The sequence below is a fragment of the Ensifer sp. ENS11 genome (assembly GCF_014851895.1).
Taxonomy (GTDB): Bacteria; Pseudomonadota; Alphaproteobacteria; order Rhizobiales; family Rhizobiaceae; genus Ensifer; species Ensifer canadensis.
In genome coordinates this window covers 1-57,671 of the sequence record NZ_JACVAN010000025.1, presented here as the reverse complement: position 1 = coordinate 57,671, position 57,671 = coordinate 1, and the positions used below count along the sequence as shown (strand labels likewise).

The window sequence follows — 57,671 nt, the reverse complement described above, 5'->3', positions numbered from 1 at the left end:
ATGCGGCCGAGCAGATCGCGACCGCCGAACGTTTCGGCTTCGATACCGCCTGGGTCGCCCAGCATCACTTCCATGCCGACGAGGGCGGCCTGCCGGCGCCACTCGTCTTCCTGGCACATGTTGCCGCGCAGACGTCGCGGATCCGGCTCGGCACCGGCGTCATCACCCTGCCGCTTGAAAATCCGATCCGGGTTGCCGAAGATGCGGCTGTGCTTGACCTCCTGTCATGCGGCCGTGTCGAAATCGGCTTCGGCACCGGCGGCACACCGTCATCGTTTACGGCTTTCGGCCTCGAGAGTGCCGAGCGCGGAGACATCTTCGCCCGGCATCTGCGCGTCGTTCTCGACGCATGGGCGGGGCGGAGCCTTTCCGGCGGCGACCAGCTCTACCCGACCGCGCCGCAATTGCTGAATCGCATCTGGCAGGCGACATTCTCCGTCGCTGGTGGAGAGCGGGCAGGGCGCGCCGGCGACGGCCTCATGCTGTCGCGCACTCAGCCCCGGACCGCCGAACGCCCGGATGCGTCGCTCGCCGAACTGCAGAACCCAATTATCGACGCCTATCTCGCGGGATTGCCGGCAGGCCGCGCGCCCCGAATTTTGGGTTCACGTAGCCTGTTCGTGGCAGACAGCCGCGCTGAGGCATTGCGCCTGGCCGAAATCGGCTTGCGTCGCGGCGCCGAACGGCTGGTTGCGGCCGGCCACAAGCCGACGGGCAACTCGCTCGCCGAACTGATCGCCGCTTTCGACGTCCATGTCGGGACGCCCGACCACGTGATCGAAAGCCTCCGTGCGGATACGACGCTCGATCGGGTTACCGACCTCGTCTTCCAGGTTCACTCCATCGATCCGCCCCACCCTCTGATCCTGCGCTCGATCGAGCTAATCGCAACTAAGGTCGCACCGGCGCTCGGATGGGCGCCGGAGGAAAAATTCGCCCCCCGCCGCCTCGGAGCCGTCGGCTGACAACGCCGATCACCACAGTGGCACCCGGGGCGCCGCTAAACTGAAGGAAGGAGACTTACCGTGACCACATCGACACCCGATATCATCGACCTGCTGGCCGGCATCAAGCCGGGCTCATCGCTTGATCGCATCCGCACCCAGCGGCCGGAAACACGCGAGCAGGCGCAGAAGAGCTATCTCGCGCTCTTCGAACTCGAAAATTTCGGCGACGTCTCCCAAGCGGAACGGCAGACAATTGCGAGCTTCGTCGCGGGATTGCATCGGCATCCGGATATATTTGAGTTCTACGTCAGCCCACTGGAGGAAGGCGAAGCGAACCGCTGGCTGGTCGAAGTGTTGAAGGCCGAGATCGGCGCGGCGCAGGCCGTCGGCCCCTATGGGCGATATCCGGCCGGCGCTTTGAGCGTCGAGGACGCACCCGGGCCGATCTACCAGGTCTCTGATGCCGGGCGTGAAGCGCTCGGAGCAAAGCTTGCGGCAGCCTTGGAACATGCGCATCTGGTTGTCTTCCATCTCCGTGACGCAAGCCCTGGGGCGCTTCAGGCGCTCATCGCTGCCGGCTGGACGACGAACGGTATCGTGACGCTGTCGCAGCTTGTCGCATTCGTTGCGTTCCAGATCCGGGTGATCGCCGGCCTTGGCCTGCTTGCGGCTTCCGCCAGGCGCGCTGCCGCCTGAGCCTTAGAAGGAGTTTGTCATGACTGACCACATCATCACGCCCAAGATTGAAAATCGCCCAGTCGCGTTCACGCAGGCCGAGATCGGCTGGACGCCGTGGCTTGAGCCGCTTGCGGAGGACGATCTGACGGAGGCGCACCTTACCGGTCTCGTCGAGGCATCGCGCGCAAAGTCGCCCTACTTCCGCTTGCTCGTTCGCGATCCCCAGGTTCTGGAGGCCCGGACGAAGACGGACAAGGACATCTTCTACAACACCCGCACGGGCCTGCCGCGTGCCGAGCGCGAGCTTGCAGCGACTGCGGCATCGCGGTCAAATGGATGTATCTTCTGCGCCTCCGTGCATTCGCGTTTCGCATCTCACCATTCCAAGCGGGGCGACGACGTTCAGAAGCTTCTCGATGAAGGTGTGGATGCAGATCTCGGCGAACGCTGGAATGCAATCGTTGCAGCTTCGGTGGCGCTGACGGCGACGCCACCCACATTCGGCGACGATCATATCGAACGCCTGTCTGCCGCCGGCCTCGACGAACTCGAAATTGCCGACGTGATCCACGGCGCCGCCTTCTTCAACTGGGCGAACCGCCTGATGCTCTCGCTCGGCGAACCGACACCGGCGGTACAATGATTTGAGATTGAGGGGCGGGGCCAGGCATGGTGCAGGGTTCCGGCAGATGCCCGCACCACCGCGGACGTTCCCGGGCAAAATGCTCTGCGCTATCAACCGCGCCGGTGGCTCGCACGGAGCGACCATGCCGTATGGATCAGCGTCCTCGAAGGCCAACCGAACAAGTCGCGAGCATTGCTCGCGCCTTGTTGATATTCGTTATCGGTACCGAACCATGACGGATGGCCATCTGACGTTCAACGCTAGTCTGGCAATGAAAGCCTATTGGGTCGGGGCGAGCGGTGGCTCGACCTGTCTGCGCACGAGCTTTCCTTCCTCAGCCTTGTAGAAGAACTGGCTTGAGACCAGCCATCCCTTGAGTGGCCGAAGTGGTGGAATGCACGTCAGCAACATGAACGGGCCGGTGACCAGAAGGTGCATCCACAGCGGCGCGCTGTATTGCACCTCCAGCCATACGCCGAGCAGCACGCTCGGCACGCAGCCGAAGCAGATGACGAAGAAGGCGGGGCCGTCAGCGGGATCGGCGAAGGAGTAGTCGAGATCGCAGACCTCGCACTTCTTGCGCATTTTGAGGAAGCCTTCGAACAGATGTCCTTGGCCGCAACGCGGACAACGACCGCGCAAGCCGGTTTGCATGGGAGATAGGGGAGGCCAGTCGCGATCCGAAGACATATGCGTTCCTTTCAGGCGTCTGCGGCGCAGCCTTTCCGGCGCGCCAGCTGATATGCCTGGGTGCGGTCGACGAATGCTCCGTGCCGCCTCAGGCCTGCAGGGATTAAGACGCCTAAAAGCACGCATTGTCAATTTATTGTATGCATACATTGATGCGACAATTTCGCCGGCCGCAAACGAAAGACCTCAAACGACGAGACTCGATGCAGCCGGAGATTGCTGAAGCAGATCTGCAATCGTCATCAGGCTGCGCTGCAACTCCTCGTGCGTCCGTGCCGCGCCAAGGCCGAGGCGCACGGCTTCAGGTGCTAGGTCAAGCGCGAAGGCATCGCTGGCCACGACGCTGATGCCTGATGCCCGCAGCCGACCGGAAAAATCGCCTCGCGTCCAGGGTAGTGGCAGGTGTAGCCATACGTGGAAGCCTTCCTGGTCCGTCTGGACAACGTCCCTTGGCAACAAGCGGCTGACCATGGTCTGTCTGATCGTCACTTCCTGGCGGATGGCGCCGAGGACCTCCCTTGCCGTCCCGTCCTCAATCCAGCGTGTTGCGATCGCGGCGTTGAAGGGGGGAGCCATGCCACTCGTCGCGCGTATCGCGCCCTCGATGCGCACGCAGCTTTGGCGATCCGGAACGACGAGATAGGCAATCCGCAGCGCTGGCGACAGGCACTTGGCGAGACCGGCAATGTGATAGACGAGGTCAGGCGCAAGTGCTGCCAATGGCGGCGGCGCGGCGATTGGCAGCGCTCCATAGGCGTCGTCCTCGATGATTGCTACGCCGTGGGTTCGGGCAATGGCAACGATCGCCTTGCGGCGCTCAAGCGGCAGTGTTGCTGTGGTCGGGTTGTGGAGCGTGGGGTTACAGTAGAGCGCTCTTAATTTCGTGCTTTTGCAAATCGCTTCAAGCTGTTCTGGTACAATGCCATTTTTGTCGATAGGAACGCCGACGATATCGATGCCGAGATGGGCGGCGAGCGCCCGTAGGCCGGGATAGGCAATGGTTTCCGCGGCGATCACATCGCCGGGCTTTGCAAGGCTGCTGATCGCGGCCAGCAGGGCGCTTTGTGCTCCTGCGCAGATCAGTACGCGCTCGGCTGGGATTTCTCCCAGGCGCGGCTGTAGCCAGTTGGCCCCGACAGCGCGATTGTGAAGCGTGCCGCCGGGCGCCTGATACCGCATCAACAGATCGAGCCCATGTTCGCCCTGCAGGCTGGCGATGTCGCTCCACAGGCGCATTGTCAGGGCCGCGTCGTCGAAAAGTGGCGGCAGGTTCATGCTCATGTCGACAAGGCCATCGGCTGCCGGCTGCAATCCCTTCATTCTTTTCGCCTTGACATAGGTGCCCTGGCCGACGCGCCCTTCCACCAATCCGCGGTGTCGCGCCTCGTTGTAGGCGCGACTCACCGTGGTGAAGTCGATGCCCAATGCGCTGGCGAGCGCGCGCTGGGGCGGCAGCCGCGCGCCTTCGGACAGGCGACCTTCGGCGATATCAGCTGCGATGGCGTCGGCAATAGCGATGTAAAGCGGTCCGTTCGCTTTCCGGATGGCCGGCAGCCAGGTCGTCTCCGATGCATCCGTCGTCATGGCACTACCTCAAGATCACATTGTATGGATATTGCATGTTTTACCATGCTGGCGCAAGCCGCCGTATTTCGGGGACGGGCTAGCGTGCACGGGGCCACCGAATCGCTGCGTCGAGCGGCACAAACGGTTGCTCCATTTCCGTTACTGCGGAAACCCTAGGAAGCTTTTCGACATTCAACCTACCCGGCGCTCGACAGTTGAGCGTTCGATGCAGGCATTTGGTTGCATTCGTCTTGATTGCTCGCCGTGCGACGGTAGCCCATCGTCGCCTGGGTTGCTGCCGAGGCTGATAGGTTTCAGTCTTTTTCCCGCTCAAGGCAAATCTTGTTTGTCATATCGCGTGGCTGTCATTTGCGCGAAGGGCAACAATGTCATACGCTTAAGTCGTGACGCGCGCTTTGTATGGTCGTTTTCGCCGACGAAGCCTGCAAACGAGAAATGCAACAGAACCGGTCCATCCCAAGGGGCCGTGGAGCAGCGCCATGCATATCCCAAAGCCGAAGCCCATTCGTTCGTTTGTCGCAACCGGGGAGGGTGGGTTTAGCGACACAATCGGGATCAAACGCGCCATTCGCGCCTGTGGCAAACGGTCGGCTATCGGCCTCTCTGCATTTCTTGTGACGCTGGCGCTCTCGAACCTTGCCTATGCGGCGAACTGCAAGGATCCATCGGCGCCGGGCGCTGACTGGAGCGATTGCAACAAGAAGCTGCTGATGCTTGGCGGGATCGATCTCGAGGGTGGGAAACTGGTCAACACTGATTTCACCCTGACGGATCTGAGGGGCGCGAATCTCACGGCCGCAAACCTGGAGAAGGCGACGCTGGTGCGTTCGTCATTGGCCGGCGCCAGGGCCGATAAGGCGAATTTCGCCAAGGTTGAAGCCTACCGAACCAGTTTTGCCGGCATCTCGGCGGAAGGCGCTTCATTCAACAGTTCCGAACTGCAGCGAACGAATTTCACAGGAGCCAAATTGACGGGCGCCGACTTCGAGAAGGCCGAGCTCGGGCGCGCCAACTTCGAAAAAGCGGTGATCACGGGCACGCGTTTCCCGATGGCCAATCTGTCGCGTGCCACTTTCAGCGGCTCTAGCTTCGAGGGCCCGATCGACTTCACCGATGCGTTCATGTTCCTGACGCGCATCGAAGGGGTGGACTTGTCGGCCGCAACCGGGCTCGAGCAGGAGCAGGTTAACCTGACATGCGGCGACAGCGCCACCAAACTGCCGGCCGGGCTATCTACTCCAGCCAATTGGCCGTGCCCGGTCGACTGAACGGGATCGATCTCAACGGAGATGTTGCTTGGCGGCAATCGCCAGGCATTGCTTGAATGCCTCAAGATCGGTCAGCCGGTCGGCTTCGGCCACCTCGCGCTTTATGAAGGTTCCGCCGCGCGCCAGGATGCCGCCATCGAGCATCAGATTGTCGGCCATATCGAAATCCTCGATGCTCAACCCGTCCTGTCCAGCCATGCGGCCGTCCGGGCGCGTGCCGGCCTTGCCGCCGTAATGGCCGTGGAGGATGCGGTCGTAATAGCTGCGCGAGGTGTTGGTGTAGGCATAGACATGGCGGCCACGGCCGCACATGAAGCCGAGCTCGAAAACCGTGCCGACATCGGCGCTGATGCCGCGAAACGGCGTCAGATTGGCGATGATCATGTCGCTGGCCAGCATCATGCCTTCATCCACGCCATAGATCGCAACGCCGCGTGCATGCTTGGTTTCGGCCGGCGGAATTTCCAGGTCGCCCGGCACGAGTGGCGTGAAGCCGGCCGCACGGGCAAGTTCGGCCTTCTGTGCCTGGATCTCCACGGCATTGCTCAGGAACACTTCAGGCCCGGCCAGATATACTTTCACGATCATGCTCCTTGCAGATTTCCCAGTCCGTCAAAGGAGGTCAGCCTAGGGAGGTCGCGGGCGGGCGCCTAGTAGGCGTGGTTGCACGGCCGGCGCTTACCCACCGATATTTCGGTACTTGTCCGCGCTGATTGCAGGAGCGGTCGATGATGGCACGGCATGGACAGGCGGCTTCGTCATCCGCTATCTCTCAGCCGTTCTGTCCAGGCATATCCATCAGCGGGGTCCATCGATGCCAAGCCAGCCTTTGACCACCTATGTCGGCGTTGCACATCCGTGGATGTGCGACACGATGGGGCACATGAACGTTCGCCACTATGCGGCGATGTTCGATGATGCCAGCTTCCAGCTGCTTGGTCATATTGCCGGGATCGAGGTTGAAGGCGAGCCGGGCAGGGGCTGGGCCGACGTGCGGTCGGAAGTGGAATACAAACACGAGACGAAGGCAGGCACCCTACTCACCATTCGCTCGCGGGTGGTCAAGCTGGGCCGTTCCTCCGTGACCTTCGAGCAGATCATGTCAGGCACGCTTGATGATGTTGTTCACGCCGTCAACCGAACGGTGACCGTTCGCTTCGATCTTTCGGCGCGCACGGCAATGGCGCTGGAGCCGGCGGCACGCGCACGCGCGGAGGCATTGCTTCAAGCGTGATCTGCCGCCCGCGGTCCGTCGTCAGTCCGTATAGATCCGCTCTTCGACAGGGGTTTCGGCGATCAACATCTGCAGCCCGGCAAGCAATGCCTTTTCTGCACGGTTCAAGGCCTTGTCGGGGTTCGTCAGCAGGAAGATGTCGATCGCCGGCGGTGCTTCATAGGGTGGCAGCCGCCACAACACACCATCGGCCACGTCGCGGCGTGCCACATGCAGCGGCAAGGGACCGACGCCGAGGCCGGCGACAATCATCCGGCGAACTTCTTCAAGGCTTGAAGAAACGCCAACGACGTTGGCATTGAGCTTGGCCTCGCTACGCAGAAGCGCAACGGGCCGCAATGCATCAGCGATATGGTCGGTGTGGAACGACACCGAGGTCTCCCCCTTGAGGTCAGCAAGTTTCAATCCTTCCCTGCCGAACAGCCGATGGTGCGGACCGCAGAAGAAGCCGAAGAACTCGCGAAAGACCAAGAGGTAGTCGAGCGCCGGGTCGCGGACGCTGACAAGGCAGAGGCCGAACGATGCCCGTTTCTCCCGCACCTGACGGGTGACTTCGCCGCTTGCGGCCACCGAGATGTTCAGTGTCGCGCGCGGATAGTTGCGATGAAATTCCATCAGCGCCCGGTCGAAGATCGGTGACACCACATGGCTGGCGACGGCGATCGTCACATGCCCGGTCACGTCGTCGCTGACCCCGCGCACCAATTGCGGCAGCTGGGATATGGTCCCGAAGACTTCGACCGCCTGCTCGTAGAGAAGTTGGCCGACTTCCGTCAGGTCGAAACGCGTCGCATCCCGTTCGACGAGCCGACGCCCGACACGGTCCTCCAGCCGCTTCAACGCGTTGCTGACGCTCGGCTGTTTCAGGTTCAGCCGTTCCGCGGCGCGCGTGATGCTTTTGACCTCGGCGATCACCACGAAGGTGCGCAGAAGGTTCCAATCGAGCTCCCAGACGAGCCGTTCGGATCGAGGTGTGACCATTCCTGAAATCTATGCCTTCTATTCCCATTATCTATTTGCGCAATGCTGATGCAAAGGCAATCATGAAATTCGGAAGGCGCCTCGATGCCCGTCCCAAGCGCACGAGAAGGCGCATTCATCCAGAGGAGCAAGGAACATTTCATGAAGACCATTTTCTCCGGCCTTTTGGCCGCTACGCTCACCATTGCCGCAACCTTCTCCGCCGTTTCGGTGCGCGCTGACGACCTCGAAGCGGTGAAGTCTGCGGGTGAACTGAAGATCGCGATGAGCGGGCAGTATCCGCCCTTCAACTTCGTCAATGAACAGAACCAGGTTGTCGGCTTCGATGCCTCGATCGGCCAGGCGATTGCAGAGCGCGTCGGCGTCAAGGGCACTCTGGTGACGACGGCTTGGGACGGCATCATCGCAGGCCTGCTCGCCAACAAATACGATACCGTCGTCGGATCCATGACGATCACGCCCGAGCGTGAGAAGGTCGTCGATTTCGTCGGCCCGTATTATCACGCCGGCCGCGCGGTGTTCGTCGCCGAAGCCTCCGCCGTTCAGAAGCTCGACGAACTCAAGGGCAAGACGCTCGGCGTCACGCTCGGGGAAACCCATGAGAAATGGGCCCGCGAACAGGGCGGCTGGGACGTGCGCACCTACAAGGGGCTGCCCGAGCTGATGATGGAACTGAAGAGCGGCCGGGTCGATGCGATCGTCGTCGACAACATTCCGGTCATGGTGGCCGTCAAAGAAACCGGTGAGAAGGTTCGCCGTCTGGAAACGCCTGACATCGAAGGTGGCAGCGTCGCCATCGGTATCGCCATCCGCAAGAACAATCCGGAGCTGAAGGCTGCAATGCAGAAGGCGCTCGAGGATATGTTGACAGACGGTTCCTACGAGAAGATTTCGATGGAATGGGTCGGTAGCGACATCCGCTGATCGCTGGCTTCTACCCGTCTCCGGCCGCCCATTGACGGCAGCGGCCGGAGATTGTCGCGTTCTCCCCCCGGAGTTTTCCAATGGACTTTTCGCTGGTGCAGCGCGTCTTCCCGTTCTTCGTGGAAGCGGCGTGGATCACGATCGAGATATCGGCGCTTTCGCTGGCGCTCGGGCTCGTCGTCGCCTTTCTCGTGGCGGCGGCAAAGATGTCGCGCTCTTGGCCTTTGCGCGTCTTTGGTTCTGCCTATGTCAGTCTGTTTCGCGGCACGCCCTGCCTGATCCAGCTTTTCGTCCTCTATTTCGGCGGCCCGCAGATCGGCATCAATCTCGAGCCGTTCGCCGCCGGCGTGATCGGGCTTGGGCTCAATATCGGCGCCTATATGGCCGAAGCCATTCGTGGTGCGATCCAGTCGGTCGACCGCGGCCAGACCGAAGCTGCCCGCTCGATCGGCTTCAGCCGGTTCCAGACGATGCGCAAGGTGGTGCTGCCGCAGGCCGCACGGTTGATGATCCGCCCGCTCGGCGTCAACGCCGTGGCTCTGGTGAAGGGATCGGCGCTGGTATCGACGATATCCGTGGTCGAACTCACCTACACGGCCCAGCGCTATATCGGCTCGACCTACAAGCCGTTCGAGATCTTCGGCGTTGCCGCCGTGCTCTACATGCTCATCGTCTATGTCGTCGCGCGGATCGTCGATCTGCTTGACCGACGCTACGCCATAGCCTGAAGGGGAGGCGCGCATGCAAGGTCTCGATTTCAGCGTCGTCCCGCCCTATGCCGATATCCTCTGGATGGGGATCTGGTGGACTGTCGTCCTTACTGTCTCCGCAGCGGCCATCAGCTTCATCTTCGGCGTCGTTTTTGCCCTGGTTGTTCTCTATGCGCCCAAGGCGGTGGCCTTGCCGGTGCGCGCCTTCATGTGGCTCTTCATGGGCACACCGCTGCTGTTACAACTGTTCCTGATCTACTACGGGCTGGGGCAACTGGGGTTCAAGATCCCGGCACTTGTCGCCGGCATCATCGGTCTCGGCCTGCACTTTGCCGTCTATAACGCCGACATTCTGCGCGCCGGTATCGTGGCAGTGGATGTCGGGCAGACGGAAGGCGCGCGCAGCCTCGGTTTCAGCCGCTTTCAGACGCTGCGCTACTTCGTCGTGCCGCAGGCCGTGCGCAACACCATTCCGGCCATGGGCAACAACCTGATCGTGCTGTTGAAGGAGTCCTCGCTGGTGTCGATCATCGGCATTGCCGAGCTGGTTCATGCTGCGCAGCTGGCGATCAGCGAAACCTTCCGGCCGTTCGAATTCTACATCACGGTCGCCGCACTCTATTACATCCTAAACCTCGTGCTCGAAGCGGGTCTGCGCCGGGTCGAACAGAACGTGGAGGTATCACGATGACCGCCCAGCGACCCATGGTCGAAGTCAAGAGTGCTCGCAAGGCCTATGGCGAGCTTCAAGTCCTGAAGGGCATAGACTTGTCGGTTGCCCGGGGGCAGATCGTTGCGATCATCGGCCCGAGCGGCTCCGGCAAGAGCACGCTGCTGCGCTCGATCAATCATCTCGAAACGCTGAACGGCGGCGAGGTGTGGCTCGACGGCGTCCAGGTCAACCAGAACCTGCGCGGCCAGGCCTTCGAGCGCCACATCAACGCGGTGCGCCAGCAGATGGGCATGGTGTTCCAGCACTTCAATCTCTTCCCGCACCTGACGGTGATCGAAAACGTCACGATGGGACCGATTATCCTGAAGGGCATGGCGAAGGCGGCTGCACGCGAGCTGGCGGTCGAGCTTCTGTCGAAGGTCGGGCTGGCGGAGAAGGTCGACGCCTATCCCTCGCGACTGTCAGGCGGTCAGAAGCAACGTGTCGCCATCGCCCGGGCGCTCGCGATGCAGCCGAAGGTCATGCTTTTCGACGAGGCGACCTCGGCGCTCGACCCCGAACTCGTCGACGAGGTCAATGCGGTGATGAAGCAGCTCGCCGCCGAGCACATGACGATGCTGATCGTCACGCATGAGATGCGCTTTGCCGGCGAGGTCGCCGACCGCGTGCTGTTCATGGATGGCGGTGTCGTCGTCGAGCAGGGTGCGCCAGCCGAGATTTTCCGCGAACCGAAACAGGAGCGCACGCGGGCTTTCCTCAAGAAATATCTGGCGGCGTGATGGATGCGATGAAGATGACCAGCAACCAGTTCCCCGATTTCGGCCTGACACCTGAGCAGCGCCGCGAAGCGGTGCTCGGCCACTACTTCGAATACCCCGGAATGGATGGCGAGCGCGGCGAAATCTGGTGCTACACCGACGCCTATGCCTACCCGCCCGGTGCAACGGTCCGGCTTCAGGTGAGTTCGACCGCAGCCCTGTTCGAACTGGAGATCGTACGCGACGGCGCCGTCGAAACACCGGTCATGAAGCGAAGCGGCATTGCCGCCCGCTGGCAGGATACGCCGGACCAATGCTCGGTGGTCGGCTGCGGCTGGGAGACGACGCTTGAATTCCAGGTGGGCGCGGACTGGTCGTCCGGTGCCTATCGCGTCACCTTGACGGCTGAGGGCCGCGACCGTTCGCCCATTCGCTGTCACCATCTGTTTATCGTGCGCCCCGAGGCCGGCCGCAAGCCGGGCCGCGTACTGCAGGTGGCGGCGACAGGATCCTGGACGTCTTACAACACCTGGGGTGGATCGAACCATTATCAGGGCATCACCGGCCCCAATCGCGACCAATATGCAACGACTGTCAGCATTGAGCGGCCGTTCTGCCGCGGCTTCGTCCAGCTCCCAATCGATGCGCCTCGGGTGCCGCTGGAGATCTATTCCGCGATGGCAGTGGCGCCACGCTACCCGCACATGGAATGGGCCTATGCCAACGGCTATTCCAAGAAATATGCCTCGTCCGGCTGGGCAAGCTATGACAGTCATTTCTTCCGCTGGGCCGAGCGCGAAGGTTATGCTGTCGATCTCGCCAGCCAGCATGAATTGCATTTCAATCCGGAAATTCTCGACGGCTACGATTGCGTCGTCTTCGTTGGTCACGACGAATATTGGACCTGGGAGATGCGCGACGCGGTCGACACCTATGTCGAGCGGGGCGGCCACGCCGCCCGCTTTGCCGGCAATTTCATGTGGCAGACGCGGCTGGAGGACGGCGGCAAGCGGCAGGTATGCTACAAATATCGCTCGCGTGCCGAGGACCCGGCCTACCGTTCCGCCGATCAGACGCGCACGTCCGGCTCCTGGGAGGCGGCAGAGATCGGCCGCCCCGGCGCTTCGACCTTCGGGCTCAATGCCACGCGCGGGCTCTATGTCGGCTGGGGCGGTTGTGCCCCGCGCGGCGCCCGCGGGTTTCCGGTCTATCGTCCGGAGCATTGGGCATTTGCCGGAACCGGTATCTACTATGGCGACATCCTCGGCGCCGAAGGTCATGCCTTCGGTTATGAGGTCGACGGCCTCGACTACATCATCCGCGGCGGTCTGCCGGAGCCGACGCAAGACAGCGGCGCCGCGGATGGTCTGGAAATCCTGGCGCTCGGCATGTCATCGCTGAAGGAAGAGAGCGCCGATATACCCGCCGACGATCAGTTCCTCTCCGACGCGGACGCTAAGTTCGTGGCGGAAACACTGATCGGCGATACCGGAGAGGCGGCAGTCGATCGCGTCAAGCGCGGCTGTGGCATGATCGTCAATTTCCCACGCGGCAAGGGCGAGGTGTTCCACGCCGGCAGCTGCGAATGGGTTGCCGCCCTGATGCGCGGCGACGCGATGGTCGAACGCGTCACCGCCAATGTTCTTAACCGTTACCTCAAACGCTGACAGAGACCCGACATGCTCAAGACGACAGCTTCCAACGAACGGCCCGCTTCACACCTGTTCTACCAGTCGCGTCTTCGCCGGCCGCTGGTCGACCGGGCCGAGGGCATCTATCTCTGGGATCAGGATGGCCGCCGGGTGATCGACGGTTCGAGCGGTGCGATGGTGGTCAATATCGGCCACGGCAATCGCAACGTGCTCGAGGCGATGAAGCGGCAGATGGATCGCGTGACGTTTGCCTATCGTCTCCACTTCGAAAACGAACCGGCGGAAGAATTGGCCCGCCGCGCCGCCGAAAAGCTGCCCGAAGGCATGGACAAGATCTTCTTCGTCTCCGGCGGGTCCGAAGCGGTCGAATCCTGCCTGAAGCTCGCCCGCCAATGGGCGGTTGCGACCGGCCAGAAGGACCGTTGGAAGGTGATTTCGCGGTTTCCGTCCTACCACGGCGGCACGCTCGGCGCTCTGGCGGTCACCGGCTATGCGGCGCTCTCCGATCCGTTCTCGCCGATGATGCGCGAAATGCCGAAAGTGCCGGCTCCAACCGCCTATCTCGACTGCGACAATCTCTCGATGGAGCAACGCGGCATCAAATATGCCGATATGCTGGAGGATAGGATCCAGTCCGAAGGCCCTGATAGCGTGCTGGCGTTCATCATGGAACCGATCGGCGGCGCCTCGACTGGCGCCCTGGTCGCACCCGACAGCTATTACAAGCGCATCCGCGAAATCTGCGACAAGTACGGTATCCTCTTGATCCATGACGAGGTCATGAGCGGAGCCGGTCGTACCGGAAAATTCCTTGGCGGCGACCATTGGGATTGCAAGCCGGACCTGATCGCGCTGTCGAAAGGCTTTGCCTCAGGCTATTGCCCGCTGGGCGCCATGGCAGCACCATCGAGGCTGGTGCAGCCGGTGCTCGACGCCGGCGGTTTCCAGCATGGTTTCACTTATGCCGGCAATCCGCTCGCCTGCGCTGCCGGGCTTGCGGTGCTGGACGAGATCGATCGGCTCGGCCTGATCGACAATGCAGCCGTCATGGGCGACGCGCTCAAGGCCGAGCTGGTCGCGCTTTCCGAGCGGTTCCCGTTTATTGGCGATGTGCGCGGCAAGGGTCTGTTGCTTGCCGCCGAGTTCGTTTCTGATCGTGAGACGATGAAGCCCTTGCCGAAGGAATTGAACGCACATCAGCGGGTCGTTGATCTCGCCTATGAGCGTGGACTGATCATCTATTCGCGGCGGACACGCGGCGGCGTCGAAGGCGATCATTTTCTGGTCTGCCCGCCGATGATCATCACCAGAGAGCAGATCGGCGAGATCGTCGCTATTCTCGGCGATGTGCTCGAGCAACTTGCCGCCGAACTCAATCTTCCCGACAACCGTTGAGATCGACATTATGACGAAAACCAAGACGTCGCGCAGGAAGGTCATCATCACCTGTGCGGTGACGGGCTCGGTGCACACGCCGACCATGTCGCCCCATTTGCCGATCACGCCGGACCAGATCGCTTCGGAAGCAATCGCTGCGGCGGAGGCCGGCGCCTCGATCCTACACCTGCATGCGCGAAATCCCGTGGACGGCCGGCCTTCCGCCGACCCTTCGCTGTTCATGCAGTTTCTGCCGCGGATCAAGCAGTCGACCGACGCCATCGTCAACATATCGACCGGCGGCTCGTCGCTGATGGCGCTGGAGGACCGCCTGGCGGCGTCCTTGCGGGCCGAGCCGGAAATGTGTTCGCTCAACATGGGCTCGATGAACTTCGCCCTGTTTCCGGCGCTCGACAAGCCGGTGGCGTGGAAACACGAGTGGGAGCCGGAGCTGCTGGAGGCGACGCGCAGCTCGATCTTCAAGAACACCTTTGCCGACATGGAGTTCATCCTCACCCGGCTCGGTCAGGGATGCGGTACGCGGTTCGAATTCGAATGCTACGATGTCGGCCATCTCTATTCGCTGGCGCATTTCCGCGACCGCGGTCTGGTCTCCGGTCATCTGTTCATTCAGTTCGTCTTTGGCATTCTCGGCGGCATCGGCGCCGATCCGGAGAACCTGACGCATATGAAGCGGATCGCCGACAAGCTTTTCGGTGACGACCATTCGTTCTCGGTGCTGGCCGCCGGCCGGCACCAGATGCCGATGATCACTATGGCGGCTGCGATGGGCGGCAATGTGCGGGTGGGGCTGGAGGACAGCCTTTACAATGGCCGCGGGCAACTTGCGACCAGCAATGCCGAACAGGTTCTACGCATCCGCGCCGTTCTCGACGCCTTGTCGCTGGAGGTTGCCACCCCTAAGGAAGCACGTGATCTTCTCGGCCTCAAAGGCGGAGATCAGGTGGCATTCTGACGCCGCGGCAACAGGCGCGTCATCGATGCCAATAGGCTCATCGGCAGAAAAGGGGACGGAAGTGACGACGACGCACGGGAAGACCGCAGATATCCGCATTCGCCCCGGTGAGGTTGAGGACGCCGAGGCGATGCACGGCGCGATCCAGGCGATGGGCCGCGGGCTCGATATGGTCGGCAAGGTCACCTGCACGGTCGAGGACTTCAGCCGCTTCGGTTTCGGTCCCGCTGCTGCCTTCGGTAGTCTGATTGCCGAGGTGGATAGAGAATTTGCCGGCCTTTGCCTGTTCTTTCCGATCTTCTCGACCTGGCGCGGCCGGCCCGGCGTCTTCGTGCAGGATCTGTATGTCGGCGATCGCTTCCGCGGCCTCGGTATCGGCGAGCGCCTGTTGCGCGAAGTGGCCTCGTGGTCGAGGGCGCGGGGCGGGGACTACCTGCGGCTGGAAGTCGATGTGGAGAACGAGCCGGCGCAGCGCCTTTACCAGCGGCTCGGCATTACCTGGCAGACGAAAGACCGCGCTCATGCCGCCTATGGCGAGGCCTTTGTGGCTCTCACCGAGGGACTGAAAGCTTGACGATGCAGGAACGGGAGAGAGCATGAAAGCCTTCTACGCACAGGAACAGAAGCGACACGACCCCAAGGGTTTCCTTTCGAGCGGGGCGCCGCAGCCGAACCCGGAGCAGCCCGAACGGGTTGAAAGGCTCCTGATCGGCGCCCGTGATGCCGGATGCTCCGTCGTTCGGCCGCGCGACCACGGGCTCGGCCCGATTGCCGCCGTGCACACGCCCGAATATCTCGACTTTCTCGAGCATATCTACGCGCGCTGGCAGCGCATCGCCGAAGCCTCGGACGAGGTGATACCGAACATCCACCCGCTGGCCCGCGATGGCCGATACCCGGCTTCCGCAGTAGGGCAGGCCGGATATCACATGGCAGACACCGCATGCCCGATCTCCGGCGAAACCTGGGAGAGCGTGCGCTGGAGCGCCTGGAGCGCGGTCGATGCGGCAGATGCGGTGCTGGCTGGGGATCGCGCCGCCTATGCGCTCTGCCGCCCACCCGGTCATCATGCCTTTGCAGACGTTGCTGGCGGCTTCTGCTTCCTCAACAACTCCGCCGTTGCGGCGCAGCGTTTTCTGTCGAACGCGTCGCGCGTCGTGATCCTCGATATCGATCTGCATCACGGCAACGGCACGCAGGGCATCTTCTATCAGCGCTCCGATGTGCTGACGGTCTCGATCCACGCGGATCCCGTGCGCTTCTACCCCTTCTTCTGGGGACATGCGGACGAACGCGGCGAGGGGCCGGGCCTTGGCTACAACCTCAATCTGCCGCTCGAGCGCAAGTCCGGCGACGCCGATTTCCTCGCAGCCCTCGACGTCGCCTTCCGCCGGATCCGCGCCTACGCGCCGGACGCGCTTGTCGTGGCACTCGGGCTCGATGCGTTCGAGGGCGATCCCTTCGGTGGCCTGTCGGTCTCGACATCAGGCTTCGCAAGGATGGGCGCGGCGATCGCCGGTTTGGGCTTGCCGACGGCCATCGTTCACGAGGGCGGGTATCTCTGCGATGCGCTGTCCGACAATCTGACGTCTTTCCTCACGGGCTTCGGCGCGACGGGCAAGCTCTGAGGCTGCCGTGACGTCAACGAACGGACGTTGTAATCTATTGTGTTAGGAACGACTCAGAAAATATTGTTTTTGTTGTCGCTTTCTGAAGAGGCGATGGCGTTCTGAACGTGTCGCCCACTTCGGGCAACAGGCGGCTCGCCTCATCGAGGAAGCCGCGGATCAGCGGCAGATGACGGCGCTCCGCCAGGCAGATCGCGTACTCGTCGATGATCTCTCTCGCGTCGTCGATCGGCACGAACGAGAGCCTGATGTCATGGCCGAATTCGAGATCGGCAACGACGCCGCAGCCGACGCCATTGGCAATTGCTTCGCGCACGCCTTCGCGGGAAGAGATCTCGACGATCTGGTGGATCGAGATGGAGTGGTCGGCGAGATTCTTCTCGAAGATCTCGCGGGTGCGCGAGCCGCGCTCGCGCATGACGAAGGAGAGACCTTCGAGTTCCTTCATGGTGACGCCGTCGCGCGATGCCAGCGGATGGGATGCCGGCACGCAGAGGCCGAGGCGCATGCTCAGAAAACGGACGCCATGGAGGCGCGGGTCGTCGGGGATCTGCGCGGTGATTGCGACATCGGCGCGATAGTCGATGATCTGGTCGATCACACGGGCGGAATTATCGACGGCTAGGGAGAATGTCAGTTTTGGTCGATCGATCTTCAACCGCGAAAGGATCGGTAGCGCCAGGATGGGGCCGTCGGCGGCAACACGCAGATGACCGCCAGTCGTGCCGGCCTCGCCGCGCAGGAAGGCGTTGGCTTCCTTCTCTGCTTGAAACAGGCGCGAGGTGATTTCGAACAGGCGCTCGCCATGGGCGCTGAGGCTGACGCCGCGCGCCTTTCGATCTAGCAGGTTCTGCCCGCATAAAGCCTCCAGGTCCCGCACATGCTGGGACAATGTGGACTGGCTGATCGCCATGTCGCGGGCAGCCTGGGAGAAGCCGCCGGACTGGGCGACGATGTGAAACGCTTTCAATTGAGTGATCGACATTGCTTCCGGTTCTGTTGCCCGCGGGCATGGCCTGTTGGATCCGCGCGCGCATCATTGTCGGAAAAGCTGACAGGCACATGACACCGGCGGTTACCACACCGATCGGCCCCCCCCGAGGTGGGGTGAAACCGATGGCAGCCATCGGAAAACGCTATGACCGTTTTACGTTTTGTTAAGCAACTGTCATCTGCGCGGTAAGCGTGGCGGCTAACGGTGACGCACGGCCAAGAGCCGATCCCGTTCACCTTTAGAGAGAAAGCCGACATGACTTCCTCCCCCAATTCGCTTGCGACTCCGATCCAATCTTCGTCCGATTGGCTCCTGAATATCCCGCGTGTGCAGGCCCAGCAGGGCATTCTCGTGTCGCCCGGCGGCACGGGCAATGTTTCGTCCTACAGCCTGGTCTACGACGCCTACTTCCCGTCGGCTGGCTCCAGCGGCTGGATCCCATTCCTGCAGACGGATGTCACCAACACGTCTGATGGCGATATCTTCGGCAAGGTTGGCGGCGAGAGCTTCGGCCTCGGCATCAACAGCGACTATCGCGGCACCGCCAAGCTCGATGCCTGGAACCGAATTGGCCTGACGATCGACAAAGACGCCAGCGGCGGCGTCTCGATGAAGAAATACATCAACGGCGAGTTCGTCGCCGAACAGAAGATGACCGGCACGCTTGCCGCCCGCTTCACCATCGACAAGGCCAAGGGTTTCCTGATCTTTGCCGACGAAGACGGCGAAACGTCTTCCGGCTATCTCAGCAACTTCCTCTTCATCGAAAAGGTGCTCACGGGTACGGAACTGTCGGCGCTCGGCAATGCCAAGCCGGAGGGCATCGTTCCTGATGCGCTGAAGACTGATGCGCTGTCGTCCAACGGCACCGAGTTCCGTTTCGGCGAAGGCTCGACCACGCCGGCCTTCGGCCAGGGTTCCTTGAGCGGCCAAGGCACCACCGTGTCGACGACGACGCCGGCAACGGCCGGCATTCCGGCCGTCGGCCAGGACACGACGCCGAACCCGGGCTCCGTCGTCAAGACCACCGCCATCAAGGACATGATGGTCACGCCGGATGCGGCCGATGTGACGATCGACCTGTCGCAGCATTTCTCCGGTGAAAACCTGACCTTCACCGTCCAGAACAGCAAGGGCGAGGTGCTGAATGCCGTCCTCACCAATGGCAACAAGCTGGTGCTGGACTTCGCAGCGCTCGGTCACTCCGACGTCCGCGTGACGGCAACCGACGCCGCCGGCCATGCGGTCAGCGATGATTTCCGCGTCCGCGTCGCCGGTGCGAATGCCTATACGATCGCCGTCTTCCCGGATACGCAGGACTACACGTCCAACGATGGCATCAAGCACTTCTTCGGCGACATGACGCAGTGGCTGCTGGACAATCGCCAGAGCCACAACATCGTCTTCATGACCCATGTCGGCGACATCACCCAGAACAACCTGTCCGGCCAGTGGGACATCGCCGAAGCTGCCCTTCGCAAGCTCGACGGCAAGATCCCCTACGCCCTGCTTCCGGGCAACCATGACCAGGCCAATGGCGGCAGTGCTGCCGACCACTCGTCGATCTATCTCGACCAGCGTTTCTCGCCGGACAAGCAGGCAGAAACCAGCCCGGGCACCTTCGGCGGCGCCTACGATCAGGAGCTGATGAGCGCCCGCAACACCTACAGCACGTTCACGGCCCCCGATGGCACCAAGTGGCTGTCGATCTCGCTCGAGTTCGGTCCGCGCGACGACGTGATCCGTTGGGCAGGCGACATCATCGAGGCCCATCCCGATTATCGCGTCATGCTCGCCACCCACTCGCTGACGAGCTATGCCGGCCGCCAGGACAATCTCGCCCTGCCGCTCTACGACGAGGGTGCTGGTTACGACTACGGCATGCGCACCGACCAGCGCGGCGCCAATGACGGCGAATATGTTTCGCGCGAACTGCTCGCCCGCTACCCGAACATCGTCATGACCTTCTCCGGTCACATCTTCGGCGACGGCGCTGAGACCGACATCACCTACAACCAGTACGGCGAGCCGGTCTTCCAGTTCCTGGTCAACTACCAGAATGGCGTGTCGCGCGAGATCACCGGCAATGGCAACGAGGCCAAGGGCAACAATGGCGGTAACGGCGCCATCCGCCTGATCACCATCGACCCCGACAACAACCGCATTTCCACCGAGACCTACTTCACCGGCTTTGACGACTACCTCGACGGCTTCCGCACCAAGCCCGAACTCGATCGCGACGGCCTGACCGGCTATTATCGTGGCCACCAGGAAGTGTTCGAAAACATCGACGTCAGCGGCGGCACGGCACGCGCCATGGCTGAAGCCGGTGACGACATCATCGCTGACGCTTCTGCGGGCGCCTCGTCCGCCAATGTCGCGCTTTCCGGTGCCAAGTCGCTGCTGCCGGCAAGCGTCAAGAGCTGGGTCTGGACCAACGAGAACGGCGACGTGGTGGCTGAAGGCAAGGACGCTAAGGCCGAGCTCGAGCTTGGCAAGCACAAGCTGACGCTGACCACCACCGATTTCAACGGCATCAAGACCAGCGACACCGTTGACGTAATTGTCCGTGGCGATCGCACTCTGTTGGTCGAAACCTTCAACGACGGCAATGCCAACGGCTGGGCAACCGATATCGGTGCGGCCAACGGCAATACCGGAAACTTCCTGTTGAAGGGAACGGTCTTCTCGCGTCCGACCGGAGCAGCCGGCCTTGCAGCACCTGAGGCCGCGCTCTTCGACCAAAGCGATGCCGCCCGCAACAAGCTGGTCTTCGTCGGTGAGGGCTCGTCTACCTGGACGGACTACGTCTTCGAAGCGTCGTTGACCCAGCTCGACAACGACGCGATCGGCGTTCTCTTCTACTACAAGGACGCCAACAATCACTACCGCTTCACGCTCGATGGCGAGACCAACCGTCGCCAACTGGTCAAGGTGGCCAACGGCGTCGAGACCATATTGGCATCGGTGAACGAAGGTTCGCCCTACAATATGGAAATCCCGTTGACCGTGGCTGTCACCGGCGGCGCGATCAACATCTTCCTCGGCGACAAGAATGTCTTTGCCGGACCGGTCACTGACGCCAATGCGCCGCTTAGCGGCGGTACCGTCGGCCTTTATTCAAGCGGCCAGCGCGCTTCTGTCTTCGATGATATCGTCGTCACCAAGGCGGACACAACGGCAAAGGCCGGCATCGACCAGCGGACCTACGACATCGACGGCGACGGCAAGGCTTCCGTCAAGCTCGACGCCTCCGGCTCGTTTGGTCCGAAGCAGTTGCTCGACTACGTCTGGACGGACCTCGCCGGCAACGTCATTGCCAATGACAAGACCGCCAACGTCAATTTCGACACCGGCGTCAACAAACTGCTGCTCAAGGTGACGGCTGTGGACGGTTCGGTCTCGACCGATCGTGTCGATATCACCGTTGTCGACCGCACCAAGATACTCGTTGCCGAAGACTTCTCGTCACCGCAGTCCCTGTCGCGCTTCAACATCGTCGATGAGGGCGAGCTTGGCGGCATCGGACCTGATGGAAAGGCATCCGAATGGCTGCTTGCCGACGGAAAGCTGGTGCAGACGACGGGGCTTGCTAGCCGCGAACTGACTTGGAGCGGGGCAACTGCCGCGGATCTGTGGAAGCGTGGTTGGAGCCCGCTTGGCGACGGCGTCAACGTCCTTCGTCTCGGCACCTATGCCTTGTTCAAGGATCCGGTAGCACTTGCCTGGACCGACTATGCGGTTGAGGCAACGATCCAGACGCCTGACAAGGACGGCCTCGGCTTCCTGTTCCGCTACAAGGACAACAAGAACTATTACAAGCTCGAACTCGATGCCGATGGCATCCTCGACCGCAGCCCCGGCAATGGCGCCGGCAGCATCTTCAACCTCGTGCGCATGAAGAACGGGGTCGAGGAAATTCTTGCCCAGGTTTCGGGCAAATATGAGCCGGGCCAGGCGATGAAGCTGCGCGTCGAAGTCGTCGGCGACAAGATCACCGCCTTCCTCAATGACGAGGCCCTCTTTGCCTATCCGGTCGGCGACCGTGGTCTCGATGCTGGTACATTCGGCCTCTATTCCTGGGGCAATGCCGGATTGTCCTTCGACGATCTGACGGTTGTCGATCTGAAATCGGGCCTCGAAGGGGGCCAGGTGATCAACGGCACCAATACCCGTGACATGCTGGTCGGCGGTGAAGCCGGCGAGACGATTTACGGTCTTGGTGGCAACGACACCCTCATTGGCAACGGCGGCGACGATCGCGTCGATGGCGGCGACGGCGACGATACGCTGATGGGTGGTGCCGGACGTGACGGGCTTGTCGGCGGCAAGGGCAACGATGTGCTGATGGGCGGCGAGGGTGCCGACATTATTGCCGGCGGTCTCGGCGACGACCTGATCGAAGGTGGTGCCGGCAACGACGTGCTGATCGGCGGTGACGGTTCTGATACTTACGTCTACGGACGTGGCGAAGGCTCCGACGAAATCGTCGAAACGGCCGCTGCATCTGCTGATAGCGACGTTCTCGTCCTGCACGACATCGCCCGCGGCGAAGCCGTCCTGCATAAATACGGTGAAGCCGTCGAGGTCGAATTCACCAATGGCGAAAAACTGACCCTCAACGGCCAACTGGCAGGCGGCGGTGTCGAACTCGTTACCTTCGCCGATGGCACGGTCATGAACCGCGCGTCGATCGCCAACAGCCTCGTCAACCGTGGTCCGGTTGCCGCCAGCGACACGCTTGCCCCGATCGATGAGGATGCGCCATCCTTCGTCATCCCGTTTGCGAGCCTGCTCGCCAACGACAGCGATGCCGATCTCGATCAGTTGAAGGTGACTGGCGTCACTTCGGTCGTCGGTGGTACCGCCACCGTCGAGGAGGGTGGCATTCGCTTCACGCCTGCCGCGAACTTCAATGGCGAAGCCTCCTTCCACTATCAGATCTCCGACGGTCGCGGCGGCTCGAGCGAAGCCGGCGCCACCTTCGTCGTCAAGCCGGTCAACGACGCGCCTGTTGCATCGTCGCTGACCATTGAGACGAACGAGGATACGTCGATCAGCGGCACGATCACGGCAACCGATATCGATGGCGATACGCTGAGCTATGCCGTCAAGACGGGCGCTGGGCCCGCCAATGGCAGCGTCGCACTCGATGGCAGAACCGGCGCCTGGACCTACGATCCGAATGCCAATGTCAACGCATCGGACAGCTTCATCGTCGTTGTGTCCGACGGCAAGGGTGGCAGCAGCGAGAGCACCGTCAGTGTGACGATCAAGCCGGTCAATGATGCACCGGTGGCTGTTGCCGATACCGGCGGCGTTGCCGAGAACGAGACCGCCACCTTCGACCTCGTTGCCAACGATACCGATATCGAAGGCGACCGGCTGACGCTCGTCGGTTTTGCGGTCACGGCGGTGACCGGTCTGACACTGACGAATGCTCAGGCTGCTACAGCCTTCTCGATCGTCGATGGCAAGCTCGTCGCCGATCCGTCTTCTGCCTTTATGGCTCTGGAAGACGAGCAGAACGCCATGGTCACCGTCACCTACACCGTGCGTGACGCCCAGGGTGGGGAATCGACCGGCACCGCCTCGATCAAGATCGACGGCTACACCGAGTACAACGTCGTCGAAGGCACCGACGGCAACGACACGCTGGTTGCCACTGACCGCAAGGACATGATCGAGGCCGGCAACGGCAACGACACGGTGCTGGCGGGCGATGGCAACGACATGGTCGATGCCGGGGCAGGCAATGACCGCGTTGTCGCCGGAGACGGCAACGATGTGGTCGAGGGTGGTGCTGGCAACGACGTGCTTATGGGCGGCGCTGGCAATGACGCGCTGAGCGGCAGTGCCGGCAATGACCAGCTCAACGGTGGTACCGGCAATGACACGCTGAACGGCGGCACGGGCAATGACGTGCTGACCGGCGGTGCGGGTGCCGACACCTTCGTCTTCGCCTCCGGCGACGGTCGCGACGTGGTCCTGGACTTCCAGGCGGGTGCACAGGGCGACGACGTGGTCGTGCTTTCGAAGGACATGCTCGCCGACTACCAGGCGCTCCTGTCCTCCGGTGCCTTCACCGATGGTGACGCCGGTGCACAGATCGCGTTCGACGATGGGTCGTCCATCACCTTCAACGGTGTGAAAACGGAAAACTTCGTCATCGACGACTTCCGCTTCGCCTAACCAAAGCGAGGGGCGCACTATTCGGTGCGCCCCTTTTTCGCGCGGCGTAGGCTTCAGCCACTTCAAGCATGTCATTTCCTTGTGATGCCTGCCTGCTACCGCCGCGATCTCAACGGATCAGGGACCATGCGCGACAGTTCTTCCAACAGAAATTCCAGCCAGTTCAAGGGTGTGTTTGCGGGCTGTGCGAGTGCCTTCGTCGGCATTGGCCTGATGAGTGCCGTCGTCAACGTGCTCTACCTCACCGGATCGCTCTTCATGATGGAGGTCTACGACCGGGTGCTTCCGAGCAGAAGCCTGCCGACGCTTGTTGCGCTTCTCGCCATCGTTGTCGTGCTCTACGCGTTTCAGGGCCTGTTCGACGCGCTGCGTGGCCGATTATTGGTGCGCATAGCCGATCGGCTCGACCAGGCGCTTTCACCAAGGATCTACGATGCGATCGTCGGTCTGCAGTTGCAGGTGCCGATCAGCGGTCGCTACGCCCAGCCGTTGCGCGATCTCGATACCATCAGGGCCTTTCTCTCGGGCAGCGGGCCGACCGCGCTCTTCGATCTCCCCTGGCTTCCGTTCTATATCGCCATCTGCTTTGCCTTCCATTTCTGGCTGGGTGTCACGGCGCTGGCGGGTGCCATCATTCTGGCGGCGATTACCCTGTTGACGGAGCTCGTTTCGCAGCGGCCGGTCGAGGAGGCTGCGCGCCATTCTTCCAAGCGCAATCGCATGGCCGAGAGCGGCCGCCGCAATGCCGATGTGATCACGGTGATGGGCATGGGCCCGCATCTGAGGCGCCGCTGGCAGGATGAGAACCGCGCGTTTACGCGTGAGCAGCGCCGCGCAAGCGATGTTTCCTCGGGATTCGGCGTGTTGAGCAAGGTGCTGCGCATGATGCTGCAGTCCGGCATCCTTGCGGTCGGCGCCTGGCTCGTGATTAACGAGCAGGCAACGCCCGGCATTATCATCGCTGGCTCCATCCTGTCCGCCCGGGCACTGGCGCCGGTCGATCTGGCGATCGCCAACTGGAAGGGCTTCATCGGTGCCCGCCAAAGCCGCCGACGCCTGCAAAAGACGCTGGCGCTTTTGCCCGATGCGCCTGATCGCATGGATTTGCCGGCACCGAGCCGTGCACTGTCTGTCGAACGCGTCAGCGCTCTTCCGCCGGAAACGACAGAGGCCGTGTTGCAGGATGTCACCTTCACACTGGAGGCTGGCGCGGGGCTCGGCGTCATCGGTGCGAGCGGCTCAGGCAAGAGCTCGCTTGCACGTCTGCTCGTGGGCATCTGGCACCCCGCGCGCGGCGCGATCCGGCTCGATGGCGCCACGCCGGACCAATGGCCGGCCGCAGCGCTTGCCCGCCATATCGGCTACATGCCGCAATCGATCGAGTTGCTCGACGGCACCATCGCCGAGAACATTGCCTCCTTCGACCCCGACGCTGGGTCCGACGACATCATCGCCGCTGCCCGCGCAGCAAGGGTTCACGATCTGATCTTCAGTTTGCCGGAGGGCTATTCCACCGAAGTCGGGGAAAATGGCCGGCCGCTTTCCGCCGGCCAGAAGCAACGCATCGCGCTTGCAAGGGCCCTTTACCGGGATCCCTTCGTCGTCATCCTCGACGAGCCGAATTCAAACCTCGATTCCGAAGGAGAGGCAGCTCTGACGTCGGCGATCCTCGGGATCCGTGAACGCGGCGGCATCGTCATCGTCATTGCCCACCGCCCCAGCGCGCTGCTTGCGGTCGACAAGGTGCTGATGCTTGCCGCCGGCCGCCAGCAGGCTTTCGGCCCGAAGGACGAAGTTCTCTCGAAGGTTCTAAGGCAGACAACCACCAATCCGGGTGCGCTCAAGGTGGTGCAATCAGCAGAAGCAGCAAAGGCATGAACATGGATGATTGGCAGACACTCAGACGTTCGATCCGCACCCACCTGATCGTCGGCGTGCTCGGATTTGCGACGCTGGTCGGGCTCTTCGGCGGTTGGGCGATCGGTACGGAAATCGTCGGGGCGGTGATCGCTCAAGGATCCGTGGTTGTCGAAAGCAGCCTGAAGAAGGTGCAGCACCCCGTGGGTGGCGTCGTCAGCGAACTCATGGTGCGCGACGGCGACCACGTGAAGGCGGGGGATGTCGTCATGCGCATCGACGCGACGATGACGAAGGCCAATCTGGCGATCATTCTCAAGAGCCTGGACCAGTTCGCCGCCCGCAAGGCGCGGTTGGAGAGCGAACGCGATCGTACGGAACGTGTCGTTTTCCCGGAGACATTGCTGTCGCGCGCCGAGGATCCTGATGTGGCTGCAATGATGCATGCCGAGCAACGCCTTTACGAAAGCCGCAGGGATGTGCGCGAGAGCAAGAAGCGGCAACTGGAGCGGCGTGTGCAGCAGCTGAACGACGAGATCCGCGGCATGGATGCCGAGCGCACCGCCAGTAGCCGCGAGCGGATCCTGATCAAGGAGGAGCTTGGCCGCTACACCTTCCTGCATGACAAGGGGCTGATGGAGAAAAGCCGCCTCAGCGCACTCGAGCGCCAGGCAACCGACATCGATGGCGAGATGGGCAGGCTGCTGGCAGGCGTCGCCGGCGTGCACGAGAAGATCGCCGAGACATCGCTGCAGATCATTCAGGTCGACGAGCAATGGGCCGAGGAGGTCGGAACCGACCTGCGCGAAATGGATGCCCGCATCGGCGAATATGTCGAGCGCAAGGTGGCGGCCGAAGACCAGCTGAAGCGGGTCGATATCGTCGCGCCACAGAACGGCATCGTGCACCAACTCGCCGTCCATACGGTCGGTGGCGTGGTCGCTCCGGGCGAGCCGATCATGATGATCGTGCCGGATATCGACAAACTCGTCGTGGAGGCTAAAGTCGCGCCGCAGGACATCGACCAGATCTATTCCGGACAGAAGGCGATCCTGCGTTTCTCCGCCTTCAGCCAGAAGACGACGCCGGAGATTTTGGGCGCGGTTGAACGGGTGTCCGCTGATGTTTCGGTCGATCAAAGGACAGGCGCCAGCTTCTACATCGCGCGCATCGCGATCACGCCGGTAGAGATCCAGAGGCTTGGAAACGTCTCCCTGATGCCGGGAATGCCGGTCGAGACGTTCATTACGACCGGCGAACGAAGCGTTGCTTCCTATTTCATCAAGCCGCTGATGGATCAGGTCAGCCGCGCTTTCCGCGAGAGCTGAGCCAACCGTCGATTCGCGGTCCGCCGGCCGTTGCTAACGAAAAGCAGTCCGTTCCATCCGGTCATCCGACCGCGACGGGGCGGGCTGTTTTGGTGTTCTGGACGCAATGAAACAGCAAGAACCCGCAGATTTCTGCCTGCATGTGGCCTGCTAAGATCATGCTGCCGCCGGCTCATTGTGTCTCCCTCAACAGCAATCCACCTTGAAAAGTGGGCTGTTGCCCAGTTTATCACGTCACGATTGCAAGTAGCTGCCGCTTCAAAGTCGCTGAATTCGCACGGTTTTTCTCCCTAAAACCGGAATCGCTAATTCTTGCCAACATAATTGTCGACAAAATAGTTGACATTAGCGCCAACAACTTCAAATCTAGCGCTGTCAGCCATCCAGTGATCGAGGGATCGCGGACCGACCGGGTCGGCACGGCACGGCGACGAATGGGAAAAACAGAGGGAACCACATGAAACTGAGAAAGCATCTCCTTGCGGGGTTGGCATTCGCCTTTCTCGCCTCGACGGCACAGGCCGAAACGCTGCGCTGGGGCAGCCCGCGGGATATCTTCTCGCTCGACCCGTATTCCTACGGCAGCACGTCGAACCTCGCCTTCCTCAATCACGTCTATGAGGGACTGACGCGCTACACGCCAGATTTCGTCGTTGAGCCGGCACTCGCCACCAAGTGGGAGTTGGTCTCCGAAAAGGTTTGGCGTTTCCACCTGCGCAAGGGTGTGAAGTTCCAGAACGGCGCGGATTTCAACGCCGACGACGTAATGGCCTCGATGGCTCGCGTCAGCCACCCGACGTCGCCGCTGCGTGGCAACATTCCGGCCTATGTCTCCACCACGAAGGTGGACGACTACACGGTCGATATCGAGGTGAATTCGCCAAGCCCGCTGTTCCTGAACGACATGACCAACATCTTCATGTTCGACAAGGACTGGCTGATCGAGAACAAGTCCGAATTGCCGACCGATGTCGGCGGCAAGGTCGAGGGTTACACCACCTATCACACCAACGGCACCGGGCCGTTCATCGTTGAGTCGCGCGTGCCTGACAGCAAGACCGTGCTCGTCAAGAATAACGGCTGGTGGGATACCCCGAAGCACAATCTCGACCGCATCGAATTCACCCCGATCACGTCGGCTGCTACTCGCGTCGCGGCCCTCCTGTCGGGCGAGATCGACCTGACCGACGGTGCGCCCGTGCAGGATCTCGACCGGCTGAAGAGCGATCCGAACATCAAGGTCGTCGAGCGCTCCGACCTGCGCACGATCCACCTGGTCTTCAACCGCAAGGACAAGCTCAACGACGGCCGCGAAAACTTCTTCAATGACATCAAGGTCCGCCAGGCGATCGATCATGCGATCGACCGTCAGCTGATCTTCAAGCGCGTCATGCGCGGCAAGTCGCATGTGGCCGGTACCATGGTTGCGCCTGAGATCCCGGGCTACAGCGCCGAACTGGATGTGCCGACCACCTATGATCCGGAACTGTCTAAGAAGCTCCTGGAAGAAGCAGGCGCCGTCGGCACCGAGTTCACGCTTGTCTGCATGAACGACGAAAGCGTCAACGAAGAAGACGTCTGCAGTGCGCTCGTGTCGATGCTGTCGCGTGTCGGGCTCAAGCCGACGCTCGACATTGGTCCGCGCGCCGTGCAGGCGCCGAAGCGCGCCGGCGGCAAGTCCGATGCCTTTATGATCGGCTGGGCCAACGAGCCGACGCTCGATGCCTACTCGATCCTGATCCAGGTGCTTTCGACCCGCGAAGGTGCTGCCGGCGTCGCCAACTATGGCGGCTGGTCCTATCCCGAACTCGACGCCATGGTGAAGAAGGCCGCCGTCGAAATGGATCGCGACAAGCGATTGGCGATCGAGACCGAAGCGCTGAAGTTTGCCAAGGATCAGGTCATCATGATCCCCTTGCATCAGCAGCCGATGGCATGGGCGATGTCGAAGGAAGTGACCGACGTCACCATCCGCGCCGACAACAAGCCGCGCCACTGGCTGACCCGTATCGGCGATTGACCCCACATTGCCCCGGCAGAGCCTGCTCTGTCGGGGTTTCTCATTGAGCGGGAAACCCAATGATTGTCTTTCTGATCAAGCGGCTGGCTAATGCCGTGATGGTCATGCTCGCCGTCGCGCTGATGGCCTTCATGATCTTTCGTTTCGCCGGCGATCCGGTCGAACTGATGGCCAACGAACAGATGTCGCAAGCCGATCGGCTCGAACTGCGCGAAAAGCTCGGGCTGAACGATCCGTTCCTGACCCAGTATGTGCGCTTCGTCGTCAACGCGGCCCAGGGCGATTTCGGCATCAGCTACCGAAACGGTCAGGACGTGATGACGCTGATCGCCGAACGCTTCCCGGCGACCATCGAACTGGCTCTGGTCGCCACCGTCCTGTCGCTGCTGGTCGGCATTCCGCTCGGCGTGCTGACGGCGATCCATCGAGGCCGCTGGTATTCGGAAGGCTTGCAATTCGTCAGCATTATCGGCGTTTCCCTGCCGAGCTTTGTCGTTGGCATCCTGCTGATCCTTGTCTTTGCCGTTTCGCTCGGCGTAGTGCCGGCCTTCGGCCGCGGCGACGTCGTCCAGATCGGCTGGTGGAGCACGGGCCTCTTGACCGCATCCGGGCGTGCGTCCCTGCTTCTGCCGTCCTTTGCGCTTGCCCTCTACCAGATCACGCTCGTCATGCGGCTCGTGCGCGCCGAGATGATGGAAGTGCTGCGTTCTGATTTCGTGAAGTTTGCCCGTGCCCGCGGCGTGCCGCGGTGGCGCATCAATTTCCGCCATGCGCTTCGCAACTGTCTGATGCCTGTTGTCACCATGACGGCGATGAACGTCGGCTCGCTGATCGCCTTCGCACTGATCACCGAAACCGTGTTCCAGTGGCCGGGAATGGGCATGCTGTTCATTCAGGCGGTGACCTTCCTCGATATCCCGGTGATGGCAGGCTACCTGTGCATCGTCTCCTTCATCTTCGTCACGCTGAACACGCTTGTCGATATCGCCTATGCGGTCATCGATCCCCGTCTTCGCGATGCCACACGCTGAGGCCGCCCCATGACTGACCAGGCTCAGGAAACAACCTCGACAGCCAAGATCGGCCGGCTCGCGCGCTGGCGTCAGAGCGATCTCTGGTGGTCCTTCACCCGCAGTCCGTCGGCAATCGCCGGCGCGCTGATCCTGCTCGTGCTCATCGCCGCGGCTTTTGCCGCGCCGTTGATCGCGCCGCAGAACCCGTTCGATCCGGCGCAGCTCGATCTCTGGAACTCGGAGCTGCCGCCGATCTGGCAGGCTGATGGCCAATGGCCCTTCATTCTCGGCACTGACACCCAGGGCCGCGACATGCTTTCGGCTATTCTCTACGGCTCTCGCATTTCGATCCTGATCGGGGTCTGCTCGGTGATCCTGTCGCTGACGGTCGGCCTCAGCCTCGGTCTCATCGCCGGCTATTTCGGCGGCGTTGTCGACAACATCCTGATGCGCATCGGCGATGTTCTGCTCTCGATCCCGACGATCCTGATCGCCATTCTCGTTAGTGCCGTTGCCCGCCAGATGCTGCCGCCGGAGCTGCGCGACGTCGGATCGGCAGCTGTTCTCGTGCTGGCAATCACGCTCAGCGCCTGGGTTCAATATGCCCGAACCGTCCGCGCTCAGACGATCGTCGAGCGCGGAAAGGAATATGTCCAGGCAGCCCGCCTCCTGAAGACGCCGGCGCGGCGGATCATGCTCAACCATATCCTGCCCAACACGCTGACGCCGATCATGGTTGCAGCCACGCTGAACTTCGGCATGGCGATCCTCACGGAAGCGACGCTCTCTTTCCTCGGCATCGGCATGCCGCCGAGCCAGCCCAGCCTCGGAACGCTCATCCGACTTGGCAACCAGTTCCTGTTCTCCGGTGTCTGGTGGGTCGTCCTCTTCCCGGTGCTGCAGCTTTGCCTACTTGTCGTCTCGGTCAACCTTCTTGGTGACTGGCTGCGCGATGCACTCAATCCGAAACTGAGGTGAATGATGTCCAACCTTTTGATCCGTAACGTCCGTCCCCACGGCGGGGCGCCGACGGATATCCTGATCCGCAACGGCAAGATCGAAGCGATCGGCCAGAACCTTCAGGCCGATGGCTTGGCGATCGAGGATGGCCGTGGCCACATCGCCATTCCCGGCCTGGTCGAAGCCCATACCCATCTCGACAAGTCCGTCTGGGGCATGCCCTGGCATGAAAACGCCAAGGTCGCGACGCTGCGCGGACGCATCGATTTCGAGCGCGAGAAGCGGCTTGAGATCGGCATCGATCCGCATCGCCAGTCCATGCGCCAGGCGATCCTGCTGGCCGCGAACGGCGCCAGCCATATTCGCAGCCATGTCGATATCGACACGACGCACGGCCTGCGCCTGATGGATGGCATCATCGAAACGCGAGAGGCGCTTGACGGCATCATCGACATCGAGATCGTCGCCTTCCCGCAGTCGGGCCTGGTGACCCGCCCGGGCACAACAGAACTTCTCGACCAGGCTCTTAGCGACGGCGCGGAAGTCCTTGGCGGAATTGATCCTTGCGGCATCGACCGTGACCCGAAGGGGCATCTCGATGCCGTCTTCGGCCTTGCGGAAAAGCATGGCAAGCCGATCGATATTCATCTGCATGAAGCCGGTGAACTCGGCGCCTTCAGCATGGAGATGATGTTCGAGCGCATTCGCGCGCTTGGCATGCAGGGAAAGGTTGCGATCAGCCACGCCTTTGCGCTCGGCGCTCCGGATTACCTGCGGGTCGCCGGCCTGATCGAGCAGATCGCCGAGCTCGATGTGCGCATCGTCACGACGGGCTCGCCGTCGTCGACGGTACCGTCGATCCTGCGCCTCAAGGAGGCTGGCGTGAAGGTGGCCGCCGGTTGCGATGGCATTCGCGACACCTGGGGGCCGTGGGGCCAGCCGGATATGATGGACCGCGTTCGCATCCTCGGCATGAAGAACGGCCTGCGCCGCGACGTCGACCTGGAGCATGCGCTTCATGTCTGCTCCACCGGTGGTGCTGACGTCATGGACATTGCCGGCTACGGCCTCGAAGTCGGCTGCAATGCCGATTTTACCCTGCTCGTCGGCGAAACGCTTGCCCATGCAGTCGTCGAAGTCGCACCGCGTCCGCTGGTCGTCAAGCGCGGCCGTGTTGTTGCCCGCAACGGTGTCGCGGAGGTGGCCATCCCATGATCGATCTCAAGGATTTGAAACTCGGCGCGCGCGCCGCAGGCCGCACACTGTTGACGGCGCAATGGGTTCTCGGCCACCGCGACGGCAGTCACCGCCTTATCCCGAACGGCGAAGTGGTCATCGAAGGCGGCAGCCTGCTTTATGTCGGGCCGCACTTCGAGGGCGAGATCGCACGCAGAGTGGATTTCGGCGCTGCGATGATCAGCCCCGGCCTGATCGATCTCGATGCCCTCTCGGATCTCGACACGACGATCCTTTCCATCGACCATCAGCCAGGCTGGGCCAAGGGCCGGGTCTGGCCGCGCTCCTACGTCGAGCGCGGGCCTTATGAAATGTATACGCAGGAGGAACTGGCATTCCAGAAACGCTTCTCCTTCGCTCAGCTTTTGCTCAACGGCATCACCACCGCGGCACCGATCGCGTCGCTGTTCTATCGGGAGTGGGGCGAAACGGTCGAGGAGTTTGCAGCCGCCTCGGATGCTGCCGGCGATCTCGGCCTGCGCGTCTATCTGAGCCCAGCCTACCGATCGGGCGGCATGGTTCTGGAAGCGCCGGGACAGCTCGAGGCAGTCTTCGACGAGGCGAGGGGCCTTCAGGGTCTCAACGACGCCATCGGTTTCATCCGTGAGCATGATGGCCGTCATGGCGGTCTGGTTCATGGACTTCTGGCCCCTGATCGCGTCGAGACCTGCACCGAGGCGCTGCTGAGGAGAACGGCGGATGCCGCGCGCGATCTCGATTGCTCGATCCGGCTGCACGCCGCACAGGGCACGATGGAGGTCGATACGGTCCGTCGTCTTCACGGCAAGACGGCGCCGGAGTGGATGGCGAGCCTCGGCTTCCTGAGTTCGCGGTTGATCGCCCCGCATGCCACGCAGGCAACGGCCAACGATCTCAAGCTCTATGCCGAAAACGGCGTCAGCATCGTCCATTGCCCAATGGTCTCGGCACGCGGCGGCAGCACGCTCAACTCCTTCCGCTCGGTCAAGGAGCGCGGCATCAACATCGCCATGGGCACCGACACGACGCCGCCCGACATGCTGATGAACCTTCTGGTCGGCCTCATCACCTGCCGCGTCGTCGAGGGCGACACCGCAGCCGTCAGCTGCGCCGATCTCTTCGACGCCGCCACGTTGGGTGGAGCAAAGGCATTGGGACGCAGCGATCTCGGGCGGCTCGAGCCAGGCGCGCGGGCTGACATCGCGGTCTTCGACCTGATGGATCACCACATGGCACCGGCGATCGACCCGATCACGACGCTGGTTGTCGGTGGCTCCGGGCGCGTCACCAAGACGGTCTTTGTCGATGGCCGTCTCTCCATGCACGAAGGCAAGGTCGCCGGCATCGACATGGATGCGGCACGCCGGCAGGCACAAAAGCAGTTTGACGGGCTGATCGCCAAGTACCCCGAACGCAGCTGGGCGCATCCACCCGTCAGCGAAATCTTCCCACCCAGCTATCCCTTGGAGGACCTGCGGCATGAGTGAGCTCGTAACTTCGCCGGTTCTCGACGTGCGCGGACTTTGCGTCGAGTTTCCCGGTCGGCACGGCACCGTGGCGGCATTGTCCGACGTCTCGCTCAGCATACGTCCCGGTGAGATACTGGGTGTGGTCGGCGAATCCGGCGCCGGCAAGTCGATGACCGGCCTTGCCGTTCAAGGTCTGCTCGAACCGCCGGGACGGATATCCGGTGGTGAGGTCTGGCTTTCGGGCCGCCGCATCGACCAGCTTTCCGACAGGGAAATGCAGGGCGTGCGCGGCCGACAGATCGGCGCGATCTTCCAGGATCCGCTGACATCGCTCAACCCGCTCTTTACCGTCGGCGCGCAACTGGTCGAGACGATCCGCCTTCACCTGAAGCTGTCGAAGCAGGGTGCCAAGGAACGGGCTATCCACCTCCTGAAGGAAGTGGGTATTCCCGCACCTGAGGCACGTTTCGATCACTATCCGCACCAGTTCTCGGGCGGCATGCGGCAGCGTGTGGTCATTGCGCTTGCGCTTGCGGCGGAGCCGAAGCTGATCATCGCCGACGAACCGACGACGGCGCTGGATGTTTCGATCCAGGCGCAGATCACCTCTCTGCTGCGTCGTCTCTGCGACGACCACGGCACATCCGTGATGCTGGTGACGCACGATATGGGCGTGATTGCCGAGACCGCTGATCGGGTTGCTGTGATGTATGCCGGTCGCCTGGTCGAGATTGGCCCGGTCGAAGAGGTGCTCCGTAATGCGCGCCATCCCTATACGCGCGGGCTGATGGGCTCGATCCCCGCGCTCGGGCGCCGTGTCGAGCGGCTGAACCAGATCGACGGCTCGATGCCACGCCTGAACGCCATCCCGCGTGGATGCGCCTTCAATCCGCGTTGTCCCGAGGCAGGACCGCGTTGCCGTGAAGATCGCCCGGAGCCGACCCCGGTCGGCCTGGGCGTCAGTGCTTGCTGGCTCAATGCAGGAGGAGTTCTATGAGTGACGCCCTGACCGTCAATGATCTGACGTGCAATTTCGATGTGTCGGCCCCCTGGCTGAACCGGGTCCTGGAGCGCAAGCCGCGCCAGTTCGTGCGCGCGGTGGACGACATCAGCTTTTCCGTGCCGATGGGCGGCTGCCTTAGTCTCGTGGGAGAATCCGGCTGCGGCAAGTCGACCGTCGCCCGGCTTGTCACCGGCCTCTATCGCGCCTCGGAGGGTGAGGTTCGTTTTGCGCCGGGTCGCTCCGGCGAGCCCCTTTCCGCCCAGATGATCTTTCAGGATCCTTTCGCCAGCCTCAATCCGCGCTGGCGGGTGAAGAACATCATCGCCGAGCCGCTGCGCGAACTGAAGCTGCGCAATTCGGAAGCCGAGGTGATGGAGCGTGTCGGCGAGTTGCTGCGCATCGTCGGACTTGCGCCTTCTGATGGTTCGAAGTTTCCGCACGAGTTTTCCGGTGGCCAGCGCCAGCGCATTTCGATCGCGCGTGCGCTTGCCGGTGAGCCGGAGTTCCTTGTCTGCGACGAGCCGACTTCGGCACTCGACGTATCGGTGCAGGCGCAGATCCTTAATCTCATGCGTAAACTGCAGGATGAGATGGGGCTCACCTATCTATTCATCAGCCACGACATGAGCGTCGTCCGCCATATGTCGGACCGGATTGCAGTGATGTATCTCGGCCGCATCGTCGAGGAGGCGGACACGGAAACGCTTTTCGCCAATCCGCGCCATCCCTATACGCGGCTGCTGCTGGAAACGATCCCCGATATCGCCGAACCGAAGCGCCAGCGCAGCATCACGGCCAGTGAAGTGCCGAGCCCGCTCAATCCGCCGTCGGGCTGCACTTTTCACCCGCGTTGTCCGCTGGCTGATGCCCGCTGCAAGAGCGAACGTCCGGCAATGAGAAGCTTTGCTGATGGTTCACGTGCGGCGTGCCACCGCGTCGAGGAAGCTGTCGCGTCAATGGCAAAGCCGACGCAGGCAGCATAACCGAGGCGTCATCACAGAATGAAAAAGCTCCGGAGGTAGTTGCCTCCGGAGCTTTTTGTTTTCAGTCGGTTGCAGCTGTTTGTTAAGCTACCGTATCCACAAGGTGGGTGACGGCCGCAGACTTAACCCGCGGATAGTCATAGGCGCCCACCTTGGAGGTGGCATAACCCGCGCCAACCAGTGCTTCGGCGAGCTTGATTGCAGCGGTTACGCCGTCAATCACCGGCATGCCCGTTCTAAGCTTAAGCCGGTCGCACAGTTCCGACATTCCCGCACAGCCGAGAATGATCGCCTCAGCGCCATCCTCATGCTTGGCGCGCAGGATTTCCTGTACGAGCATTTCCTCCGTGTGGGCGAGGTCTTCCTCCAGCGCCAGCACCGGCATGTCGACAGAGCGCACCTTGCGACAGCGGTGGCCCGCACCATAGGCGTCGACCAGGTCCTCGATGATCGGCACAGAGCGAGGCAATGTCGTGATGATGGAGAAGCGCGTGGCAATGTTCATCGCCACCTGGATGGCGGCCTGGCAGATGCCGATGACCGGTCCGCGGGCGATCTCACGTGCAGCGCCAAGGCCGGGGTCGTCGAAGCAGGCAATGACATAGGCATCGACCCCGCGCTCCTCTCCGGCGCGGATTTCGGCAAGCATCGCCGGCACCGCCATGGCTTCGTCCGCATGGCCCTCGATGCTGGCGGGACTTGTAGTCGGGTTGACGGACTCGACCAGCGTCGGGGCGGCTGCAACCCGCTCGGCGCTGCGGTGCGCCTGTTCGGTCATCGAGGCAGTGGAGTTCGGGTTGACGAGAAGGATGCGCATGGATCAGTTCATTTTCGTTTTGAGGGCGGCAAAGGACGCGATGTCGGGTGTCCGCATCTCGAACTGACGATCGGAGGTGATGTAGTTGTTTGGCAGTTCGGTGAAGTCAAAGTCCATCAATGAGCTCTCAGGTCAGCGCGGTCGGTTGTCACACCGGTCGATGGCCGTCGTTTAAGTGGTTGCCACAGCATATCAAGTTACGGTACACAATATTGTCTACAATTTTGTAGTCAATATCAAACTGCAGTGAGTGGAATTGACTTTGAACGCTGGCCGACGAGAGTATGCGAACGGCTATGGGAGATTTCATGTACAATGCGGACGAGACCGCCGGAGCGCCGACGGCTATCATTTGTGAGAAGATCTGGCTTGCCATTGCGGAGCGGCGCCTGCGCCCAGGCACCCGCCTCAAGGAAGAGCAGCTTGCCGAGATTTTCTCCGTCAGTCGCGCCCGTATCCGCCAGGCGCTGACCGCGCTCGAACGGGATGGGCTGGTTACGATCATGCCGAACCGGGGCGCCTTCGTATCCGAGCCGTCGGTGGATGAGGCGCGCGACGTCTTCGTGACGAGAAGGGCGATCGAGCAGCGGGTGGTCGAGCGCTTGTGCGAGCGGGCGACGGTGGAAGACATCGAGCGTATGCGCTCCCATATCGACGAGGAACGGGTTGCGGGTAGGGCAGGCGATCTCTCTGCAATCGTTCGTCTTTCCGGCGGATTCCACCTGCTTTTGGCGGAGCTCTCCGGCTCTGCCTTCCTTTTCGGCATCCTGCGTGACCTGGTTTCGCGCACATCGTTGATCACCGCCATGTACCGTTCGAAACACCTGCACAATTGCGGGCCGGACGAGCATATGGCGGTCGTCGACCGCATCGCGGCGAGGGATGTGGACACGGCGATCCGTGAGATGGCCGAACATCTGCATCACGTCGAGGCGGAACTGGATCTCGACGAAGAGAAGGATCAGCCGCGCGACCTGCGCGCAGCACTGCTTTGACATTCTATTGGCAATAACCCAACCGCACCGCTCTTGTGAGGAGGCGGTGCCTGTTTTGAGAACTGAAGGACGGAAATGACTGGTCGTAATTACTATGCGCCCCATGGCGGCGCTCCGGAACAAACGCAGCTCCTGACCGACCGTGCGGTCTTCACCGAAGCCTATGCGGTGATTCCGAAGGGCGTGATGATGGACATCGTCACCAGCTATCTACCGTTCTGGGACAAAACCCGCCTGTGGATATTGTCGCGACCTTTGTCCGGTTTTGCTGAAACATTTTCGCAGTACATCATGGAAATCGCTCCAGGCGGCGGCAGCGACCGGCCGGAACTCGACGAGGGCGCTGAGGGTGCGCTGTTCGTCGTCGAGGGAGAACTGACCGTCACGCTCGATGGCAAGGAGCACCGCATGCAGCCCGGCGGCTTTGCTTTCATTCCGCCGGCCAGCAACTGGGCGGCGCATAACAGAAGCGAATCGCCCGTTCGCTTCCATTGGGTCCGCAAGGCCTATGAATACGTCGACGGCCTTCCTGCTCCCGAAGCCTTCTTCACCAACGAGGCTGACATCACACCGTCCGCCATGCCCGGCACTGAAGGCAAGTGGGCAACAACGCGTTTCGTCGACCCGACCGATCTGCGGCACGACATGCACATGACCATCGTGACCTTCGAGCCGGGCGCGATCATTCCCTTTGCCGAAACCCACGTGATGGAGCATGGCCTCTACGTGCTTGAGGGCAAGGCCGTCTACCGGCTTAACCAGGATTGGGTCGAGGTCGAAGCCGGCGACTATATGTGGCTTCGCGCATTCTGCCCGCAGGCCTGCTACGCCGGCGGCCCCGGCAAGTTCCGCTATCTGCTCTACAAGGACGTCAACCGTCACATGAAATTGCGCGCGCGCTAAGATCCGTGGCAACATTGTCCTACCGAAACAGCGCCTTCCGAGGAGGCGCTGTTTCTTTTTAATCAATGGGATGCGTTAGCAATTTAATGTGCCGCCTTGGGTCGGTGAGGGCCACGCTTTTGCCCCACGGGCCAAAGATATTCGGCGGTCAGGAGGACAAAAGCGCGATCTCGCTCCTGACTCTCGTCCTCGTTGCGGCCGGCGCAGTCAACGTTTTCCCGTAGCGGCACGCCAGCGGATCACCACGGTCCATTGACGTAGAGAAAATACTTGTCTTTGCGCGCGCCCGGCGGAAGCGGTAGCGAACGCGTCCCCGCCAGTTCGAGCGGCAAATCGGACAGGACGATGGCATGCGGCGCAAGGACTGCCGGGAGGCATCGGCTCAGTTTGGCGCTTGTCGCAATATTGTTCGCGTTGACATATGAACCCATATCCGCATGCGCCAGGATGACCTGTCTGTCAAAGCGGGTGGCAGCGGCACCAAGCGTATCCTCGATGTCGCCAAGCAGCAAATAGTTCTCTGGCGGCGTGCAGTCGGCGAAACAGTCGATCTCGCGATCCAGAACATAGATCTCGCGCTCCGGGAGATGGATGCGCAAGTGGTCGTAGGTACGACCGTGACCCAGCCCCATCTCGAACACAATGCCCGGACGGTCGGCTATTTCTCGGAAGGCCCATTCGAGGCAGATGTGCTGAGCCTCCAGACGGAACAGCAATGTTTCGAGCCGGGAGTCTTTACGTCTCCCTTCAGCGCGCGGTTCTTTCAGTGTGGCACGTGTCGGCATACTTATCGTCCCTGCGGGTTATGGAATCGAACGCGGCTCGGATGGCTCCAATTGGCGCCGGCGCGGTGGCCTGCAACCGGTGAATGAAAGATATAGGACGAACGTTCGATGTGCCAGTGCCCAGCCTGTGAGGAAAAAATGCACTGATCTCAAGGAACATCTAAATTCCAGGAGGCATCTAAGGTGGACGGGCAACCAGGCTGGCGATTTTGCGACGTTTCTTTGGGGGGCTTCAACGGAGATCCCGACCCCATGAGAAAAGGCCGTGGGCGCGATCCCGACGTACAGGACGGTACGACTGAGGGGCAGCAAAGGGTTGCACTCTGCCGTCTGAAAGGTGCTTTTCCAACGACTGTTGTGTGGCGAAACCGGCCATATCCCCGTCGTGTGAGCGTCGCCATGGCGCTTAGGGTTTCGCCCCCTACCGGTATCACTCCCGCCTTCAGCGCGAGCGCTGTCAATCGACAAGTTGTGGATTGGTGGGGCGCAGGCTCTTTGGCCGGATCAGACGCAACGAACCGCCGGCGGCGTCCTTTTCGAGTTCCAGCACGCGGGTGAAGAAGCCGTTGGCGCGTTCCCTGCGCCCGATGTTGACGATTGCCGCCTTCCCCATTTCCTGGTCGAGGAACGTCATCACCTTGCGATAGGCATCGTCTTCTAGTGTATCCAACGCCTCGTCGATGATCAGCCACCGCGGTTTGTGCAGACCAAGGCGGGCGATCGCCAGAAGACGCATCTCGACCTCGCTCAGATTGAGCTTCTTGCGCATGTCCTGGTCGAGACGATCGGCGAGGCGGCCAAGGCCGACCTTGGAAAGCACGCCGCTAAGTTCGCCGTTCTTGAAGCTGTCTGGCGTCTTCGGGTAGGCAAGCACCTCTTCCAGCGTGCCCGGCGCAAAATACGGCGAGCGGGGAACGAAGGCGAGGCCATCATCGATCGGCAGCGAGATGCGGCCATGCCCCCAGGGCCAGAGACCTGCAATGGCGCGGAAGAAGGGCGCTTTTTCCACCTCCGCCGCACCGGTGACAAGCACGCGTTCACCAGGATTGATGGTGACATTGGGCTCCGAAAGCTTGATGCAGCCGGCGGCCGAGACAATCTCGATATGATCGAACATCATCTGCGGTCCATCAGCCGTAACGAACTCGATGCGCTTGTCGCCTTCATGCCGGTCGTCGACGACGAGCAGGGCTGAGCGGAACGCGGCGACGCGCATCAATGTCGCGCGCCAGTCGGCAATGGCACCGATGTTGTCGACGAACCAGCGCAGCGATGCGTGCACCTGGTTGAAGGCGCCTACGGCCATCATCAGGCCGCCGAAGCTGAGATCGCCGGCAAAATAGACCGGCGAGGCGATGACGATCGGTGCGACAACGGTGATCCAGCCATAACCGGCCGTCACCCAGGTCAGCCGCGTAACGGCGAGCAGCAGGCTCTGGCTGATCTCCAGAACGGACGCCAGATCTGCCTGCAACCGGCGTTTCTCGTTCGTCTCGCCCGATGACAGCGAGACCGCCTCGATGTGTTCGTTGATGCGCATCAGCGAGAAGCGCAGCGACGCCTCGCGTGCGTAGTGTTCGCCGTTGAGCTTGACCAATGGCCGCCCGACGAGCCAGCTCAGCCATGACGCCGTGCCCGCGTAGAGAATGGCAGCCCAGACCATGTAACCGGGGATGTTGATGGCCATGCCCGAGATGTGAAAGACGAAGCCGTCCGACAGCGACCAGAGCACGCCGATGAAGCCGGCGAGCAGGATGCCGGATTGGATCAGCCCAATCGTCAGCCCGGCGGAGAGATCTGACAGATGGCGTGCATCCTCGTGTATGCGCTGGTCTGGATTGATGCCGATGGCGCCTGCATTCGCCAGCCGGAACGCGCGCGCCGGCTTCATCCATTCGTGGATGAGATCGAGTGTCAGGCCCTCGCGGAGCTTCAGCCGAACAAGCTGGCCGAGCCATGTCTGCAGAACATTGAGAACGAGCAAAGCTCCGGCGATCTGGGCGAAGACAACGAGCTGGTGCAGGAAGGCCGGGAGGTCACGTCTTTCCAGCGTGTCGTAGAACGGCTTGTACCATCGATTGAGGATGATCTGACCGAAGGCAGTGGTGACGATGACGGTCAGGATACCAAGGGCGAGCCAGATGATCCGGTTTCGGAGTGGCGAAGCCATGAAGGCTGCATGCATCATCCGTAACTGGGCGCTAAGGGGTTGTTCGTCGTTGGCCTCTACCCGACCATTGTTCTTGCCGTTTGTTGGGTTCGGCATCGATGCGAATCTCTCCGTCACGATCTCCACAGGGGAAATATAGCCTGCCGAGCCCGGTCTCCCTAGCGCCGATTGTCGTTATCCAAATCAGCAGAAGGCAATTTGGGTGGCCCCTGTTGCCCAAGCAACAGCATTCGGGCTGCAAAACTCAATTCAACAAGGGACGACAGTGCGGCACGCGCCCCAAAAGGCATGAAACTGATTGTATCCATATAAAGAGGGTTCATAGTTCCGATCGATGAGACACGAGAGCGCATCCACGGGAGGAACGTGCATGTCCAACAATCTCGACCACATCCGTGAGCAGCAGAAGGATATCTGGGACCGGTTTTCAACCGGCTGGCAGAAATGGGACGAACTGGTTCTGGGCTGGCTCGCTCCGTTCGGCGATGCAATGATCCACCAGGCCAAGCTTAGGGATGGTGACCATGTTCTCGATGTCGCGGCTGGCACCGGCGAACCGGGGTTAACGGCTGCCGCTTTGGTCCCGAATGGTCGAGTGACGGTAACAGACCTGTCCGAGCGCATGCTCCAGGTGGCCGCCGAGAATGCCCGACATCGCGGTCTCAGCAATTTCACGACCGAGATATGCGACGCCGGCAGTCTGCCTTTTGCCGATAAATCCTTCGACGCAGTACTATGCCGGTTCGGGTTCATGTTTTTCCCGGATGTCGGCGCGGCGGCGCGACAATTCAGTCGTGTCGCGAAACCTGGCGCGCGTGTTTGTGCTGCTGTTTGGAGCGGGCCTGAAAAAAATCCCTGGGCGACGACAATAATGGCAACGATCGCGCGGCACGTGACTTTGCCCGCGCCGATGCCCGGCGCGCCCGGCCTGTTTCGTTGCGCAGCCGCGGGCATAATGTCGGCGGCATTCGCCGACGCGGGTTTGCAAGATGTCGATGAGCGGGAGATCTCAACGATGATGGTGCACGAGTCTCCCGAACGGTATTGGACCTTCATGACCGAAATAGCGGCGCCCGTGGTCGCGGGGCTGGCTCAGGCGGACGCCGCGACGCATGAGGCGATCAAAAATGAGGTTCTTGATTTGGCGCGTCAGTCCATGCGCGGCAACAAGGTCGAGTTACGTTCTACTGCGACGATTGTCACGGGAACACGAAGATAAAGGCGGACGAGGACACGGCGGGGGCTTTCAGACACGACCGTGCATGGAGAACACTGTCTGAGGGTCGCGATCAACAATCACCGCACCAGACGCCAGGACTTGAAGTTGCTCGTCGACGAGGTCGTCCGGCTTGGCCGGGAAATCGTCCGGGCGAGCGCAGCTGCCTGAATGGCCCGCAAACCCCAGGGCGTCACGTTCGTTGTCACCGCGTCAGCGACGGTTGACGTGGCGTGACGATGCGGTCCGAGGTGCCGTCGGCCAGAAGCCGAAGCATCTCCGAGACTGCGGCTTCCCGTTGCGGATCTCGGCCGGCGGCATAGGCGAGGGGCAGGGCGACGCGAATGTCCGGGGCGATCCCGTTTCCTTCCAGCCGAACATTGTCGTCGATGACCGCATCGGAAACGGCAATTTCAAGGAGGCTGTCGTCGGGCAATGTATAGGCGCGGCCAGCCAACAGCGCGCCGGCGGTCCGCTCGCCCACAAGCGGAATGCCATTGATCTTCAGCGCGTAGGCGAAAAGCTCGAGCCCGCTGCGGGTGCCCTCATCGACCAGCGCCACCACCGGACCGCGCCAGCGAACATTTGCCAGCGTGTCCTTTCCGCGCCGCGGGATCAATCGGAACGACGGCGTGTCGCCGACGAATAGTTCGGCGGCGTCCGCAGCGCCACCGCCCCAGCGCCCGCGGAGGTCGACGATCACCCCGTCGACATTGCTCAGGCGACCGGTCGAAAGCTCGCGCTCCACGATATCAAGCCCATCGCGCGTCGAGAGGGTCCAGAACCTCACATAGCCGATCTTTTGCCCGTCCCGTTCGCTCACTGCGACGCTGTTTTCGATCGCCTTTTCGAATGTTGGGAGCGGACGCAGCCGTTCGACCGCAACCTTGACGCCTATCGGCGCCGCATCGGCCCTGCGGCGGAGACGGATGTCAACCGATTGCCCGACCTTGCCTTGAAAGGAGGCGATCTCACGATAGGGCTTACCATCGACGGCAAGGATCTCGTCGCCCATGACGATCCCGGCCTTTGCTGCCGGAGAACCATCATAGACATCGGTCACGAACCGGACATCGCCTATCAACTGCGTGACCATGCCGATGCCGGCGTAGCTCACTTCTCCATCGGGCGGAAACAACCGACGCAGGTCATCACGGATAGCGAAGCGGAAGATGTCGCTCAACTCGAAGTACGCAATCGTGTCCGATTTGAAACGGCCATTGTGGGAGGCTTGCAGGCTGGCCAGCGCCGTTTCGATAGCCGCATCCACGCGGGCCGTGGAACCCGTCGTGGACAGCGCGGGTGCCGCGCTTTCGATTTCTTTTTTTGCCGCGGCGTTGAAGCGATCGAGCGCATTTTCGTCGTGAAACTCCGAATTCACCAACGTGATGACGCGGTCGAAGACCGGATCGCCCGACCGAGGCACGTCGGTCGCAAAGGCGCTCACGGATATGAACGCCAGCAGGATCGGGGTTTGTGCGGCCCTGAGTATCGCATTGCGCATCGGCGGATTTCCGGTTCGTTTCCACTCATTATCGGTCGAAGCGCGGCGGAGGCGAGGCCCGGCATTGCAAAATTGCGTGATCGCCGGTGTGAGGCACTGGCTGCACCGCGCGCCATGGCGTCCAGTTTTAGAGATGGCGATGGTAGGAGGTCGTAAGGGGCCGATGCTGATCACTTTGCCCGTCAGCTAAAAGCCTGGTCTAGAAACCGGCTTTCCGTAGCTCGCCGGCTAGAAATTCGGTAAAAACCTTCACTTTTGACTGCAGAAGGCGGTTGGTCGGGTAGACCGCGTAGATGCTGCGCCGGGCAAGTTTTTGCTGCGGCAAAATCCGCACGAGCTTGCCGCCATCAAGCGGCGGGTTGGCGATGAAGGACGGCAAGGCACCGATGCCGATGCCGGATTGGATCATCTGACACAACATTAGACTATTGTCCGCGACGAAACGCGCGGGCAATTCGATGCTTGTCGTCCCATCGGGACCTTCCAGCACCCAGCTCCCCGGTTGGTCGGCAAGCCGGTAGGCGAGGCAATGATGATGCTTGAGATCGCTGACCTCGGTCGGGGTGCCATTTGCCGAGAGATAGGCAGGCGCTGCACAGATGAATTGCTCGACTTCACCAAGCCGCCTGGCAATCAAGGATGAATCCGTAAGCGTCGCGCGCACGCGGATGGAAACGTCGAAGCCCTCGGAGACGACGTCGAGCACGTGGTCATCGAGCGTCATATCCACCTTCAATTGCGGGTGAAGCATCATGAAGCGGGCAAGCATCGGTGCGAGAACGGTCAGTCCGAAAGACAGGGGAGCATTGATCCGGAGCCGGCCATTGATTTCGCCGGTTTCCCCGGATGTCTTCCGCTCGAGATCGTCGAGCTCGTCGAGCAGCCTGCAACATTCGGTGAAATAGCTGCGTCCACTTTCCGAGAGGCTCATGCGGCGCGTTGTGCGCACGATCAGCACTGTGCCGAGCCGCGCCTCGAGCTGCCGGATTTGCTTGCTGATCGACGCATTCGATTGTTGCTGCTCTTCGGCCGCCTTGCTGAAGCTCTGCAACTCGATGACGCGACGGAACGAGCGCATGGCGGCCAACAGATCCATATTTTCTCCTGAGTAAATTATGTTTTCTGACTGTCGCCGATTATTCGCGATGGGGCTAGCAATAAGGTGGACCCAGCTTCCCGATTTCAGGGAAAGCGAGAAGAAGGAGTTCATCATGTTCGATACGAAAGTTCTCAGCCGCGCCTTGGCTGCCTCCCTCATCGCCGGCCTCGTTGGCAATGCGGCTCTCGCACAAGAGGTCGGCAAGAGCCCCTGGGGGCCAAAGGATGAGATCGGGCGCCTCAATCTGATCACGCCGGAATCCCGCACTGCGATCCTCTCGCGGATTGATGGAGGCAGGTCCTACGATCTAGCGGTGGAGTATTTCATCGGCATGCCAAGCTGGGAGGCGGCGGGCGATCCGCCATACCAGATGTGGATGACCCACACACCGCATGGCACCGCCGTTTCCGACCCGATGAAAGTCGGCAAGGAGATGAACGAGCATGTCAGCTACACAGGCTCGGCCGTGTCGATGTATGCACACATGGGCACACATATCGATGCACTCAATCATTTTGGCTTGAACGGCAAGATCTGGAACGGTTATGCCGCCACCGAATACCTTGGCGACCAGGGCTGGACTGTCACAGGCGCCGAGAAGCTGCCGCCGATCATTGCGCGCGGGGTCATGGTCGATGTCGCTGCAGCCAAGGGCATGCAGATGTTGCCGGACAACTATCGGGTGACGCGCAAGGATCTGCAGCAGGCGCTCGACCGCCAAGGCGTGAAACTGAAGCAGGGCGATGTCGTGCTCATCCGCACCGGGCGCATGCAGCATTACGACAACGCATCGGCCTACATGAACAACCCTCCGGGGCTGAGCATCGACGCGGCGAAGTTCCTGGTCGAGGATGGCGGCGCCATGGTGGTGGGTGCCGACAACCTCAGCTTCGAGGCGTTTCCTGCCGAAACTGAGAACAATTACATTCCGGTGCACACCTATCTGCTCGCCCAGCAGGGCGCGCCGATCATCGAGCTCGTCAATCTCGAAGGGTTGTCGAAGGATCGCATCTATGAGTTCGCATTTGTCGGCGCGTCCTTGAAATTCCGCGGCGCGGATGCGGCGCCAATCCGCCCGGTGGCCCTGCCGCTTCGATAGGATCGGGTACCAGGCGTCCACAAGTGGCCAACCGAGACGCCGTGGGAAAAGCTCGCGGCGCTCTTGTTACGTCTCGAGTCCTGTTTGATGGGCGACGACCTCGGTAAGGCCGTGCCCCTGGCGACGGCAACAGGCTGACACTGCTACGCCTTGCCCATTCGGCGTTCGTTCCAGTCCTGCCATACTTGTTCGAAATACAACCGAATATTGCATTTGCGGCATGGCTGGTTTCACGGCTGAAACCGGGCGATTTCAATTACCGGCGCCTGCCGTGAGAAATCTCTACGATCTTCACGCCGATGGCGGTCTTGGATTCGTTGAAAACGATCTCACCTCGGCCAATGACCGTGCCATTGACCTTGAGGTCGACCGGGTCTCCAAAATTTGTATCGAGATCTATGTGATCATCCCGATGCAGCTTGGAAAGCTGGGCCACAGTCAGCCTGCTGCGGCCAAGGACTACCTCGATGACAAGCGGGATGCCCTGTACGGCATGTTCGCCAATCGGGGCGCTTTCTAATGGAACAGGGCCGGTTTCGATCTCCGGCACGCCATTGTAAAAAGTTTCGTTCATCATCATGCACCACCCAAAAACACTGGTTTACAAGTCCTTAACGAAAGGGTTGCGCCAGTTCGCCATGACAGGCAATGGCACCGGGGAGGGCAGGGCCCGTGCGCCTTCCGTGAGCGTTAACAATCCATTAACATCCACAAAGGCGACGTCGGAAACGCGTCCTAGAGTGTCATTGCGGACCAACTTCCTTCCCGCTTTTCGAACCCTATCGCCCGGCGACCATCAGGCAGCTTGTCACCGAGTCGGACGACATAGACATATCCGCCATAGACCATCAGCCCGCGATCGCCGTCGCTGAACACAATCTCGAACTTTGGAGGGCTCGGGGCAACCGTGCCTTTTGAAGGGTCGGTATCAGGCGCGAGTTCCACGGAAGCGTCGCTCCAAGGCAAACTGGGCGCCGGTGCGACATAATAAATCGCGGTCAAGGCAGATAGGCTGCAGATAGAAATTGCCGCAATCTGCGAGGAAATGCCGTTGGGCCTCATGACATTCGGGTGAAACGTGGCTGCGGCCAATATGCAGTCCTCCTATATTTTACTGATGCTTGCGGCGGCGGGTTGAGGAGGCGGCCGGTCGATTTGCGGCCAATGGATCTGTCTCGGACCTTTGCTTGACGATGCGACTCAGATGCCTCGGCGCTCCATGCGAAACATTTCACCCTGACCCTGACAGGACAACGCGATCGACAGCGGTTTCCACATCTTTCGATTGCCTTCGAAAGGCGTCCACACTCAGGAGCGATCCAAGCGCATGCGCCGTCAAGCTCTCCAACTCATCGCATTCGCAAGCGTTGCGTCAGCCGTCGATTGATCGATACGCATTCAACGTTCAATGAAGGACGCCGATTACTCTCCTCCGGGCGAGCTGTGCGTCACCAGTTGCCGGGGTCGGCGGTGTGATCGACACTGGCAAACTCGTCGGCCTTTTTCCGATCCAGCGTGAGGGCAGTGGTGATCTTTGCCTCATCTGTGACCGAATAGGACAGAGGCGGCGGCCGATTGGTCAGCTCCTGATACATGAGCAAGGCAGCCTCCTCGGCGGTATCAGCCGCGAACTCTTCGTTGATAGTGACGGTGAACTTATGCATAGCCTTCTCTGTGCTCTTTCGACGCCCCGCACCCAAACGCGATTGTAGCGTCTCTGGAGACCCCGGTATATCCATGCGCCTCGATATGCTCGCATGCACTAATGGCCGCGTTCATCGCCACCCCGCTTTCCCCGGAGGATGACGTTAAGTTATCGGCAGCATCGCTGATCACGCCCAGCGCCAGGTTCACAGCCATCGTAGCGAACCCTGGCTGCGGTCACATTGCAGATCTGCCTTGAAGAGGTGGGCGGCGCCCATCGCTTGGCGGCAAGCGGGCGCCGCCCTCGTCGCGAAGGCGTGCGACGTCGCGTTGGCGGGGAAGCCACGCCCGGGAATATTAGAAAGCGCGGCAACGCCAATCTATACCTCATTGAGGCACTTCCGATACCTTGGTCGACGTAAGCTGGTCCACGCGGCGGCGCTTCTGCTACGCCTGCCCGCGCGAATTGGAACAGGCCGCATAGAATCGTGAACAGCCCGAGACCCATGAGGGCAAAATTCGCCACAGTACATCGTCAAAAGTGCCGGCAAAGTCTTTGCCGGTCGATCACATTATTTCCGCGATCGACCAGCGGTTAACTGATTGGGTTAGGAACGGACCTGATCACCGAACTTGAGATTGGCGGGCTTTTCCAGAATGTGGTCCTGACCAACGTTCTTCATTTCTGTGGTCGACGTTGAGCCATCGACGATATCCATCACACGCCCCGTCTCCTCGATCCAACGCGCCGCAGTTCAGCGGCGATCCGCTGTCTGCCCGCTACGCTTCGAATCTGGAAAGCCTCTTTGGTGCACTGCCATGTCCACCACGGCAGCCCACAGTGGTCCTTGACTTCCAATGCACAGCTGTGCAGATATTCGCATTCTGAGTTGTAGGTAAGAGTAAGCGGCGATGAGCGCAATTTCCAACAGACTTGAATCGCGGGCAGTTTTCTTGCGAGGTCTCATTCAATCGGCTGGCGAACTCGTCATGCAAGGGTTCGGCGCGTCGAGGCAGATAGAGATCAAGGGGCCGCAGGACTATCTGACAGAGACCGACGCGTTGTGCGAAGCGTTTATCCGTCAACAATTGGCGGCAGAGTATCCTGAAGACGCTTTCTTCGGCGAAGAGACCGGAGGTCACTCAGGTGACAATATTTGGGTCGTCGATCCAATTGATGGCACGGCAAATTTTGCTCGCAACATTCCGCATTTCTGCATCTCCATTGCCTTCGTCTCGCAGGGGCGAACTGAAATAGGAGCGATCTACAATCCGTCGCTAGAGGAGATGTATTTCGCGCGACGCGGGATGGGAGCGACCTTGAACGATCGACCAATCCAGGCTGCTCAGACGTCTGTTCCGGAAGTTGCATCGATCGAGTTCGGCTGGTCGGCACGTGTGCCAAACATCTCATACATGAGGGTGCTTGATGCCTTGCTCGACGCAGGCTTCAATGCCCGCCGAGCCGGTTCTGGGGCGCTTGGTCTGGCCTATGTCGCAGATGGACGAAGTGACGGTTATGCCGAAATCCATATGAATAGCTGGGATTGCTTGGCCGGGCTCTTATTGGTTGAGGAGGCGGGCGGTCGCGTCTGCCCATTTTTGGAGCTTGGAACGATCGAGACGGGAGGTCCGGTCCTTGCATCCGCTCCCCGGATCGCGGCGGTGCTTAGTTGCGCAACCGGCATTGCGCTTGCCGAAAGTGAAGATCGTTGCGAGGACGAAGGTCGTGCTGAGGTGCAGCAGGCCGGCTAGAAGCGGTTATCTCGACTAATTCTCCTGTCTCGATTGGTTCTCGCTGCAAGTGATGGCGTGTGAGGATCGTGTCTCGGCTGCTTTGTGCAACGCCCGAGAAAAATTGCCTTTAGGGAGCGCCTTTGCGGCGTCAATCGACGCTCGCCTCTGCGAGGGCGCATGTCAGCTTCAGGCGGAATGCCGCGAAACGAAAATACTTCGCATTGGCGTTATTCCTCTTGCGCACTACAGGCGTTGGTGTTTTGATGTGTTTGCACGGCTGTGCAACGGTTCTGCTTAGCCGACCTTGGGAGGGGACTATGGGTGGATTTCTGGAGATTGCTGAGACGCGCGTTCGCTACGGCGAAGTGGAAGTCCTGAAAGGGATCAATCTCTCGGTTGCCAAGGGTGAATTTGTTGCACTCCTCGGTTCGTCGGGCTGCGGCAAAACCACTCTCTTGCGCACAATCGCCGGCTTCAACGCTCCGGCTGCGGGCGCGATAAAAGTAGCCGGACGTGACGTCACCCGTCAGCCGCCGGACAAGCGCGGCATGGCTTTGGTGTTTCAGTCCTACGCGCTGTGGCCGCATATGACAGTGGATCAGAATATCGGCTATGGGCTCAAGCTCAGGCGGATGTCGACTGCAGCAGCGGCAGCGCGTGTGGCTGAGATGAAGGCACTCCTGGGGCTCGAAGCGCTCGGTCAGCGTAAACCGGCGGCGCTTTCTGGGGGACAGCGGCAGCGCGTGGCGCTCGGCCGAGCGCTGGCGATCAACCCTGAAATCCTGCTCCTCGATGAGCCATTGTCCAACCTCGATGCACGCATCCGGCTAACGGTCCGCCATGAGATCAGTGCCTTGCAACGGCGGCTCGGTATCACGGCGGTACACGTAACCCATGATCGCGAGGAAGCCATGGTGATGGCTGATCGGATCGTCATCATGAACGGTGGTGAGATAGCGCAGGCTGGGACCCCGCAGGAGGTTTACAATCGTCCTGGGTCCGACTTCGTGGCCGCATTCATGGGCGCTGAAAATATCATCGACATTGACGTCCAAGTCAGTGGCGACCGGATCGAGTTGGCCGAAGGGCCACACAACAGTGCCGCATCTCTTTCAGCCAAGCATCACACCGTCCGCAGTGGCCCGGCGATTGCGAGGTTTCGCAGTGAGGCAATCAACCTAGAGGCTGCGGACGGCAAGGCGCCGACCGCACCTACAGGTGCCTTGTTTTTGAAGGGTTTCGTCGAACAATCGAGCTATCCAGGCGGTCTTTGGCGGCATGTCGTCATGCTCGGGGCGAGCAAGGTGATTGTCGATGCGCAGGAGCGATTTGAGATCGGAAGCAGTGTTCGTGTGCGCGTTCCCGAAGAGTCACTGTTCATATTCGCCCGAACCTAGCGTGAGGGCGTAACGGGGGAGGCGGAAGCCCTCCGTACTACCGGAGCAGGCGACCTTGGCCTCTCTCGGACGAGGTAAGGCGAGACCGGTTTGGTCTCGGGAGAAGCGATCTTCGTATTTCATTGCGCTGATCGCCAGGGATACCGAACTGACAATCACACATTGGGAGGTTTTGTGATGAAAGCATTTCTAAGCGCAGCAGCCGTGCTTGGCGTAACCGCCTCGTCGCCCATGGCGGCGGAACTGACAGTTATCACTGCCGGTGATCAGAACATGGTCGACTATATCAATGAATACCTCGGTCCGCTGTTCGAAGCGCAAAACCCAGGCAATACCGTGCGTGCAGTCGGTACCGGACCAGGGGATGCTGGCTCGCAGAAGATCCTTGAACGGTTTGACGCTCAGTCAAAGGCAGGAACGGCGACCTGGGACGCAGACGTTGCGGTGGTTCACGAAAAGTTTGCAGGCCCGATGGTCGAGCAAGGCTTTCTCGAGAAGTACCGGGACAGGATTGCAAGCGGTGCGCTCGTGACGCGTGGCAACGCCAAAATGGCGCTCGGTGCGAATGTCGATGGTTTTGTAATGCCCATGTTTAACAGCCAGACAGCGCTTGCCTACAACCCAGCTCTCGTTTCCGCCCCTCCGAAGAGCTACGAAGAGCTGGTGACGTGGGCCAAGGAAAATCCCAAGCAGTTCGGTTACAACGGAATCAAGGGTGGTGCCTCTGGCGTCAGCTTTGTCATGGGTTGGGTCTATGCGTTCAGCGGTGACGCCGACAAGTTGATCAACGGTCCCTTTGATGAGGCGGAAGCGCCCAAGTGGTCCGATGCATTTGCCAAACTCAAGGACTTCTCCACCAATGCCACACTGACCCCAGGTAACGCCGGGACGCTCGACATGCTGAGCCGCGGCGAGATCGCTATCGGTCCGGTTTGGGTTGACATGTTCTATTCCTGGAAGGCCAGCGGCCAGTTGCCGCCGGAAATGAAGCTCGTCCTTCCGTCGCCGGGTATGCCGGGACAGCCGATGCACTATGTCATCCCGGCCAAGAGCCCGAACAAGGAACTCGCTGAAAAGTTCGTTGATCTCGCGACGAGCCCGAAGGTTCAGGCCGAGGGGATCGTTAAGCGCTTCAACTGGTATCCGGGCATCGATGCCAAACATGTCGAAGCCGAGCTCGACAAGGAAACATGGGCAAAACTGTTCACTGACATTTCGCCCGAGGATCTCGCTGCAAATGGCAAGGCGTTCCCGATCGCATCCTACAACAAGGCGATCCTGGAGGCCTACGAGCGCCAAGTCGGCAATTGATCCAGCGGCGTCGCGGCGGGTCCGTCGCGACGCCTTTCACCTCATCCATCGGTGATCCATTTGTTGGCGCGCCGCGAAGTTGCAATCGGGTGATTACATGCCGATCCATATCATTGGCCTTCTGCTCGTCGCGCCGACCCTGGCCGTCGTGTTGCTGCTGTTTATAGTGCCACTCTTCAGTTCGATCACCGGTGCGTTTGATGTTGCGGGCAGCTTCGGACTGGGCAATTTCGTCAAGGCGTTCGAACTTTACAGCGGCGACGTGCTGTTTACCCTCGTCATTGTCACGCTCTCATCCGCGCTCATCGGTCTCCTGTCGGTAGCGATCGGCGGCTACTTGACACTTGGTTCGAACCCGCGCGCCGTCGCTATTCTCCGCTGGCTCTATCGGTGGCCGCTCTTCGTTCCTTTCATCGTCGTCGGTCAGGTGCTGCGTACATTTCTCGCTAAAAACGGCTTGATGAACAGCATGCTGGTTGAAAGCGGGCTCCTCTCCGCATCGCAGACGATGAGTTTCCTTGATTGGCGCGGCATCGTCATCGCCTTTGTCTGGAAACAGACGCCATTCGTGACCCTGCTGCTTGCCGGAGCGATGGCATCGCTCGACCGATCGACGATCGAATCCGCGCGAAACCTGGGCGCTGGGCGTCTTCGCATACTCGTGGAGATCATCCTGCCGCAGGTGCTGCCGACATTGATGGTGGGACTTATCCTCAGTTTCGTCACCATGATGTCGGTGCTGTCCGTGCCGATGATGATCAATGCCCAATCGCCGACCATGATCACTGCGAACATGGCTTTCCGGATCAACGCCTATGGCGATTACGGCGTGGCCAATGCGCTCGGTGTGATTTCCTTGCTGACAACCAGTGCCGTCGCCTGGGTCTATCTCAGACAAACAATGAAGGAGCACCGCTGATGGAGCGCCGCTTCGATCTTTACTGGATTCCTCGTGGCCTCGGTTTGGGATTGCTTGCATTCGCAATCTTCGGACCGCTGACAAACCTTGTGCTTTGGGCGGTTGCCGAGCGGTGGTACTTTCCTCATGCGCTGCCGCTGCAATATGGCTTCTCATACTGGGTGAATGTCTTCTCGCCGCGAGGCAATGCGACGACCTCGCTCATCATGAGCGTCGTCATAGCATCGCTGACGGTCGTTGTTTCGATCGGCCTTGCGATCCCAGCCGGCTATGCGCTCGCGAGGCTTCGGCTGCCGTTTCGCGGCCTGATCCTCTTGATCCTCTTGATCCCGCAAGCCTTCCCCAACCTGCCGGTCTACGTCAATATTGCCCGTATCTTCTATCAAATCGGGTTGAACGGGACGGTGCTCGGCGTCGTTTTGGTGCATGTCACGCACGGGCTTGTCTATGCGGTATGGATTGCGACGGCCGCCTTTTCGGCCATAGACAGAGAGCTGGAGGAGGCGGCCCGTTCGATGGGAGCGTCAGCGCTAAGGGGGTTCGTCGATGTGACACTGCCGATCGCCGCGCCCGGCCTGCTCGCCAGTGCCATCTTCGTCTTCCTGGAATCTCTCGACGAGTTCACGGGCACCTATTTCGTCGGAGCGCCGGATATTTCTACCTTGCCGCTTCTGCTTTATACCGCAGGTTCCGGTGGCAATTATCAGATAGCGTCGATCACCGCCCTTATCTTGCTGGTACCTTCAATCGCGTTCATGTTCGTTGTTGAACGGTTCCTGCGGGCGGACGTGTTATCGAAGGTGGGGCGATGAACGAAGGGACGGATGGCGCGGAAGGCTACGGTCTTCCGCGCTACATCAGTGCGCACGAAGTGGCGGAGAGAGCGGGCGTTTCCCGCTCTGCGGTCTCGCGTACATTCACACACGGAGCAAGCGTGTCGAAAGCAACACGCGAAAAGGTAATGAAGGCGGCCGAAGAACTCGGCTACCAAGTCAACGATCTCGCTCGCGGCCTGCTTGCCAACCGCAGCCAACTCGTCGGCATGATTGCCTCCGACCCGGAGACGCCTTTTCGAACCCTTCAGATCTCGGCACTATCACGACAATTGGTCGAGCGCGGTCGTGTCCCGGTGCTCATTCCGACCGATACGTCGGAGACGGCCTCGCAGGCCTCGCATGCGACACTGTTGCGTTACCGGGCGGAGGCTACCATCGTCCTGTCCGGCATGCCTTCGAAGGCATTTATCGAGCTTGCACAACGCAACGGACAGCCACTGATTGCGGTTGGCCGTAACGAAGAGGGCCCGGATCACGTACGCATCAACAACGCGCGGGCAGCTGAAACGGCGGTGCAAATATTTGCCGTGCGCGGCATGCGCCGCATCGGTCTTGTTACGTCGCATGTCGGCAGCCCGAACCTGATCGAGCGAGAGCACGCTTACATTCAGCGCGCGGGCGAACTCGGACTCGAAGTCCTTGTCGAGCGTGCCGATCGTACCGACTATGACGGTGGCTATCTCGCAGCCTCATCCCTGTTGGCGCGGGCCGCCGAAGGTGTCTTCTGCGTCAATGACCTGATGGCATTCGGTTTGATCGACTATGCCCGAAACGTGCTCGGCGTTTCGATCCCCAATGATCTCTCTGTGATCGGATTCGACGACGTGCCCGAGGCGCGTTGGGGAGCCTATCGACTGACGACCTTCCAACAGGATGCCGATAGGTTGGCGTCCGAAATCATCCGTGTGCTTGAGGCGCGTTTGAACGACCCCGGGGCACCATCGATCGTGAGCCAACTCGATCTGCCGCTGATCTTCCGCAACACCGTCAAGCCGCTCGAGAGTGGCCGGGCTGGTGGTTGAACAACTGTCTTTGCAGGAACTCATTTGCATGAGCGATTACCATTCGATTTGGCTGATGCCTGCAGCAGGTGACCTCAATTATTTCCGCGGAATCGTGAGCAGCCTCAGTGCGCAATTCGGGACGGACCTGTTCTGCCCGCACCTGACACTCGTGGAGGACATGCCGCGAAGAAGCGATGAGCTCGCTCGATTGGTTGATCGGGTGGTCGCAGGGCGCTCGGCCTTTACGTGCGCTGTCGCCGACATCACCGGTACGACGCTGTTCTATCGATCGCTCTATGCGGCATTTGCCAAGCAAGGAGACCTCCTGGCACTGAAGGAACACGCGATCGAGGTATTTAGAAAAGGGGACATCACGAGTTTCACGCCACATATCTCTCTCGCGTACGGCGTTCCATCCGGCGAAGAAAAGGATGCAGCCATTGCAACACTTTCGCGCGCGTTAACCGGGCGCAGTGTCACTTTCGATTCTGTCGTCGTTGCAGCGTCGGCGCAGAGCATCCCGATTGCGGATTGGAAGATCACCTCACGGCATGCGCTGCAATCCTGTTCCTGAGGCAGGATTGCATCGTTCGACGTAGCAATGCGGTGGCGGTGAGGTGGCGCCCCTGCCTCGGCGACAGGTTTAAGGTGACGAAGTCTTGGTCATTCGAGGCCTGCCCAGAGTCAAGCGCTGATCATCTCCAGATGAAACACCCGGAGGTTATGGAGGCAATCGGGGCCCAAGTACCCAAGCCATTGTCATACTGGCCTATTAAGGTTGGCTGTTGGTGTGAAAATACCAATACAGTACCACTCAACGATTTGCCCTCAGTCCCCAACACCGCCAGGCCGTCCATCCTGACATTTCGTATCATATTGTATTATAATTTCTATTTCTGGTTCTTCTGCCAATGATTTGGGGATTCATGGCCGTTGACTGGACAAGTGGTCGGTTGTTGGTATTACTACATGAGCCGGACCTCTCTTATGGCTGTAACGGTTCGGTCGTGATCACGGAAAATACATTTCGATCCGGTCGTCAGTAGGCTCGGCCGGTCAGCGGAGAACTGGGAGAGTTAAATGAAGCTGAGATCCATTTTTGCCGTCATGACGGGACCGATCAAGGTCGCACCAGCTGCCACACGCGCGCAGGGTAGGGCGAGACGCTACATTCTGGGCGTCCTGGCAGCAACGGCCTGCTTTATTTCGGCCGTTCCAGTCAGTGCCTTTGATCAGGCCAATGCCGACCGCATCAAGCAGTTGGTCGACACGGGCATGCAATATTACTGGTCGGGCGGCGACGTCAAAAAAGCCGAAGCCGAGGTCTTCAAGGGGATCACCCTGCACGGCAAATACGATGTCGTGGAGGCGGCTTTCAAGGAGGCGTCGACGTTAGCTCCTGAGCGACTGGATTTTCAGTACGCCGTCGCATCGACCCAGATCATTCAGAAAAAACTGGACGAGGCGCAGACGACATTCCAGGGGATCCTCGATAAAGATCCGACGGCCTTTGACGCCCAAAGCTGGTTGGAGGCCATTGCTCGGATTCGTGGCGATGAGACCAACGTGGCGCTCGCTCATCAAGCTCTCGCAGGGCTCGATCGCGAACAAGCAGAGGTGTATCGCAAGCGTTTTATCCGCGCAGAGCAGATCATGGCAGAAAAGCCAAACTTCGATGTACCGACGCTGCCTGGCAAGGTGATGGTGGTCGCGCTCGGATATGCGTTGGCGGACGACGGCACAGCCCAGCAAACTCTGCTTGACCGCCTCGAAGTGACATTGAAAGCTGCTGAAGCTAATCCCACAGCGCTCGTGATGGTGAGTGGCGGAGTGCCGAAGAACGGCGTCACCGAGGGCGACATCATGTCTAAGTGGCTGGTCGACAAGGGCATCAGCCGTGATCGCATCATCATTGAGGACAAATCAAAAGATACGATCGGCAATGTTGTCAACGCTGCCAATCTCCTGGTGCGGCACCAGGCCGATACCGTAATTTTGGTGACAAGCTCAAGCCATATGCGCCGTGCTCGTACGGTCATGGAAGATGCCCTGACGCAACGTGATTTGCCGACCACTGTCGTGCCACTGAATGCGCTGGACGCACCGTCTCAGGAGGAGGCAGCAAAGGTGGGCGCTGACGAACGGTTGGTAATCTACCGGGATCTGATGCGTGTATCGGGTGTCTGGGCTTACCCTGGGCTTCAACAGTAGTCGTTTTCCCACGGCAACAGAATGCTATGAACAGATTGCGCGTCCCAATCCATACTTGAGATGGAGGGGCGCGTAAGCTGGCTCAGTGGGTCACTCTGAACGACCCGCAGTAAGGCGCGTCGAAGTTCCATAAGATACCTTATGCGATCAGATGTTGTAGCCGCAAAGTTGAAGTGTCCTGATCCTGCAAAGTAAGAATGTCACTCTCCCCGGGTTTTGATGACCTGGGAGATTGCGGATGGGATTGATTGCGATGAGCGAGCGTGACCTGCAGCGGATTGA

Annotated in this window: 49 protein-coding genes (1 of these 49 running past the window's edge); 36 read left to right on the top strand and 13 right to left on the bottom strand. The window is 60.8% G+C overall.

Features of this window, described 5'->3' with window-relative positions:
* The 3 genes in view from IB264_RS30000 to IB264_RS29990 are tightly spaced (at most 60 nt apart) and all read left to right on the top strand, a layout consistent with a single transcriptional unit that may run on beyond the window.
* A protein-coding gene (locus IB264_RS30000; RefSeq protein WP_113569049.1) for a putative FMN-dependent luciferase-like monooxygenase crosses the window boundary here: on the top strand, positions 1-965 show its 3' portion. It extends 82 nt beyond the left edge of the window; 965 of the gene's 1,047 nt are visible here — the last part of the coding sequence; its start codon lies beyond the left edge, outside the window; its stop codon occupies positions 963-965.
* 60 nt (positions 966-1,025) lie between these two features.
* A complete protein-coding gene (locus tag IB264_RS29995) occupies positions 1,026-1,643 on the top strand; it encodes a CMD domain protein (protein ID WP_192434712.1) in 618 nt (205 codons plus the stop codon).
* Positions 1,644-1,662: 19 nt separating this feature from the next.
* Entirely contained in the window at positions 1,663-2,268 is a 606-nt protein-coding gene (locus IB264_RS29990; protein WP_113569051.1) for an alkylhydroperoxidase domain protein, read from the top strand.
* A 261-nt stretch (positions 2,269-2,529) separates the two neighbouring features.
* On the opposite strand, the gene IB264_RS29985 is transcribed toward IB264_RS29990, so the two are convergent.
* Positions 2,530-2,940 (bottom strand): DUF983 domain-containing protein, encoded by a 411-nt coding sequence (locus IB264_RS29985; RefSeq protein ID WP_113569052.1) that lies wholly within the window; start codon positions 2,938-2,940, stop codon positions 2,530-2,532.
* Between the two features lie 186 nt (positions 2,941-3,126).
* Positions 3,127-4,524, bottom strand: a complete 1,398-nt coding sequence (locus IB264_RS29980) for a PLP-dependent aminotransferase family protein (protein WP_113569053.1) — start codon at positions 4,522-4,524, stop codon at positions 3,127-3,129.
* Positions 4,525-5,120: 596 nt separating this feature from the next.
* Between IB264_RS29980 and IB264_RS29975 the strand changes: the two genes are divergently transcribed.
* Positions 5,121-5,795, top strand: coding sequence for a pentapeptide repeat-containing protein (locus IB264_RS29975; RefSeq protein WP_373688547.1), 675 nt, complete (start codon positions 5,121-5,123; stop codon positions 5,793-5,795).
* A gap of 12 nt (positions 5,796-5,807) precedes the next feature.
* On the opposite strand, the gene IB264_RS29970 is transcribed toward IB264_RS29975, so the two are convergent.
* On the bottom strand, positions 5,808-6,383 hold the full coding sequence (locus tag IB264_RS29970; protein WP_057206378.1) for a nucleoside 2-deoxyribosyltransferase: 576 nt from the start codon (positions 6,381-6,383) through the stop codon (positions 5,808-5,810).
* 112 nt (positions 6,384-6,495) lie between these two features.
* Between IB264_RS29970 and IB264_RS29965 the strand changes: the two genes are divergently transcribed.
* Positions 6,496-7,029: a thioesterase family protein gene (locus IB264_RS29965; RefSeq protein WP_225968510.1), complete on the top strand. Its 534-nt coding sequence runs from the start codon at positions 6,496-6,498 to the stop codon at positions 7,027-7,029.
* Positions 7,030-7,050: 21 nt separating this feature from the next.
* Here IB264_RS29965 and IB264_RS29960 read toward each other — a convergent pair whose 3' ends face one another.
* Positions 7,051-8,010, bottom strand: a complete 960-nt coding sequence (locus tag IB264_RS29960) for a LysR family transcriptional regulator (RefSeq protein WP_057214440.1) — start codon at positions 8,008-8,010, stop codon at positions 7,051-7,053.
* A gap of 141 nt (positions 8,011-8,151) precedes the next feature.
* Between IB264_RS29960 and IB264_RS29955 the strand changes: the two genes are divergently transcribed.
* The 9 genes from IB264_RS29955 to IB264_RS29915 all read left to right on the top strand — a co-directional run bounded on the left by IB264_RS29955 (position 8,152) and on the right by IB264_RS29915 (position 16,708).
* The gene (locus tag IB264_RS29955) at positions 8,152-8,934 is read left to right on the top strand and encodes an ABC transporter substrate-binding protein (protein WP_057206382.1); all 783 of its coding nucleotides are present in this window, start codon (positions 8,152-8,154) and stop codon (positions 8,932-8,934) included.
* Between the two features lie 80 nt (positions 8,935-9,014).
* The gene (locus tag IB264_RS29950) at positions 9,015-9,662 is read left to right on the top strand and encodes an amino acid ABC transporter permease (RefSeq protein WP_057206385.1); all 648 of its coding nucleotides are present in this window, start codon (positions 9,015-9,017) and stop codon (positions 9,660-9,662) included.
* A gap of 13 nt (positions 9,663-9,675) precedes the next feature.
* A complete protein-coding gene (locus IB264_RS29945) occupies positions 9,676-10,335 on the top strand; it encodes an amino acid ABC transporter permease (protein WP_057206386.1) in 660 nt (219 codons plus the stop codon).
* On the top strand, positions 10,332-11,096 hold the full coding sequence (locus IB264_RS29940) for an amino acid ABC transporter ATP-binding protein (protein ID WP_057206388.1): 765 nt from the start codon (positions 10,332-10,334) through the stop codon (positions 11,094-11,096). The genes IB264_RS29945 and IB264_RS29940 overlap by 4 nt, the downstream gene beginning before the upstream one ends.
* Before the next feature lie 8 nt (positions 11,097-11,104).
* Positions 11,105-12,742, top strand: coding sequence for a N,N-dimethylformamidase beta subunit family domain-containing protein (locus IB264_RS29935; protein WP_192434710.1), 1,638 nt, complete (start codon positions 11,105-11,107; stop codon positions 12,740-12,742).
* Positions 12,743-12,754: 12 nt separating this feature from the next.
* A complete protein-coding gene (locus IB264_RS29930) occupies positions 12,755-14,122 on the top strand; it encodes an aspartate aminotransferase family protein (protein ID WP_025428835.1) in 1,368 nt (455 codons plus the stop codon).
* Positions 14,123-14,132: 10 nt separating this feature from the next.
* Complete coding sequence (locus tag IB264_RS29925; RefSeq protein WP_192434708.1) at positions 14,133-15,080, top strand: 3-keto-5-aminohexanoate cleavage protein; 948 nt, start codon at positions 14,133-14,135, stop codon at positions 15,078-15,080.
* A 130-nt stretch (positions 15,081-15,210) separates the two neighbouring features.
* On the top strand, positions 15,211-15,654 hold the full coding sequence (locus tag IB264_RS29920; RefSeq protein ID WP_082571794.1) for a GNAT family N-acetyltransferase: 444 nt from the start codon (positions 15,211-15,213) through the stop codon (positions 15,652-15,654).
* A gap of 22 nt (positions 15,655-15,676) precedes the next feature.
* Positions 15,677-16,708, top strand: coding sequence for a histone deacetylase family protein (locus IB264_RS29915; RefSeq protein WP_192434706.1), 1,032 nt, complete (start codon positions 15,677-15,679; stop codon positions 16,706-16,708).
* Between the two features lie 34 nt (positions 16,709-16,742).
* On the opposite strand, the gene IB264_RS29910 is transcribed toward IB264_RS29915, so the two are convergent.
* Entirely contained in the window at positions 16,743-17,693 is a 951-nt protein-coding gene (locus IB264_RS29910; RefSeq protein WP_192434704.1) for a LysR substrate-binding domain-containing protein, read from the bottom strand.
* 264 nt (positions 17,694-17,957) lie between these two features.
* On the opposite strand from IB264_RS29910, the gene IB264_RS35280 reads away from it, so the two are divergent.
* The 10 genes from IB264_RS35280 (at position 17,958) to IB264_RS29860 (ending at position 35,742) form a co-directional block, all read left to right on the top strand.
* Complete coding sequence (locus IB264_RS35280) at positions 17,958-23,894, top strand: Ig-like domain-containing protein (RefSeq protein ID WP_192434702.1); 5,937 nt, start codon at positions 17,958-17,960, stop codon at positions 23,892-23,894.
* A gap of 126 nt (positions 23,895-24,020) precedes the next feature.
* Positions 24,021-25,772 carry a type I secretion system permease/ATPase gene (locus IB264_RS29900; RefSeq protein ID WP_192434700.1) on the top strand — a complete coding sequence of 584 codons (1,752 nt, stop codon included), beginning with the start codon at positions 24,021-24,023 and terminating at the stop codon, positions 25,770-25,772.
* A 2-nt stretch (positions 25,773-25,774) separates the two neighbouring features.
* Positions 25,775-27,079 carry an HlyD family type I secretion periplasmic adaptor subunit gene (locus IB264_RS29895; protein WP_192434730.1) on the top strand — a complete coding sequence of 435 codons (1,305 nt, stop codon included), beginning with the start codon at positions 25,775-25,777 and terminating at the stop codon, positions 27,077-27,079.
* A 457-nt stretch (positions 27,080-27,536) separates the two neighbouring features.
* Complete coding sequence (locus IB264_RS29890) at positions 27,537-29,099, top strand: ABC transporter substrate-binding protein (RefSeq protein ID WP_025428827.1); 1,563 nt, start codon at positions 27,537-27,539, stop codon at positions 29,097-29,099.
* 59 nt (positions 29,100-29,158) lie between these two features.
* Entirely contained in the window at positions 29,159-30,130 is a 972-nt protein-coding gene (locus tag IB264_RS29885) for an ABC transporter permease (RefSeq protein ID WP_025428826.1), read from the top strand.
* 9 nt (positions 30,131-30,139) lie between these two features.
* Positions 30,140-31,090, top strand: coding sequence for an ABC transporter permease (locus tag IB264_RS29880; protein WP_025428825.1), 951 nt, complete (start codon positions 30,140-30,142; stop codon positions 31,088-31,090).
* Between the two features lie 3 nt (positions 31,091-31,093).
* Positions 31,094-32,287 carry an amidohydrolase family protein gene (locus tag IB264_RS29875; protein ID WP_025428824.1) on the top strand — a complete coding sequence of 398 codons (1,194 nt, stop codon included), beginning with the start codon at positions 31,094-31,096 and terminating at the stop codon, positions 32,285-32,287.
* Positions 32,284-33,774: an amidohydrolase family protein gene (locus IB264_RS29870; RefSeq protein ID WP_025428823.1), complete on the top strand. Its 1,491-nt coding sequence runs from the start codon at positions 32,284-32,286 to the stop codon at positions 33,772-33,774. Before IB264_RS29875 ends, IB264_RS29870 begins: the two co-directional genes overlap by 4 nt.
* Positions 33,767-34,753 carry an ABC transporter ATP-binding protein gene (locus tag IB264_RS29865; RefSeq protein WP_025428822.1) on the top strand — a complete coding sequence of 329 codons (987 nt, stop codon included), beginning with the start codon at positions 33,767-33,769 and terminating at the stop codon, positions 34,751-34,753. Before IB264_RS29870 ends, IB264_RS29865 begins: the two co-directional genes overlap by 8 nt.
* Positions 34,750-35,742 carry an ABC transporter ATP-binding protein gene (locus tag IB264_RS29860; protein ID WP_038577875.1) on the top strand — a complete coding sequence of 331 codons (993 nt, stop codon included), beginning with the start codon at positions 34,750-34,752 and terminating at the stop codon, positions 35,740-35,742. The genes IB264_RS29865 and IB264_RS29860 overlap by 4 nt, the downstream gene beginning before the upstream one ends.
* 82 nt (positions 35,743-35,824) lie before the next feature.
* Here the strand turns inward: IB264_RS29860 and IB264_RS29855 are convergent, their stop codons facing one another.
* Positions 35,825-36,559 carry an aspartate/glutamate racemase family protein gene (locus IB264_RS29855; protein ID WP_057206407.1) on the bottom strand — a complete coding sequence of 245 codons (735 nt, stop codon included), beginning with the start codon at positions 36,557-36,559 and terminating at the stop codon, positions 35,825-35,827.
* A 308-nt stretch (positions 36,560-36,867) separates the two neighbouring features.
* Between IB264_RS29855 and IB264_RS29850 the strand changes: the two genes are divergently transcribed.
* Both IB264_RS29850 and IB264_RS29845 read left to right on the top strand, forming a co-directional pair.
* Positions 36,868-37,554, top strand: coding sequence for a GntR family transcriptional regulator (locus IB264_RS29850; protein WP_025428819.1), 687 nt, complete (start codon positions 36,868-36,870; stop codon positions 37,552-37,554).
* A gap of 75 nt (positions 37,555-37,629) precedes the next feature.
* Positions 37,630-38,457, top strand: a complete 828-nt coding sequence (locus IB264_RS29845) for a bifunctional allantoicase/(S)-ureidoglycine aminohydrolase (RefSeq protein ID WP_057206409.1) — start codon at positions 37,630-37,632, stop codon at positions 38,455-38,457.
* A 239-nt stretch (positions 38,458-38,696) separates the two neighbouring features.
* On the opposite strand, the gene IB264_RS29840 is transcribed toward IB264_RS29845, so the two are convergent.
* Positions 38,697-39,242, bottom strand: a complete 546-nt coding sequence (locus tag IB264_RS29840; protein ID WP_063963247.1) for a class I SAM-dependent methyltransferase — start codon at positions 39,240-39,242, stop codon at positions 38,697-38,699.
* Positions 39,243-39,699: 457 nt separating this feature from the next.
* Complete coding sequence (locus tag IB264_RS29835) at positions 39,700-41,508, bottom strand: ABC transporter ATP-binding protein/permease (protein ID WP_038578250.1); 1,809 nt, start codon at positions 41,506-41,508, stop codon at positions 39,700-39,702.
* Positions 41,509-41,782: 274 nt separating this feature from the next.
* On the opposite strand from IB264_RS29835, the gene IB264_RS29830 reads away from it, so the two are divergent.
* The gene (locus tag IB264_RS29830; RefSeq protein ID WP_192434698.1) at positions 41,783-42,631 is read left to right on the top strand and encodes a class I SAM-dependent methyltransferase; all 849 of its coding nucleotides are present in this window, start codon (positions 41,783-41,785) and stop codon (positions 42,629-42,631) included.
* Positions 42,632-42,833: 202 nt separating this feature from the next.
* Here IB264_RS29830 and IB264_RS29825 read toward each other — a convergent pair whose 3' ends face one another.
* Positions 42,834-44,132 (bottom strand): S41 family peptidase, encoded by a 1,299-nt coding sequence (locus IB264_RS29825; protein ID WP_192434696.1) that lies wholly within the window; start codon positions 44,130-44,132, stop codon positions 42,834-42,836.
* A gap of 199 nt (positions 44,133-44,331) precedes the next feature.
* A complete protein-coding gene (locus tag IB264_RS29820; RefSeq protein WP_192434694.1) occupies positions 44,332-45,228 on the bottom strand; it encodes a LysR family transcriptional regulator in 897 nt (298 codons plus the stop codon).
* A gap of 115 nt (positions 45,229-45,343) precedes the next feature.
* Between IB264_RS29820 and IB264_RS29815 the strand changes: the two genes are divergently transcribed.
* A complete protein-coding gene (locus IB264_RS29815; RefSeq protein WP_192434692.1) occupies positions 45,344-46,330 on the top strand; it encodes a cyclase family protein in 987 nt (328 codons plus the stop codon).
* 256 nt (positions 46,331-46,586) lie between these two features.
* Here IB264_RS29815 and IB264_RS35665 read toward each other — a convergent pair whose 3' ends face one another.
* The 3 genes from IB264_RS35665 to IB264_RS29800 all read right to left on the bottom strand — a co-directional run bounded on the left by IB264_RS35665 (position 46,587) and on the right by IB264_RS29800 (position 47,994).
* Positions 46,587-46,904: a FliM/FliN family flagellar motor switch protein gene (locus tag IB264_RS35665; RefSeq protein WP_051509231.1), complete on the bottom strand. Its 318-nt coding sequence runs from the start codon at positions 46,902-46,904 to the stop codon at positions 46,587-46,589.
* A gap of 161 nt (positions 46,905-47,065) precedes the next feature.
* Positions 47,066-47,422 carry a hypothetical protein gene (locus tag IB264_RS29805; RefSeq protein ID WP_057206424.1) on the bottom strand — a complete coding sequence of 119 codons (357 nt, stop codon included), beginning with the start codon at positions 47,420-47,422 and terminating at the stop codon, positions 47,066-47,068.
* Between the two features lie 356 nt (positions 47,423-47,778).
* Positions 47,779-47,994 carry a hypothetical protein gene (locus tag IB264_RS29800; protein WP_192434690.1) on the bottom strand — a complete coding sequence of 72 codons (216 nt, stop codon included), beginning with the start codon at positions 47,992-47,994 and terminating at the stop codon, positions 47,779-47,781.
* A gap of 892 nt (positions 47,995-48,886) precedes the next feature.
* On the opposite strand from IB264_RS29800, the gene IB264_RS29795 reads away from it, so the two are divergent.
* The 8 genes from IB264_RS29795 (at position 48,887) to IB264_RS29760 (ending at position 57,389) form a co-directional block, all read left to right on the top strand.
* A complete protein-coding gene (locus tag IB264_RS29795; RefSeq protein ID WP_192434688.1) occupies positions 48,887-49,729 on the top strand; it encodes an inositol monophosphatase in 843 nt (280 codons plus the stop codon).
* A gap of 299 nt (positions 49,730-50,028) precedes the next feature.
* Complete coding sequence (locus IB264_RS29790; RefSeq protein WP_192434685.1) at positions 50,029-51,108, top strand: ABC transporter ATP-binding protein; 1,080 nt, start codon at positions 50,029-50,031, stop codon at positions 51,106-51,108.
* A gap of 177 nt (positions 51,109-51,285) precedes the next feature.
* Positions 51,286-52,419 carry an extracellular solute-binding protein gene (locus IB264_RS29785; protein ID WP_192434683.1) on the top strand — a complete coding sequence of 378 codons (1,134 nt, stop codon included), beginning with the start codon at positions 51,286-51,288 and terminating at the stop codon, positions 52,417-52,419.
* Between the two features lie 97 nt (positions 52,420-52,516).
* Complete coding sequence (locus IB264_RS29780) at positions 52,517-53,338, top strand: ABC transporter permease (protein WP_192434681.1); 822 nt, start codon at positions 52,517-52,519, stop codon at positions 53,336-53,338.
* Positions 53,338-54,150 carry an ABC transporter permease gene (locus IB264_RS29775; protein ID WP_192434679.1) on the top strand — a complete coding sequence of 271 codons (813 nt, stop codon included), beginning with the start codon at positions 53,338-53,340 and terminating at the stop codon, positions 54,148-54,150. The genes IB264_RS29780 and IB264_RS29775 overlap by 1 nt, the downstream gene beginning before the upstream one ends.
* Positions 54,147-55,196 carry a LacI family DNA-binding transcriptional regulator gene (locus tag IB264_RS29770; RefSeq protein ID WP_192434677.1) on the top strand — a complete coding sequence of 350 codons (1,050 nt, stop codon included), beginning with the start codon at positions 54,147-54,149 and terminating at the stop codon, positions 55,194-55,196. The genes IB264_RS29775 and IB264_RS29770 overlap by 4 nt, the downstream gene beginning before the upstream one ends.
* A gap of 28 nt (positions 55,197-55,224) precedes the next feature.
* Positions 55,225-55,752: a 2'-5' RNA ligase family protein gene (locus IB264_RS29765; protein WP_192434675.1), complete on the top strand. Its 528-nt coding sequence runs from the start codon at positions 55,225-55,227 to the stop codon at positions 55,750-55,752.
* Between the two features lie 506 nt (positions 55,753-56,258).
* On the top strand, positions 56,259-57,389 hold the full coding sequence (locus IB264_RS29760; protein WP_246811853.1) for a YdcF family protein: 1,131 nt from the start codon (positions 56,259-56,261) through the stop codon (positions 57,387-57,389).
* The last annotated feature ends 282 nt before the right edge of the window (positions 57,390-57,671 follow it).

What these genes read in the sequence shown, in the direction of transcription:
- IB264_RS29815 (WP_192434692.1), top strand. Translation starts at nt 45,344, where the DNA reads ATGTTCGATACGAAAGTTCTCAGCCGCGCCTTGGCTGCCTCCCTCATC.
- IB264_RS29780 (WP_192434681.1), top strand. Translation starts at nt 52,517, where the DNA reads ATGCCGATCCATATCATTGGCCTTCTGCTCGTCGCGCCGACCCTGGCC.
- IB264_RS29765 (WP_192434675.1), top strand. Translation starts at nt 55,225, where the DNA reads ATGAGCGATTACCATTCGATTTGGCTGATGCCTGCAGCAGGTGACCTC.
- IB264_RS29895 (WP_192434730.1), top strand. Translation starts at nt 25,775, where the DNA reads ATGGATGATTGGCAGACACTCAGACGTTCGATCCGCACCCACCTGATC.
- IB264_RS29820 (WP_192434694.1), bottom strand. Translation starts at nt 45,228, where the DNA reads ATGGATCTGTTGGCCGCCATGCGCTCGTTCCGTCGCGTCATCGAGTTG.
- IB264_RS29760 (WP_246811853.1), top strand. Translation starts at nt 56,259, where the DNA reads ATGAAGCTGAGATCCATTTTTGCCGTCATGACGGGACCGATCAAGGTC.
- IB264_RS35280 (WP_192434702.1), top strand. Translation starts at nt 17,958, where the DNA reads ATGACTTCCTCCCCCAATTCGCTTGCGACTCCGATCCAATCTTCGTCC.
- IB264_RS29950 (WP_057206385.1), top strand. Translation starts at nt 9,015, where the DNA reads ATGGACTTTTCGCTGGTGCAGCGCGTCTTCCCGTTCTTCGTGGAAGCG.
- IB264_RS29790 (WP_192434685.1), top strand. Translation starts at nt 50,029, where the DNA reads ATGGGTGGATTTCTGGAGATTGCTGAGACGCGCGTTCGCTACGGCGAA.
- IB264_RS29955 (WP_057206382.1), top strand. Translation starts at nt 8,152, where the DNA reads ATGAAGACCATTTTCTCCGGCCTTTTGGCCGCTACGCTCACCATTGCC.
- IB264_RS29970 (WP_057206378.1), bottom strand. Translation starts at nt 6,383, where the DNA reads ATGATCGTGAAAGTATATCTGGCCGGGCCTGAAGTGTTCCTGAGCAAT.
- IB264_RS29870 (WP_025428823.1), top strand. Translation starts at nt 32,284, where the DNA reads ATGATCGATCTCAAGGATTTGAAACTCGGCGCGCGCGCCGCAGGCCGC.
- IB264_RS35665 (WP_051509231.1), bottom strand. Translation starts at nt 46,904, where the DNA reads ATGAACGAAACTTTTTACAATGGCGTGCCGGAGATCGAAACCGGCCCT.
- IB264_RS29935 (WP_192434710.1), top strand. Translation starts at nt 11,105, where the DNA reads ATGAAGATGACCAGCAACCAGTTCCCCGATTTCGGCCTGACACCTGAG.
- IB264_RS29875 (WP_025428824.1), top strand. Translation starts at nt 31,094, where the DNA reads ATGTCCAACCTTTTGATCCGTAACGTCCGTCCCCACGGCGGGGCGCCG.
- IB264_RS29980 (WP_113569053.1), bottom strand. Translation starts at nt 4,524, where the DNA reads ATGACGACGGATGCATCGGAGACGACCTGGCTGCCGGCCATCCGGAAA.
- IB264_RS29945 (WP_057206386.1), top strand. Translation starts at nt 9,676, where the DNA reads ATGCAAGGTCTCGATTTCAGCGTCGTCCCGCCCTATGCCGATATCCTC.
- IB264_RS29845 (WP_057206409.1), top strand. Translation starts at nt 37,630, where the DNA reads ATGACTGGTCGTAATTACTATGCGCCCCATGGCGGCGCTCCGGAACAA.
- IB264_RS29960 (WP_057214440.1), bottom strand. Translation starts at nt 8,010, where the DNA reads ATGGTCACACCTCGATCCGAACGGCTCGTCTGGGAGCTCGATTGGAAC.
- IB264_RS29890 (WP_025428827.1), top strand. Translation starts at nt 27,537, where the DNA reads ATGAAACTGAGAAAGCATCTCCTTGCGGGGTTGGCATTCGCCTTTCTC.
- IB264_RS29880 (WP_025428825.1), top strand. Translation starts at nt 30,140, where the DNA reads ATGACTGACCAGGCTCAGGAAACAACCTCGACAGCCAAGATCGGCCGG.
- IB264_RS29825 (WP_192434696.1), bottom strand. Translation starts at nt 44,132, where the DNA reads ATGCGCAATGCGATACTCAGGGCCGCACAAACCCCGATCCTGCTGGCG.
- IB264_RS29990 (WP_113569051.1), top strand. Translation starts at nt 1,663, where the DNA reads ATGACTGACCACATCATCACGCCCAAGATTGAAAATCGCCCAGTCGCG.
- IB264_RS29885 (WP_025428826.1), top strand. Translation starts at nt 29,159, where the DNA reads ATGATTGTCTTTCTGATCAAGCGGCTGGCTAATGCCGTGATGGTCATG.
- IB264_RS29925 (WP_192434708.1), top strand. Translation starts at nt 14,133, where the DNA reads ATGACGAAAACCAAGACGTCGCGCAGGAAGGTCATCATCACCTGTGCG.
- IB264_RS29835 (WP_038578250.1), bottom strand. Translation starts at nt 41,508, where the DNA reads ATGCCGAACCCAACAAACGGCAAGAACAATGGTCGGGTAGAGGCCAAC.
- IB264_RS29940 (WP_057206388.1), top strand. Translation starts at nt 10,332, where the DNA reads ATGACCGCCCAGCGACCCATGGTCGAAGTCAAGAGTGCTCGCAAGGCC.
- IB264_RS29850 (WP_025428819.1), top strand. Translation starts at nt 36,868, where the DNA reads ATGTACAATGCGGACGAGACCGCCGGAGCGCCGACGGCTATCATTTGT.
- IB264_RS29840 (WP_063963247.1), bottom strand. Translation starts at nt 39,242, where the DNA reads ATGCCGACACGTGCCACACTGAAAGAACCGCGCGCTGAAGGGAGACGT.
- IB264_RS29910 (WP_192434704.1), bottom strand. Translation starts at nt 17,693, where the DNA reads ATGTCGATCACTCAATTGAAAGCGTTTCACATCGTCGCCCAGTCCGGC.
- IB264_RS29800 (WP_192434690.1), bottom strand. Translation starts at nt 47,994, where the DNA reads ATGCATAAGTTCACCGTCACTATCAACGAAGAGTTCGCGGCTGATACC.
- IB264_RS29865 (WP_025428822.1), top strand. Translation starts at nt 33,767, where the DNA reads ATGAGTGAGCTCGTAACTTCGCCGGTTCTCGACGTGCGCGGACTTTGC.
- IB264_RS29830 (WP_192434698.1), top strand. Translation starts at nt 41,783, where the DNA reads ATGTCCAACAATCTCGACCACATCCGTGAGCAGCAGAAGGATATCTGG.
- IB264_RS29785 (WP_192434683.1), top strand. Translation starts at nt 51,286, where the DNA reads ATGAAAGCATTTCTAAGCGCAGCAGCCGTGCTTGGCGTAACCGCCTCG.
- IB264_RS29900 (WP_192434700.1), top strand. Translation starts at nt 24,021, where the DNA reads ATGCGCGACAGTTCTTCCAACAGAAATTCCAGCCAGTTCAAGGGTGTG.
- IB264_RS29985 (WP_113569052.1), bottom strand. Translation starts at nt 2,940, where the DNA reads ATGTCTTCGGATCGCGACTGGCCTCCCCTATCTCCCATGCAAACCGGC.
- IB264_RS29770 (WP_192434677.1), top strand. Translation starts at nt 54,147, where the DNA reads ATGAACGAAGGGACGGATGGCGCGGAAGGCTACGGTCTTCCGCGCTAC.
- IB264_RS29860 (WP_038577875.1), top strand. Translation starts at nt 34,750, where the DNA reads ATGAGTGACGCCCTGACCGTCAATGATCTGACGTGCAATTTCGATGTG.
- IB264_RS29775 (WP_192434679.1), top strand. Translation starts at nt 53,338, where the DNA reads ATGGAGCGCCGCTTCGATCTTTACTGGATTCCTCGTGGCCTCGGTTTG.
- IB264_RS29915 (WP_192434706.1), top strand. Translation starts at nt 15,677, where the DNA reads ATGAAAGCCTTCTACGCACAGGAACAGAAGCGACACGACCCCAAGGGT.
- IB264_RS29855 (WP_057206407.1), bottom strand. Translation starts at nt 36,559, where the DNA reads ATGCGCATCCTTCTCGTCAACCCGAACTCCACTGCCTCGATGACCGAA.
- IB264_RS29795 (WP_192434688.1), top strand. Translation starts at nt 48,887, where the DNA reads ATGAGCGCAATTTCCAACAGACTTGAATCGCGGGCAGTTTTCTTGCGA.
- IB264_RS29920 (WP_082571794.1), top strand. Translation starts at nt 15,211, where the DNA reads ATGCACGGCGCGATCCAGGCGATGGGCCGCGGGCTCGATATGGTCGGC.
- IB264_RS29930 (WP_025428835.1), top strand. Translation starts at nt 12,755, where the DNA reads ATGCTCAAGACGACAGCTTCCAACGAACGGCCCGCTTCACACCTGTTC.